Origin of the sequence: Parabacteroides sp. PM6-13 (assembly GCF_029892605.1) — a bacterium.
Taxonomy (GTDB): domain Bacteria; phylum Bacteroidota; class Bacteroidia; order Bacteroidales; family Tannerellaceae; genus QVMG01.
Genome location: NZ_JARXWF010000001.1, coordinates 57,672 through 115,342, shown reverse-complemented (window position 1 = coordinate 115,342; position 57,671 = coordinate 57,672). Strand labels below are relative to the sequence as shown.

The following is a 57,671-nucleotide window of genomic DNA, read 5'->3' as shown; positions in this document are numbered from 1 at the left end:
CTGCCGAAGAATGGCTGAAACAGAAGAGGAAATAAAAGGGTAGAGTCTTTAAAGACCTTAAAGTTATCAAAGTCCTTAAAGTCCTTAAAGTCCTTAAAGACCTTAAAAACCTCAGAACAATCAAAGTCCTTAAGGACCTTAGAGACCTTAAAGACTTTAAAGACCTTATAAAAAACAAAACAATGAACATTAAAGTAGGTGATAAAGTACGTTTCCTGAACTCCGTGGGAGGAGGCATTGTACGCAGCTTCAAAGGGAAAGACCAGGTATTGGTGGAAGATGCCGATGGCTTTGAGGTACCTGCCCTGATCCGTGAATGTGTGGTGGTGGGCGAAGGTACTATGCAGGTGCATAGTACGACGCAGCCTAAAACGCAAGCGCCGATCGAAGTGAAAATGGCTAAACCTGAGCCCGACGAACTGCCAATCGTGGAGACCCGCGAAGGGGAACGGTTGAATATCTACCTGGCTTACCTGCCGGTAGACCCGAAGGCCTTGACGGATAGTGGCTATGAAGCCTACTTTATCAACGACAGCAATTACTTTCTCTATTATAACTACATGAATCGGGAGAATAATAGCTGGTACAGTCGTTCGCATGGGGTAATCGAACCCAATACGCAGGTCTTTTTGGAAGAGTTCGGCAAAGAGCATCTGAACGACCTGGAGCGTATATGCGTGCAGCTAATCGCTTTTAAGAAAGACAAGCCTTACGCCTTGAAGAACGCTATCTCGGTAGAGCTACGCTTGGATACGGTGAAGTTCTACAAGCTTCATTGCTTCCGCCCCAATGAATTCTTCGACGATGATGCGTTGGTCTATCCGGTTGTTACCAATGACCTGCCGGAACGGGAACTATTGGTCTCTTCCGCCGAATTGCAACAGGCAATGCAGGAAAAGGCGCGCGTCGACCGACGGGAGCCTAAAAAGGTGCAAAAGAAACAGGCAGCGGATGGCATTGTCGAGGTGGATCTGCATATCAACCAGTTGCTCGATACGACAGCGGGCATGAGTAATGCTGATATGTTGGAATACCAACTGGAGAAGTTTCATGAAACCTTGAAGTCTTTTGCCGGCAAGAAGGGGCAAAAGGTGGTCTTTATCCATGGGAAAGGTGACGGCGTATTGCGTAAAGCCATTGAAACAGAATTGAAAACCAAATACAAACAATATTACTATCAGGATGCCTCCTTCCGCGAATATGGATTCGGGGCGACGATGGTAACTATAAAATAGAATTATGAATTGTGAATTATGAATTATGAGAGGTCACTAATTCTCCTAATTCATAATTCACAATTCATAATTCATAATTCATAATTCATACCGTGCTTGAGATCGAACGTAAATACATAGTGACAGGTAACTTCTTGCCGGATGTGATCCGCTCGGAGCGGTTTCGGCAGGGGTATATCTCTTCCCAGCCGGGCAGGACGGTGCGTGTACGTATTGCCGGGGAGAAGGGATGGCTGACTATCAAAGGGCCTTCCCTGGACGGCGGACTGAGTCGCTATGAGTTTGAGCAGGAACTGTCGCTACAAGACGCGGAAGAGTTGTTTCTTCTTTGCGAACCGGGTGCCATCGAAAAGACCAGGCATTGGGCCATTATCGACGGACATACTTGGGAAATAGACCTCTTTCATGGCGCCAACGAAGGTCTATTACTCGCTGAGATAGAACTGATCTCGACGGATGAGTCGTTTACCCTGCCTGCCTGGGTCGGGAAAGAGGTGACGGGCGATCGTCGTTACTACAATTCCATGTTGACCCAATATCCTTACAAAGACTGGAAAGAATCGCGCCAATAAGCCTTTTCCTGTTTTCATTTCCCCTATCTTTTCCCTATCTTAGTGGCCTGTTTTCCGATCTAAAAGCGAATGGGCACATATGAAATAATATCATTAATTGTTCAAATACTCTATGTCGTAACGATCATAGGGGTGATCACGGTGGTTGTTTCCGAAAACCGCAACCCGCAGAAGACGATCACCTGGGTATTGGTACTCACCTTTTTGCCGGTGATCGGACTGATTCTCTATCTCTTCTTTGGCGAAAACCACCGGAGGACATGGAGCGTAAACCGCCGAATGACCAAAGACCTGGAGGGTAAAGCGACCCCCTATTTTAATCTGCAGGACGAAGAAAGCTCCGATGATACCTACCGTAAGCTGAAGATATTACTTAAGAACGTAGGCAATTCGCTTGTCTTAAATGGCAATCAGATAGAGCTGTTTTCAGAGGGGAAGGATAAATTCGATCGGTTGTTTGCAGATATAGAGAAGGCAGAGAAACATATCCATTTGCTCTATTACGCGATTGGAAGCGATCGGGTGGGTAACCGCTTGAAAGAATTATTGATCCGCAAGGTCAAAGAGGGCGTTGAGGTACGGATTATCTACGACGATGTGGGCTGCCTGAAGACAAAGAAGAGTTTCTTCAAAGAGTTGGAGCAGGGAGGCGTACAGGTGGATTGCTTCCTGCCGATACGTTTCCCGTATATCGCGCGTCGGGTGAATTACCGCAACCACCGGAAGGTGGCGGTGATCGATGGTCGGATCGGGTATATCGGAGGGATGAATATAAAGGATTGTTATGCGGAAGGCGTGAGTTGGGGCGTATGGCGCGATCTGAGTATGCGCATGGAGGGAAAGGCGGTGCATGCTCTGCAGGTTGTTTTCCTGTTGGATTGGTATTATTCGCACAAAGAGAGCCTGGAAAGCCCCTATTATTTCCCGGAGATATCCGACAAAGGGCATAATCCAATACAGATCGTCACCAGTGGTCCTATGAACACCTATGAATCCCTGACCGAAGGATTCTTTCAGGCTATCACCAATGCCCGGAAATATGTATATATCCAAACGCCCTATTTCATGCCCTCCGATCAGATCCTGAAGGCCATGCAGATGGCGGCGCTGAGCGGTGTGGATGTGCGGCTGATGCTACCCAAGCGATCGGATAACCGCTTAGTCGGGGCGGCTTCCTATTCTTTTATCCGTTCCTTATTGGAGAGTCATGTAAAGGTTTATCTCTATACGGCGGGTTTCTTGCATACCAAACTGATTGTGGCGGATGATGATCTGGCGATTATCGGATCAGCCAATATGGATACGCGAAGCTTTGAACTGAACTTTGAGAGCGGCGCTTTCGTGTATGACGCGGATACCGCCCGGCAATGCAAAGAGATCTTCTTCCGTGATATGCAAGATGCTTACGAGGTGGATATCGACAAGTGGATGAAGCGTTCGCGGTGGAAGCATTATATCGAGTCATTACTACGGCTGATGACTCCTGTCTTTTAGCAACTTTATTTCTAACAAAAAACATAATGATATGAAACGAATTTGTATTTCTTTATTGATTTTATTCATCTCCCTGCCTATGATGGCAGACGAGGGAATGTGGTTGTTGCCGCTGTTGAAGCAGCAGAAATTTACCGATATGCAGCGCCTCGGCTTGCAATTGGATGCCGAAGATCTGTATAATCCCGAAGGAGCTTCTATCAAAGACGCCATTGTGCATTTCGGTGGCGGGTGTACGGGTGAGGTGGTGTCGCCCGATGGATTGATCCTGACCAATCACCATTGTGGATATGGGCAGATACAGCAGCATAGCACCGTGGAAAATGATTATCTGACGCATGGATTTTGGGCGAAATCGCGTGCCGAAGAACTTCCCAATCCGGGCTTGTCGGTTACTTTTATCGAAGCGATCGAAGATGTGACCGAATATGTCAAGAAGGAGCTGGAGAAGGATACGGATCCGCTTAGTATGAACTTTATGAGCCCACGCTACCTGAACCAGTTGGCACGCGAGAAGGTAGGCGAGGCTTTCTTAGCTAATCATGCGGGGGTGTCAGTAGAGATCCGGGCTTTCTATGGTGGTAATCAATATTATATGTTTACCAAAAAGAGCTATTCCGACGTGCGCTTGGTAGGTGCTCCCCCTTCCTCTATCGGTAAGTTCGGTGCCGACACCGACAACTGGATGTGGCCGCGCCATACGGGCGACTTCTCTGTCTTCCGGGTATATGGCGATGCCAATGGGGAACCTGCTGTCTATTCGGAAACGAATGTACCGTTGAAGGTGAAGAAATGGCTGCAGATATCCCTCAAAGGGGTGCAGGAAGACGACTATGCCATGATGATCGGCTTCCCGGGAACGACTAAGAAGTATTATACCTCCTGGGAGGTAGCCGAACGCCGTGACATCGACAACGCTGTCCGTATTGCCATGCGCGAATTGCGTCAGCAGGCTCTGTTGGAAGAGATGCTGGCTGATCCGGCCGTGCGTATTCAGTATTCCAGCAAATATGCCAGCTCGACCAACTCCTATAAGAACGCGATCGGCACGAATTGGGCGATTGGAAAGCGTGATTTCGAGGAGGTGAAGCGGGCAGAGCAAGAGCGTCTGTTAGCTTGGTCGCGTCAGAACAACAAAACCGAATACCCCGATGCCCTGCGGGCGATGGAGCAGATCGTTGCCGATCGGAAAGACTTGCGTTTCCGTAGCTGGATGCTGAACGAAGCCATTCTGCAAAGTCTGGAGTTTACGCGTGTGCCCTATCAGGTGGAAGCCTTGATGGAAGCCATGAAGAATAAGAATAAAGAGGAGCAGGAAAAACTATTGACCCGCCTGAAAAGTGACTATGAACAATTTGCCAACAAGGATTATGCTCCGGCAGTCGATCGGAAAGTCGCCAAAGTGATGCTGAAAGAATACCGCGCTCAGGTGGCTAAGGAAAGCCAACCGGCCTATTTCGGAGAGATCGATAAGACATTCAAAGGCGACGTGGATGCCTTCGTGGATTATCTTTTCGATAAGTCAATCTATGGCAGTGAGGCCAATTTCAACCGCTTCTTTGCCAAACCGACCTTGAAAGCGTTACAGCACGATCCGATGATCCTCTTTGCAGCCTCCGTACAACAAGAAAGAGCTTACCTGACCGAGGCACAGGCCGCCTTCGACGCCGCTTATGCACAGGCGCACCGCTCCTATGTGAAAGGATTGTTGGAGATGGATCAGGACAAAATGGACTTCCCCGATGCTAATTCCACGCTTCGCCTCACCTACGGACAGGTTAGAGGATATGCTCCGCGCGACGCGGTTTACTATAAACACCAGACCACGCTCGAAGGTGTCATGGAAAAAGAGGATCCCGACAACTGGGAGTTTGTGGTACCCGATCACCTGAAAGAATTATATAAGACAAAGAATTACGGACGTTATCAGACGGCAGAGGGGCAGATGCCTGTTGCTTTCTGCGCGACGACCCACTCGACGGGTGGCAATTCCGGTAGCCCTGTCCTGAATGCAAATGGTGCCTTGATCGGTATCAACTTCGACCGTAACTGGGAAGGAGTAGGAGGGGACATCCAATACCTGCCCGATTACCAGCGAAGCATCATCGTGGATATCCGCTATGTCCTGTTTATCATGGATAAATATGCCGGCGCCTCCTATCTGTTAGAGGAAATGGATCTGGAAGAATAATTGGCCTTTTTAGAACAGAAAGTACGAAAAAGCGGTTAATTCGTGTCAAAGGTATTTCATATTGGGTAGTTTTTTTTACATTTGTTGAGCGATAAACTCTGGGCATAGATAAAGAACTATTTTCATGAATACTTTTACTCGTCGGTTTGTGTGTTCCATATCCTTTCTTTTGATCGGGTTATTTAGTATATGCACCTCAGGCTATGCGGAAACTCAGTGGCCGGATAGCCTGAGGGAGCATCTCCAAACTCTTCCCGACAGCTCCCGATTGCTTTATTTGGAAAAGCTGGTAAACGATCATACATTGGAATATGATTATATTCAATACTACCGGCAGGAGGCGGAAGCACAACAAGATGCCCGCCACTTGGCTCGTGCCCTTTCGCGGCAGGCTAATTATTATTATATAGAAAAAGAGGAGGAGCTGGAGCCTTTTATTCGGGAGGTGGAGCCTCTATTGATCGAGATAAACCGTCCTGCCGAATTGATGGAGATTTGGCGATTTAACCTTTATCTATTGGTGCGGCATGGAAAGAACCAAGAGCTGTTGGATGGTGTGGAGAAGATGAAAGAGCTCTCCCGGAAAATGGATTATCCGATAGGCATAGAGATGGCGGATCAAAACCTGGCCTATTTCTATTTTCTCAACAATATGCCGGAGGATGGTGAGAAAGTCTACCTGGATGTGTTGGATCGTATGGAAAAGCGGGAGGCACCGCTTATTCAGCAAATAGCTCTGTTGGTTCAACTATTTCAATTCACACCGGGCGATAACCGGTTGATATATGTAAAAAAGGCAGAAGACTATATCGCGGAGTTGAGGAAAGATCCGGAGGCTGCCGCGGCAAGCGCTTATCAGTTGAGTCGTTATGATTACTCTGTGCAATTCTCCAACGCCTGGGAATTGATTCAGTCGGGAGAATTTCCGAAAGCGCTTGAACATATCAATCAACTGGAAATACTGGTGAAAGAAAACGATATGGAGATCGACCGGCAGATCGGCCTCGACCAGTTGTATAATGAATACTATATGAAGCTGGCCTCCGTGACGGACAACCCGCAGATAAAGGAGGGATATATTCGGAAAAGCATCAATTATATCGATAATATCATAGAACTCGGACGGCAACAGAATATGTTGAGCTCCCAGGAGCATTACATGAACCAAAAGGCCAATATCTATTATGATTTGGGCAACTACAAAGAGGTAGTCGATCTGCAGAAAGAGATCATGCTCTTGAAAGACTCGATCAACAAAACCGGTTACCAGGAGAGCCTGGCCGATATGCGTACGCGTTATGAAGTCGACAAATTAGAGATGGAGAAGGTTCAGGCGGAAATCGAAGCCAAACAGATGCGTACGCAACTGATGTTGTGGATAGGCGGATGTATTTTCCTGATCGTTCTTGTCGGTGGCCTGTTGTTTATGACCCGTATAGCTCAGCGAGGCAAGGCGGTCATGGCAGAAGCCAAAGAGAAAGCGGAAGCGGCCGACCGCCTGAAATCGACCTTTTTAGCCAATATGAATCATGAGATACGCACGCCACTGAATGCCATTGTCGGTTTCTCTCAGATACTGGTCGATGAAGAAGACCGGGAGCGACGGCAGGAATTCTCCCATATTATCGAGAACAACAATGAGTTGCTACAGACACTCATCGGTGATGTGTTGGATATCTCCAAGATCGAATCGAACACCATCAGCTTGTATTACAAAAAGCAATCGCTCGAAGCGATGATGAAAGAGATCTACGATATGATAAGGCTGCGGGTCTCTCCGTCGGTCGAACTCCTGTTGGATCCTTGCGAAGAATTGGTTGTCGAGACCGATCGCAGCCGGTTGATACAGGTATTGACCAACCTACTGACCAACGCCGTGAAACATACCCATACCGGCCATATCCGTTTTGGGTATGAGCGCAAGGGAAGCGAAGTGCTTTTCTACGTGGAAGATACCGGCGAGGGCATTCCGAAAGAGGAACAGGAGGCGATATTCAACCGCTTTGCACAGTTGCAAAACGGTAAGAAAGGGGTCGGCCTCGGATTGGCTATCTGCAAAGGATTGGTCACCCAAATGGGTGGACGCATCTGGGTCGAATCGACACCAAAAAAGGGATCCACCTTCTATGTGCGCATCCCTCAAGATAAACCGGAAAAGAGAGCCTAAGCTCTCTTTTCTTTTTTATTATTTCTCAGCGGCTTCTCCGCCAAATTCCATCAGATAAGCCTTGATAAAGCCATCGATCTTACCATCCATCACCCCGTTTACGTCGGAGGTCTGGTAGTTGGTACGGTGGTCTTTCACCCGTCGATCGTCGAACACATAGCTACGGATCTGCGATCCCCATTCGATCTTCTTCTTGCCGGCTTCGACCTTCTGCTGCTCAGCCATGCGTTTCTGCAACTCCATATCGTACAACATAGAGCGCAACAGGCGCATCGCATTCTCGCGGTTGCCCAACTGTGAGCGGCTTTCAGTGTTCTCAATCAGGATCTCTTTGACCTCGCCCGTGTCGGGGTCTTTGTAGTTATAACGCAGACGCACACCGGTCTCCACCTTGTTTACATTCTGCCCACCGGCACCTCCCGAACGGAACGTGTCCCAGGTATAATCCGCCGGATTGATTTCGATCTCGATCGTGTCGTCCACCAAAGGAGTGACAAACACCGAAGCAAACGAAGTCATGCGTTTTCCCTGCGCGTTGTAGGGAGAGACACGCACCAGGCGGTGTACCCCGTTTTCTCCTTTCAGGTAGCCATAAGCATAGTCGCCTTCGATCTGCATGGTCACGGTCTTGATGCCCGCCTCGTCACCCTCCTGCAGGTTGCTGACGGTCACCTTATGTCCGCTGGATTCTCCCCAACGGATATACATACGCATAAGCATGGAAGCCCAGTCCTGACTTTCCGTACCTCCCGCGCCGGAGTTTATCTTGAGGATGCATCCCAACTGGTCGGCCTCCTGGCGTAGCATATTGCGCGATTCCAGGTTCTCCACCAGCTCCAGGGCTTTGGCATACGCCTCATCGACCTCCTCTTCGGAGGTGATGCCCTCTTTCACATATTCGTAGGCTAATTCTAATTCTTCCGCGGCCGCTTTTACTTCGTTGTATAGTTCGATCCACTTTTTGAGTTCTTTGACAATCTTCATCTGAGCTTCTGCCCGTTTGTTGTCTTCCCAGAAAGTGGGATCCTGCGTGCGGAGTTCTTCTTCTTCTAACTGGATGGTCTTCCCATCGATGTCAAAGGTACCCCCTCAGCGCCAAATCGCGCTCCAACACATTCTGTAGTTGGTCTGATGTAATCATAATCGTTTACTGTTTTTTAATTCGGATGCAAAAGTACATAAAAATCCGGAGAGCTCCACCACTTCGTTCCGTATTGCTCTTCGGCTCCGTTGTTTTAGCTAAAGAAAATGATTAACTTTGCAGGTTCTTAAAAACGGAAAGGGAGTATGTCTGAAAATCATTCCATCTATATAAAAGGTGCGCGAGTAAACAATCTGAAAAATATCGACGTGGCGATCCCACGTGACAAACTGGTGGTTATAACCGGACTATCGGGGAGCGGGAAATCCTCGCTTGCCTTCGATACCCTCTATGCCGAAGGGCAACGCCGCTATGTGGAGAGCCTCTCGTCGTATGCCCGCCAGTTTCTGGGGCGCATGAGCAAACCGGAGGCGGATTACATCAAGGGCATTCCCCCCGCTATTGCCATCGAGCAGAAAACCAATACCCGCAATCCACGCTCTACCGTAGGTACCTCGACAGAGATCTATGAATACCTGCGCTTGCTGTTTGCCCGCATCGGGAAAACCATATCACCCATCTCGGGTGAGGTGGTCAAGAAACACCAGGTGAACGATATCGTACGCGAGATCCTCGCCTATCCGGAGGGTACGCGTTTTGCTATTTTCACCCCGGTCGTTCCGGTGGAGGGGCGCACCATGAAGAAGCAGTTGGAGATCCTTCAGAAGGAGGGCTATTCACGCCTTTCGATCGACGATAAGGTGTATCGCATTGCTGAGGTATTGGAAGATAAGAAACTACTGAAATCGCCTGTCATAGAGATTGTGATCGACCGCCTGGTCGTTTCCGACGATAAAACATTGAAAAGCCGCCTCGCCGATTCGGCGGAGACAGCTTTCTTCGAAGGACATGGCACCTGTCTGATTCGCATCTACACACCCGAAGAGACCATCACCCGCGAATACTCAAAGAAGTTCGAAGCCGACGGTATGGTGTTTGAAGAGCCGACCGAGATGATGTTTAGCTTCAACAACCCGGTGGGCGCCTGCCCCAAATGCGAAGGCTACGGGAAGGTGATCGGCATCGACGAAGACCTGGTGGTGCCCGACAAAAGCCTCTCGCTCTTCCAGGGAGCGGTGGTTTGCTGGAAAGGGGAGGTGATGAGCGAATGGCAAAAAGAATTTATCATCAACAGCGATCGTTATAACTTCCCGATACATCGTCCCTACTATGACCTGACGGAGGAGGAGAAAGCGTTACTCTGGCATGGCGCCCGCGGATTGCATGGGATCGATGACTTTTTCAAATTCGTCGAAGAGAATGTCTACAAGATACAATACCGGGTGATGATGGCCCGCTACCGGGGCAAGACGGTTTGTCCGGTATGCAAGGGGAGCCGCCTGAAACCGGAAGCGCTCTATGTACAAGTTGGCGGGAAGAACATCGCTCAACTGGTTTCGCTGCCGGTCGGCGAAGTAAAAGCCTTTTTCGAGCAATTGGAACTCGACGAGACGGAAGCCGCCATTGCCAAACGCCTGTTGACAGAGATCACCAGCCGCCTGCAATTCCTGTTGGATGTAGGGCTGAGCTACCTCAGTCTCGACCGTCTCTCATCAACCCTCTCTGGCGGTGAAAGCCAGCGCATCAATCTGGTCACCTCGCTCGGAAGCAGCCTGGTGGGCTCGCTCTATATACTGGACGAACCGAGCATCGGATTGCATTCGCGGGATACGGATCTGTTGATCAACGTACTCCGCCAGTTGCAATCGCTGGGGAACACCGTGGTGGTGGTCGAACACGATGAGGAGATCATCCGCGCCGCCGACTATATCATCGACATTGGCCCGGACGCCGGACGTCTGGGGGGCGAAGTGGTCTACCAGGGAGAGGTCGATAAATTGGAAGCAAGCACGCAAAGCCATACCGTCCGCTATCTGACGGGGGAAGACAAGATCGAGGTACCCGACCTGCGCCGTCCATGGAACAACTATATTGAAATAAAAGGAGCGCGAAAAAACAATCTGAAAGGGATTGATGTACGCTTCCCGCTGCACGTGATGACTGTTGTGACCGGGGTGAGCGGCTCGGGAAAGAGTTCACTTATCCGCGATATATTCTACGAAGTGGTGAAACAGAAATTAGATGGTGCCGCCCGGTTGAATGCCGAATGCAGTAGTGCCGAAGGCGATTTCCATCTGATCAAAGCCATTGAATTTGTTGATCAGAACTCCATCGGCAAGAGCTCTCGCTCCAATCCGGTGACCTATATCGGTGCCTACGATGAGATCCGTAAACTGTTTGCCGATCAGGCATTGGCCAAACAGATGGGTTACAGCGCGGCTCACTTCTCTTTTAACAAGGAAGGTGGGCGATGCGAAGAATGTAAAGGCGAGGGGCGTATCACGGTCGAGATGCAGTTTATGGCGGATATCACCCTGGAATGTGATGTGTGTCATGGAAAACGCTTCAAATCGGATGTGTTGGAGGTGGAATACCAGGGCGTCAGTATCTTCGATGTGTTGGAGATGACGGTCAATCAGGCGATTGAATTCTTCGGCAAAACCAAAGGATCGCAGGAAAAGAAAATCGTTCGCCGCTTGAAGCCCTTGCAGGATGTCGGCTTAGGTTATATCAAACTGGGACAGACCTCGTCGACCCTCTCGGGCGGGGAAAACCAACGTGTGAAACTGGCCTATTACCTGGGGCAGGAGAAGCAGGAGTCTACCCTGTTTGTCTTCGACGAACCGACCACCGGACTTCACTTCCATGATATCAAAACCCTGTTGAAAGCATTCAATGCCTTAATCGATAAAGGGCATACGGTGATCATTATCGAGCATAATATGGATGTGATCAAATGCGCCGACTACGTGATCGACCTGGGTCCCGAAGGAGGAAAAGCCGGAGGCCACCTGGTCTGCACCGGCACACCGGAAGATATTGCTGCCTGTCCGCAGTCCTATACCGGACAGTTCCTGAAAGAGAAGTTATAAGAGGTATCCGAGAACGATGCCCAACGTGAAGGTTTGCTCTTTCGTGGTCGATGTCTTTCCGCCATACGGCTTGACAAAGCTTGGCAGGTAACTGGCGTTGAGGCCTATCCGGTAGCGTCCGATCTGTTGGTCGATACCCACCTCCGCTTTCAGACCGGCAATCAGTTTGTGGGTACCTGTCTCTTTGCCGCTGAGGTAGTCCGATTTATATCGCCCATCCAGATAGATATCAACGCGCGGACCTACGCCTACATAAGCGTTGGTGCCCGATAAGCTGTTCGTTTTCAACCGGAAAGTGGTGTTGAGTGTCAGGTAATCCAGGTGCAAACGACCATCCCCCTTTTCTACCATAGAGGCTTCCTCGTCAAGCAGTCCGAAAGAGGTGCCTTTTCGCAGGAAACCAACGCTGCTCGACAGCCCCCAATGGTCTCTATCCATATACTCCAATCCGATACTCGCCTGATAGGGATAAATGGGATTGTAGGAAGCCCCCTTCACTTTCAGATCCGTTATAGCGATCCCATTCTCTATTTTAATAACCTGCGCCCGGCTTACCATCGATAAACACAGAAAGAAACAAATAAATCCGATTGTTGTTACCTTTTTCATCATTCGATTGTTATTTCCTCTTTTAACGGGTGCCACTCTTGAATATTGCTTATGCAGGAGCATTCCGACATGTTGGATGCTCCGGAATTTTATAGACCTACCGAAATTCCCGGCAGACACTACTTCGTTTACCCCGATCTACCTTTTTGGGGATAGGGCAGGAAATGGCCTTTTATAACAAAACGGCCGGAGATATACGGGTTCCCCGACATCTCCGGCTATTGTGCTATTTTCCCCTCCAATGTAAGCCTAATAAGACTCCTGCCCCATTAAAGAAAAATCCAATTCCAGCATTAAAAAGTATCGAATTATCAATATATAGACCTACTATAAGGGCGATTAGGCCCAATACCATAATTGTTATGCAGATTTTTTTCATAGTCCATCATATTAAACAATATATACATCTGCGTATTCTGCGTAGCTGCGTACCGTCATACTAAATGAACGAATTTTCTTGATTACTATTTAGCTTCTACCGGTACAATCAACACAACACGACTTTCCGATAGTGAAGCTACGGTATCTCCACTAAAAAGTAACTCATCAGTTTTCGCATCGAGTTCGGCTATTTCTTCCTCAGTCGGATTTCTTGTAGGATCTTCCCAAGAGTCAGTGGTAACGCATCGTATATCTATATTGTTATAGAGAATTTGAGAGAAATCACCTCTTAGTCTTGTCGTGTAATACAGTTTTATCTCTTCGATCTGATCATGTCCTAACAGGAAGGGTACTTTGTATTTTATTGTATATTCCCTTTTTGTCTCTTTCTTTTGAGGTGAAAATGCCTCCGATATATTCAAACTAATCATTACGGTCTGCCCTATTTTACGAAAATTCCTTACCGTACATTGTACGGTATCTCCTTTTTCATCTGTAATGGATATTATCTCAAGATTATTCTTATCTGAATCATCGATCTTTTCTTTATCCATTTCTTTCATCTCTACAAATCCTGTTCCATCAGAATATAAGATTACAATATGAGGGGTATAGCTGACAATAGCATCTTCTGAACCCGAACAACCCGACAAACCGATTGCAACTAAAAACAATAAAAGCATCTTTTTCATATCAACATCTTTTAGTTATTAATAATCAACAAAGGTAAAAATATTTTTCTTATAAAGGAAAGTCTATGTAATTAACGTCCTACAATTGATATTTCTTTTTTATAACGGAAGTTATACGAGCTTGTACCTCCATCGTTAATTTCCTCTTCAATAAATTCAGGGCCAGCATCTGTTGTAAAAACATCGTTAAGATAGTATCCGTCGGCATCTCCGTCCCATCCCATATTGCAATGTACGTAATATATATAACTTCTGTTGTGAGGATATTTTTCAAATCCATCAATAACCCAAGCATGTCCGTCTACATATTTTCTAATTACGAAACCAACATGGTAATAACGTGCATTTGCTCTCATGTAAATCGATTTTCCTGATAGTAAGGCATTTATAACCTTGTCGGTATTGTAGTTTTCTAAGTTTGTTGTTGAAAGTCCTCCCCAACTTCTCATCCACTTGACAGCATCATTACTTTCCGCTCCTGTGCTTTGGCTTCCATAGTCAGCATCAAGAGATATCGCTAAATAGCGCATTAAATGAGCAACTTCAATAGAAGATCCTAGAGCTTCTCTATCGGTTAATACACCATAATCTGCTCCGTTTTGACTATCAGAAATAATACGAGACCAATTTAAATTAGCACTTCCATATGATCCGTTTTGACTCCATTGAACACTTCCTATTGTTTGAAAATAAGAGAGTATTTGAGCCGTTGCAGTTATGACGCAGCCAGTAGGACATTTAAGCCCATCTTTTATAGGATAGTATTTATTGTAAGGTTCGTTTTGCCCCCACTTGACCGATAATTGGGGAGCAACTCTTGCTGTTGGAGTTCCAGGATTAGTTGACGATTTTGTTTCTGCTTCAATATGATTATTTATGTCGCTTATCTGTTTTTTTTATAGCTTCTTCCATAAATATAATAAAACCGGGATTATTTACTTTTTCGATATCATTCATGGAAAAATAGCCTTCGTTAATAAGCGCATAAACTGGGGCTGTACGTTTGTCTGCTGAAACTATAGCAAATCCCTGTTCATCATCAAAGTTCATTATATACAAAAGAGTGTCAATATCTATTGATGTATTACTTTTGGTTATATAAGAGGATATATTCTTATGATCGGATTTAACGACTTCAATATTTTTTATTTTTCTATTTTGCATATATCCCTTTGTTCCTATGCTGCTTCCTTGGTCAATGGACGTAATAAAGTTTGTTAATTCTTTTTTGGCATCTTCAATTGATACTCTGTAGCTGTTTACAGAAGGAGGTAGACCTGTGTCTGAAATGTATTCATGCTCGTTTTCAGAACAAGAAGTTGTAAAAATGTTAAAAATAAAGCTCAGTGCTAAAAACTTAAGAACATTTGTTTTCATAATTGTTTTTTTTAATTAAACATGCAATAATATTAACCAATATGTCGGTAATCGAAAATATTTCTATTAAGGTAAAGAGAATAAACAATGATACTTCATTGGAGTAATTGCACGATCAAAGTACACCATATCTGTATGCGTATCACATTTTCGTTTTCGCCATAGAAATAATGCGGTTGGATTGTTCTGCTTCATTTTCTTGAACAATAACTCTATCGTCCAACGTCTCTTGTAAAGCAAAGCTAAAAACAACTCTAACGTTCCAACTCAATCTCTCCGAGATTACTCTATTTCGAAATATCCACTTATTTTACTTATCTCTGTGGAAATCTGGATGAAATAGCGACCTTCACTAACTTGATTAAGTAAATGAATACTTAAAGAGAGATCAGGTTCTACTATTAAGTAATCGTCTTGATATACGACTTGATTAGAGTTTTCGTGGGTTATGGAGATATGAACTATACCATAGGTTTGAGGGAATTCGATGACTAAAGTGTTATCGTCAAGATACCCTTGTACTTGCCCGATGTTTAATGACTTTCCCTGTCTATTCCGTTTAATCTCTTCTAAGATAATGCTCTTTTTGGCAATGATATCCATAACAGGAAGAAGGCATAGTATAATGCCAATAATAACTTTGTATGTATTGTGTGTATTCATTTCAGTAACTTTTGTTGAAAATTGATACTACAAAGTTATGAGTAAGCGGGAATAGTTTGGTAATATTGGCAGGAATTCAGATGGACAACTGATGTTGAATACCAGTCGATTATGTGGATTTTGATGGACAAGTATATTTTATTACATATTTAAGCTGTAATTTTTAAGAAAAGAGGACAGGTTATTATCCACAAATGAAGTCTGCAACTTCTCCCGGATACGGGTTCTTCGTTTGCTAACAGACCCCGGATCGATATTTAATAGGACAGACTCTTGGTTCGTATCGAAGTCATAGAGGCTAAGAACGCAGTATTGAAGTTCTGTTTTAGTTAGATTAGGAAATTGTTTTATCAAACGAATAAGAAGATCCGGATATACTATATCTATTTCCAATTCTATTTGCAATTGAGTCTCTTCATTTAGGAGTATCTTGCCCGACGTTCTATAATTTTTAATTTTGTTGATTAAATTTTTTCGCAACGAAGATGATTTTATCATGTTCTCACGAGTTTCTAACAGTCCGTCTTTGAGCCTTTTTATTTCTTCTTCCTTTTGTTTAACCATTTCTCCATTCGCCAGAGCAAATTCTTTTTCTTTGTTTTTAAGCTCTTGTAATAAACAAGTAATTTTATGTTGTTTTCGAGCTAATTCTCTCTTTGCTTTCTTTCGCCAATACAGATAAAGAAAAATTAAAATCACAACCATTACAGACAGTAAACTTATAAGGAGTATATTCCTTTGTTTATCGATAATAAGATCTTTTACCTGTATGGTCTGATTGAGGTGGTTGTACTTCTTTTCAACCTCAATATAATTGCGTTCCTCTATTTCATCCAATCTCTCATTTATGAGATGATAATATTGTTCAAAGTGATCTAGCGCCAGTTTGTGCTTTCCTTCTTTCGAGTAGATCTGATAATAATAATAGTGGATGCCACGTTCAAATATTTCCGGTATGGAGTCTTGTAACATGGCGTCGAGGATTTGGCGGGCATCCGACAGGCGGTCAGTTTCTATATATGCTTCAGTAAGCGCCATTTTATCATGGGATGAAGTCGAATAGGGATTTACTGACTTTAGAAAATAATCTATTGCCTGATCATATTCGCCCATAGATAAATAAATATTCCCCAAACCATTCAGTACCGTAGACTGAATAAGAGAATCATTGAGTATTTTACCGATAGAATCCGCTTCATTCATGGCTGCAATAGCTTCTTCATGTAGTTCTAACAGATCAAACGAATGTCCTATATCCCGTTTGGCAAATCCATAACTTCGCAAATTATTAGCTTCCAAGAAGCAATCTGCTGCATCCCGGTATTTGCTAAGAGCGGTTTCTATATGATTATTCTGTAGGTATAAATCGGCCAAATAGCTGTTAATATATCCGGATTCGTTGATTAGGTTCGCTTTTTTTGCCCAGTCTAAGCCATAAAGGTAACTCTCTATAGCTTTTTCGTAATTCCTTTCATCCGTATAAACTCTGCCAAGAAATAAACATAAGGCTGCTATGTCGCTTGCCTCCCCCTTTTTTATATACCATGCTCTTGCTTCATTGATTTCCCGGGATAGAGGGAAGTCTGATTCCAGTTTATCAGCAATTTGACATTGTAAATAGTTGTAGCGTGCTTGCCATTTCAAGGGCATCTTTAGATAAGTTATTTCTGCAATCTGCTCTAATTCTTCTTTTGCCAGGGAAGGAGACGCTGTTATGTATTGTTCGGCAGATAAGATATGTTGCTTTTCAACATTTGTAACATGACTGCAAGAGATGAATAAATACAAAGCGATGGGAAGTAGAAAACAATATAATATGTGTGTATTCTTTCTTACCTTAAATGGGTCTAAACGTAATGAGTATGTATTATATGCTTTTATTTTCATACTTATTCTGTTTTGATATCGATGTTTTTTTTGACACACTTTCTTTTACCTGTTTTTGCACACCTGATTCTAAAGACTGATAGAACTTCAGATAACTTAGGGACAAAGATACACTATTTGGGATCATGTTGGACGCTCTGAAATTTTTTAGACGAGTGTCCCGATTTTTTTACCCTACCGACAATTTGGTTGCCGATAGCTATCGACAAAATTGCTGATAATTATCGACAAAATTGCTGACAATCGTCGACAAAATTGTCGACAATCGTCAACAATCAAATTCTCCGTAGGACAAAAAAACAGAGCCGGTACCTTTCCGCTTGGGAGGATACCGGCTATCTTTTTACCTTAAATAGACTTCTGTAAAAAATTAAAGGCTGTCTCACGACAACCCCTAACCAACTTTGTTAACCTTAAATCTAATACTATTATGAAAAAACCACAGTACAAAGATAGAGGGTTTTCTGTTCCTGTCAAGAGTTTTATCAATAATAGATGTTAAGGTACGCGGAGGTTATTGCCAAAAAGTGTTAGACAAACGAAAAAGAGATAGAATTCAGCAAAATTCTGCTAAAATTAACACTTTTCGGGGGTGGAAAACTATAAAGCGAGTCGCTCTTTGAGGAGTTTATAACCGGCGCTGCTTGCTCGCAAACTGGTGCCATCTTTTAGTTTTACCCGATAATTCTCTTTGCCGAACAGTTCGACACGGAGGATGAATTCGCTGTTTACGATCGATGAACGATGGATGCGAACGAAAGAAGTGGGCAGGTGCGTCTCGAAATATTTCATTGTCTGCTCCTTGATATACTGCCCCTGCGGCGTGAAGAGCGTCACATAATCGCCGCTTGCCTGGAGGCAGACCAATTCTTCGACATGCACGATATGGATGCGTGTGCCGTCTTTGACGGAGATCTTTTCAAGGAGCTCGACCGGTTCTTTCTTTTCTTCCGGCACAACAGGAGGTGGCATGAGTGCCTCTTTTTCCTCCTCTTCGCGCAAACGGTCGTACCATTGCAGTAGTATGATCCAGCCCATCAGGCCAAAAAGCCCCCGCAGAGGTAGTCCCGCGACAAAGGAGGAGGCGTTTTCCCATCCGGCAATGGTCAACAACGCAAAGCTAACCCCGACGCAAACAAACTGAACCACGAGCGCCAGTAGGAATTGCACCTGCCAGACACGTATGTAGGTCAACGCATACCAGGCGTAATACCCGGCCGCCGTCAGTAGCCCTATCGAAAGGATTGTGTCGATAGCCGCGGGCAGCGGGAGCGCCTGGGCGTATGCCGTCAATAGCCACCAATGGATCAAGGCGGCGGCAACCATGCATAATACACCTAACGCTCTGCGGGTGGGAGAGACTGTGAAGGGGTGGTCTTGCATGCGGGTTAGCTCTTTATTTCCAGTCCGCCAAAGCTAATCTCGCCGCGGATAATAAGTTTGTGATCGTAGTCTATCGCATGCACAAAATGACGCTTGTCGTTTACCCCACCGAAGCTGTTTTCAACCTGTAATAACACGTTCCAGGTCGAAGGGATAAACAATTCTACTCCGCCAAAAGAACACTCAATATCAAGATAGGTCTCCTCCTGCTCCAATTGTGTTTTGCGTAGGTCTAAGGCAATATTGCCAAAAGAGACCTCCAGGTCAGCGCCCCGGAAAACAGGATCCAGTACAATATGCCGGGAGGAACCGAAACTTACATCCGCCTCCACAAACCCATCGTTTGTCTCTGCCGATTTTAGGGAATGGCGGTGGTGCCATCGCCCATGGCTTTGGGGATGGGTGAATTTCAGGAGTATGCCGATACCGATAATAATGAATATCACCGGCCAATAGTTGCCAATGCCATATTCGGAGGGAATGAGGAAGAAGGCGCCGACACTGACCAGTACCAATCCGCCGACAAAGTTACGCCGGGTTAGTTGTACCACGCCAATCACGATCAGCAACATTTGCCAGGAGACAATATAATGGAAAACGTCCCGGTCGACCCACCCCAGGTTCCTACCCAGGAACAGGACGCCTACAATAATAAATATAGCCGCTGTGATCAGCTGGTTTCCTTTGCGGTGTGAATGGTGATTCACTTCATTTGATTCGCTCATATTCTTTTCGTTTTAATTACTGAAGCAAAGATAGGGTGCGAGAGATGCCTTCCGCAAGCAAAAAGCGCTTTTTGGGGTCAATTTCCCGATGAATCACCGTTATTTTACGGTGAATCCGTACAAAGAAACATAAAAACCGTGTAATCTGCGTAATCTGTGCCCCAAAGAAAAAAGGCCATCTCACATCGTGAGACAGCCTTTCTGCAAAATTGAGGGTATATTTATATCAGTCTTTCAACTTCGCCTTGATGAACTCACGGTTCAGGCGAGCGATGTTACTGATAGAAACAGCTTTTGGACATTCAGCTTCGCAGGCACGGGTGTTGGTACAGTTACCAAATCCCAGTTCGTCCATCTTGGAAACCATGGCTTTCGCGCGACGGGCCGCTTCGATCTTTCCTTGCGGAAGCAATGCCAACTGACTTACCTTGGCAGAAACGAACAACATAGCCGAACCATTCTTACAAGCAGCTACGCAGGCACCACAACCGATACACGCCGCCGCATCCATTGCCAGGTCGGCATCTTTCTTAGGAATAGGAATGGCATTGGCATCGGGGATACCACCGGTGTTTACCGATACGAAACCGCCTGCCTGCATGATCTTATCGAACGCATAGCGGTCGACCATCAAGTCGCGGATCACCGGGAAACCGGCCGAACGCCAGGGCTCGATGGTGATGGTTGCGCCATCGTCGAACTTACGCATATGAAGCTGGCAGGTGGTAATCTCTGTATCCGGTCCGTGCGGATGCCCGTCGATATACAACGAACACATACCGCAGATACCTTCACGGCAGTCATGGTCGAACACCACCGGTTCTTTGCCTTCGTTCACCAACTGCTCGTTCAATATATCAAGCATTTCAAGGAAAGAACTTCCCTGAGAAATCTCTTTCAATTGGTAGGATTCAAAAGCGCCTTTCGATTGCGGTCCCTTCTGACGCCATACCTTTACTGTGATATTTATATTTTTATCCATGTCTTTTAATTGTTAATTATTAATTGTTAATTATTAATTGCTTCCGGCCAATGGCTTTTCTCATTAACCAGTAACAATTAAGTATTAACCATTAATTTTTGTAATTTCGTTGTTGACGCACTACGAATTCGTAATCCAAAGCCTCTTTATACATCACAGGGTCTTTGTCTTCGCCCTGATATTCCCAGCAGGATACATACGAGAACTGATCGTCGCGACGCATCGCTTCGCCCTCTTCTGTCTGATATTCTTCACGGAAGTGACCACCGCAGGATTCCTGACGGTCGTAGGCATCGTGTGCCATCAACTCGCCAATCTCCAGGAAGTCGGCCAAGCGCAGGGCTTTTTCCAATTCCACATTCAGGTCATTGGCTTCACCCGGAATACGCACATTGCTCCAGAACTCTTTCTTCAGTTTCTTCAGGCTTTCGATAGCGCCCTTCAGGCCTTCGGCATTACGCGCCATACCTACGAAGTCCCACATGATAAGTCCCAGTTTACGATGGATCGTATCTACGGTAGATGTACCCTGGATACTCATCAGTTTGTCGATACGTGCCTTCAGAGCAGATTCAGCCTCTTCGAACTCAGGCAGATCGGTGCTGAAACGCGGCACCTGGATCTGGTCGGCCAGGTAGTTCTGGATCGTATACGGCAACACGAAGTAACCGTCGGCCAATCCCTGCATCAACGCGGATGCTCCCAGGCGGTTCGCACCGTGGTCGGAGAAGTTGGCTTCACCAATGGCGAACAGTCCCGGAATATTGGTCATCAATTCATAATCAACCCACAAGCCTCCCATGGAATAGTGGAGAGCCGGATAGATCATCATCGGCGTTTCGTATGGATTATCATCAACAATCTTTTCATACATCTGGAAGAGGTTACCATAACGTGCTTCTACCACAGAGCGTCCCAGGCGGTTGATAGCCTCGGCAAAGTCAAGGTAAACAGCTTGTCCGGCTCCCACACCGAAACCGGCGTCACAACGTTCCTTCGCAGCACGTGATGCTACGTCGCGCGGCACCAGGTTACCGAATGCCGGATAGCGGCGTTCCAGGTAGTAGTCGCGGTCTTCTTCGGCGATTTGTGTTGGTTTCAGTTTGCCGGCACGGATCGCTTCGGCATCCGCCTTTTTCTTCGGAACCCAGATACGTCCGTCGTTACGCAACGACTCAGACATCAGGGTCAGCTTAGACTGGAACTCACCATGCACAGGAATACAGGTCGGGTGGATCTGTACCATACAGGGATTCGCAAAGTAAGCCCCTTTCTTATAACATTGCCATGCAGCGGAACCGTTGGAAGCCATTGCGTTGGTAGAAAGGAAGAAGGTATTTACATATCCTCCGGTGGCTACCACCACGGCATGAGCTGCGAAACGTTCCAGTTTCCCGGTCACCAGGTTACGGGCAATGATACCGCGGGCACGCCCGTCGACCTTTACCACGTCAACCATTTCATGACGAGTATACATTTTTACTTTATTCAGTCCGATCTGACGGCTCAACGCTGAGTAAGCACCCAACAACAACTGCTGTCCGGTCTGTCCGCGGGCATAGAAGGTACGTGATACCTGCGCGCCCCCGAATGAACGGTTGTCGAGCAGACCGCCATATTCGCGTGCGAAAGGAACACCCTGCGCTACGCACTGGTCGATAATAGCGTTGGAAACCTCTGCCAAACGGTATACATTGGCTTCGCGGGCACGGTAGTCACCCCCTTTGATCGTATCGTAAAAGAGACGGTAGACCGAGTCACCGTCGTTCTGATAGTTCTTAGCTGCATTGATACCTCCCTGGGCGGCAATCGAGTGCGCGCGACGGGGAGAGTCCTGGATACAGAAATTGAGAACATTGAATCCCATCTCTGCTAAGGATGCGGCGGCAGAGGCTCCGGCCAATCCGGTTCCTACCACGATCACATCCAAACGGCGTTTATTAGCCGGGTTCACCAGCTTCTGATGTGCTTTATAATCACTCCACTTTTCAGCCAACGGGCCTTGTGGGATTTTTGAATTTATCTGTGTCATATTTCTTTGATTTTCAAATGGATTATACCTTTAGTTAACAGCAAGAACCACCACAAAGGTTTTTCAGATAGAAGAAAATAGTAACAAAGGCAAAGGCTGCCATCAATAGCGTAGCATAGATATTGCCGATTACTTTCCAACGTTTGATCCAGATGTTGTTACTCAAACCCATTGTTTGAATAGAACTCCAAATCCCGTGAGTCAGGTGGAACCACAAAGCCACATACCAGATCAGGTAAGCAATCACCACCCAGAGCTGGCTGAAGTAGTAGTTGATAAACGCCGCTCCGTCTTGCGGAGAAACCTGAGAAGCTCCCAAGGTGACCTCATGATTGCCCAATAACTCGGCAAACATCATCTTGTACCAGAACTGGGCAAAGTGCAATAGCATAAAGCCCACAACAATCACACCCAACACAAACATGTTCTTAGATGCCCATGTCACGTTTTTCTGACGCGTGTTCACGGCGTAGCTGTCGCTTCCGCGTGCTTTCATGTTTTGAAACGTGAGCAATAGCGCATACAGAAAATGAATCGCTACAATGCCCGCCAACACCACAGTTGCCGCCACAGCATACCAGTTAGCCCCCAAAAGAGCACAGATCATGTTGTACGCCTCTTCAGAGAATACCGCTGCTACGTTCATGGCCGCATGGAACGTGAGGAACAGAACAAGAACGATACCTGAGATACTCATGATCAGTTTCTTGCCAATAGAAGAATTAAGTAACCACATAAGATAATAGTTTAAGTTATTTAATTGTTTATAAGATTTTCACACTGCACAAATAAAAGCGCAAAGGTAGCCTAATTCCATATAGGAAGCAATAAATTAAAGAAATTTTTCGGCAATGGTTTTTTGCTCTTTCAAGGATAAAAAATACCCCCAAAGTTTTGTGTCACTTTGGGGGTATCGGGGAGGTTTTATTTGAAGAAATACCTTACGATATCGTTACCATTTGCGTAGATCAACAAGCCGAATAGCAGTAGCATACCTACGATTTGCGCGTATTCGAGGAATTTGTCGCTTGGCTTGCGGCGGGCGATGACTTCATATAATAGGAACATCACATGGCCACCATCCAATGCCGGGATCGGCAGGATATTCATAAAGGCCAGGATGATGGATAGGAAGGCGGTGCGTTCCCAGAATGTTTTCCAGTTCCACTGCGCAGGGAAGAGGCCACCGATCGTACCGAATCCTCCGAGGCTGGAGGCTCCCTCTTTGGTGAATACGTACTTCATGTCGCTCACATAGCCTTTCAGGGTGTTCACTCCCAGGCGGATACCGGCCGGGAACGATTCGAAGAAGCCGTACGTTTTGGTATAGGTACCGTAGATATCGGCCGGTGCCATCAGGTAGAAGCCTAATTTGCCGTTCTCGTCGGTGTGCGCGGTGGTCGACATCGCTTGCCCGTTGCGGTAGTAGTCGATCTGAATATCCGCATCTTTATATTCTTCTAATATCTTAGCGGCATCTTCAAACAGGGGGGTCAGCGTGCCGTTAATAGCCACAATGCTGTCGCCAGGTTGTAGCCCAGCCAAGGCGGCCGGGGTGTTCTTGCCCGTTAATTCGCGTACCATCATCGGGATACGGTTGGGGTCGGCAAATCCTTTCTTGTCGCGGAGGATGCGTTGCATCATGCCTTCCGGAATAGGGATCACGGTTTGCACGCCGTTGCGCAATACGGTGACATTGGATGATTCCACCACCTTGCGGAAGCTGTTTTCGCCAAAGCGGTCTAACTTCTCACTATCGGCCATCAACAATACGTCGCCATCCTGGAAACCAATGTTATGGAATGTCTCGCTATAATACATACCGTTGGTCATTTTATCCAACGGAACGTATGTTTCTCCCCATTTAAACAATATCATGGAGTAGATGAAAAGCGCCAGGAGGAAATTGAACAATACCCCCGCAATCATGATCATTAAGCGTTTTCCGGCTGATTTCGAGCGGAACTCAAAAGGCTGGGGCGGTTGAGCCATCTGCTCTTTGTCCATGCTTTCGTCGATCATACCCGATATCTTGCAATAACCTCCGAGCGGAAGCCAGCCGATACCATATTCCGTTTCACTGTTTTTTGGTTTATACCGGAAGAGGGCAAACCAGGCGTCGAAGAAAAGATAGAACTTTTCTACACGCACTTTATAGATACGGGCGAAAATAAAATGCCCGAACTCATGTACTATCACCAAAATCGACAAACTGAGAATCAATTGTGCCGCTTTAATCAAAAATGTTTCCATTTACAATTTGTTTACTTTATATATTCCGTAGCCAACCGGCGCGCTTCGGCATCGGTTGCTACATAGTCGTCATACGAAGGCTTTTCAATAAATGTTGCCTTCATCATTGTTTTCTCTATGATGTCACTCATGGCCAGGAAACCCGTCTCATCGCGTAGGAACGCCGCTACCACCACCTCGTTGGCTGCGTTCAGTATGCAGGGCATATTGCCACCACGGTGGATCGCCTCGTAGGCGAATGTCAGGTTGCGAAACCGACGGGTGTCGGGCTCTTCAAAGGTGAGTGAACTATATTGTTTGAAATCCAAACGGGGAGATACTCCTTTTAGTCGTTTGGGGTAGGAGAATGCGTAGGCGATCGGCAGTTTCATGTCGGGAATACCCAGTTGAGCCATCACGGCGCCATCCTGAAATTCCACCATGGAGTGGATAATAGATTGTGGGTGTACCACCACTTCGATCTGTTCCGGCGTAAGGCCAAACAGCCATTTCGCTTCGATCATCTCGAAGCCTTTGTTCATCATCGATGCCGAGTCGATGGTAACCTTCGCACCCATCGTCCAGTTGGGGTGGCGCAAGGCCTGTTGGCTGGTTACGGTAGCCAGTTCGTCGATAGTCTTCGTGCGGAAAGGACCGCCTGAGGCAGTCAGGAATATCTTGGCCACCGGGTTTTCCCATTCGCCTGCCAGGCATTGGAAAATGGCGGAATGCTCCGAATCGACCGGTAGGATGGGTGTCTGGTTCTCTTGCGCCAGGCGGGTGATCAACTCCCCGGCAACGACCAACGTCTCTTTGTTAGCTAGGGCAATGGCTTTGCCCGCCTGAATAGCTGCGATGGTGGGACGCAAGCCCGAATAGCCTACCATGGCGGTCAATACCAATTGGATCGGTTCCATCTGCACCACCTGTACTATCGCCTCGGCGCCGGCCCATACTTTGATCGGCAGATCTTCCAGGGCTTCTTTCAGTTCCGGATATTTTGTTTCGTTGGCAATCACCACCACTTCGGGCATAAAGGTGCGTGCCTGATTGATCAGTAGATCGACATTGTTGTTGGCTGTCAGGGCATATACCTCAAACAGATCGGCATGGTCGCGGATCACCTCCAACGCCTGCGTGCCGATAGAACCGGTCGAACCTAATATGGCTATTTGTCTCTTCATGCGTCAGAATGCAATGTATTCGCCCGGATTGACCGGTTGTCCGCGATACCATAATTCGAAATGCAGGTGAGGGCCTGTCGACAGATCGCCGGTATTTCCTACCAAAGCAATTGCTTCTCCGGCAACCACCTGGTCTCCTATCTCTTTCAATAGTAATTCGTTATGCTTATATATCGACAGGAAACCGTTCCGGTGCTGCACCTGTATCACATTGCCGAACTTTGGGTCGAATCCTGTAAAGACCACTGTGCCGTCGAGGGTCGACAATACGCTTTCCCGCAGCGAGGCGACAAGGTCGATGCCATAATGCTTGATTTCCTGGTTGTAGGCCGCCGACATCACACCGTTAAGTGGCTTAACAAAGAAAATACCGTCAGGAATCGGATTAGGATTCAAGCTGGTGAGGTTATAACGTTCCTCCTCTTCGAATGCCTGGATAAAGGCTTTTTCGTTTTCTCCCCGGACAATTTCAAAATCCGGGTTTGTCTGTGCCAGCGTATCCAGTCTGCGAATAGAGTCAATCTCTGTGGTGCCGGTTAGTATGCCCTGGATATTATCCATGTACATGGCCTGGATGGCAATCATACGCTCCAGGGAGTCGGCGCGCAATACGTTCTGAACGATCTCCTTCCGTACCTCAACATCGAGGTATCCGGGCAGGTAGTTGCGTATCGGCGTCAGGATGATTATCATCGAAGTGAGGGTGATCAATAACCCGGCAAAGAAGAGTACCATCGTTACGGCCGACAGCATAGATATACGGAACGACCATACCTCTTCCAAAGCACTCTCATTGAAAAAGGAGAGCTTATACTTAAAGCGCATCTTATGCCAGAATTCGCTTCTGGACGTTCCTTTTTTCTTTGTTCTATTTGTCTTTGTACTATCTTTCTTTCTCATCTCTTTATCTTACTTCACCATAAATCCAATAATCCTTCCGGGAGGTGAATCTGTATCTCTTTGGCAATATGGTCGACCGCTGTGATCAGCTCTTCGGCGGCAGGGAACAGGATCTCTTTTCCGTCGTGTTCGATATGAAACAGGATGTTTTGCGTGCTTTCGTCTACCGCAGTTATCACACCCAGCGAATTGTTTTCATCATCCCTGACTTGGTAACCAATAAAACTATCCCAGGTCATTTCACCAAGGAGGTTCTCCTCTTCGTCTACTAATTCATAAGGCAGATACACTTCCCGTCCCATAAACTTCCGGGCCTGCTCTTCCGTATCAACCCCTTCGAGTTTGATCAATATGATCGTACTGCCCTTATAGCGGTACTCCTCGATAAAGAACGGAACGAAAATACCTTCTATATCACATACCAGATAGGGCTCTTCGATATCATCCAACAATTCGATGGTTGTTTGTAGCGATATCTCTCCCTTTACCCCGTGGGGTTTCGCAAACCGTCCGATACGGAATAACTCTTCTTGCCTTATCATAACCTCGTAATACGGGCGCCTATTTTGTTTAATCGTTGGTCGATATTCTGATATCCTCGGTCGATCTGGTCGATGTTGTTGATGCAACTGGTGCCATCGGCACTCATGGCGGCGATCAACAAAGCGATACCCGCGCGTATATCCGGCGAAACCATGGTCGCTCCGCGCAAACGAAACCGATTGCCCAGTCCGATCACTGTCGCCCGGTGTGGGTCGCAAAGAATAATCTGCGCCCCCATGTCGATCAGCTTATCGACAAAGAAAAGGCGGCTTTCGAACATCTTCTGATGGATCAGTACACTACCCACTGCCTGCGTGGCAACTACCAGGAACACACTCAACAGGTCGGGCGTCAATCCCGGCCAGGGAGCATCGGCAATGGTCATAATGGATCCGTCGATGAAGGTGTCTATTTCGTATGTGTCATGTGTAGGCACATGGATATCATCGCCTACCTGTTCTACTGTAATGCCTAAACGGCGAAAAGACTCCGGGATGATGCCCAAGTGGTCATAGCCCGTGTCTTTTATCAGGATATCGGAACCGGTCATGGCGGCCATGCCGATGAAGCTGCCGACCTCGATCATATCCGGCAGGATACGATGCTCGGTGCCATCCAATGCCTCCACTCCTTCGATGGTGAGCAGGTTTGATCCCACGCCGGAAATGCGCGCTCCCATCCGGTTCAACATCGTACAGAGTTGTTGCAGATAGGGTTCACAGGCAGCGTTATAGATCGTTGTCTTTCCTTTTGCCAAGACGGCAGCCATCACGATATTGGCTGTACCTGTTACTGAGGCCTCGTCCAACAACATATAGGTGCCGGTCAATCGGTCGGCTTCCACCTTGTACAGATGGCGTTCGTTATCGTAATCGAATGTGGCACCCAGCTTTTGAATACCGGTAAAATGGGTATCCAGGCGGCGGCGTCCGATCTTATCGCCTCCCGGCTTGGGTATCAATGCTTTCCCGAAGCGGGCTACCATAGGGCCGACAATCATCACGGAGCCTCGCAATGAGGCGCTTTTGCGTAGGTAATCATCCGTATTCAGGTAATCCAGGTCGATATCGTCCGCCTGGAAGGTATAGACATCCGCAGCCGGATGTTCCACCTTTACCTGCATATCGCGCAACAGTTGGATGAGGTTATTCACATCCAGGATGTCGGGCACATTGCTGATGGTGACCTTTCCCGCGGTCAATAGCGTGGCACAAATCACCTGCAAGGCTTCATTTTTTGCCCCTTGCGGTACGATCTCACCCGATAGGCGGTAGCCTCCTTCTATGACAAACGAACTCATCTCCCTTTCCGTTGGTGATTTTTCTTATTGTTGTTATTGTTGTTGGATGGCTGATTGTTGCGCGCCAAGATATCACGACTCTCCGTCAGCTTGTATGTCTCTTCGTTGAGCACGATCTTACTCTGCGACAATTCATCCAGGTCTTTGAATATCTTCCGGTCGTCGACACTCTCTTTGTTCCATGTCAAGAACGACTTTTTCATATGGTTCGCCAGCATTTTGGTCAATTGCTCCCGTTCGTCGCCGTTCTCCAATTCGGTGGCTTTGTCGATCATCAATTCCAGTGTGCGTCCGTAATGGCGGTAACGGATGCGCGAATTGTTATACGGAATCCGGGGCGGCCGGCTATGCAGATCCTCTTTGCGGATAATCTCGTACGGGTAGTCGATATCGAGCTTGAAGTCTGACATAATCGCCAGATGATCCCAAAGAATATGTTTGAAGTCATTCACATCGCGCAGGTGGGGAAACATATTCCCCATGATATTGATGATGGTATCGGCGCAACGTTTCCGTTCATCGCGGTCTTCTATAGCGACACAATAGTCCACCATATTTTGAATGTTACGTCCATATTCGGGCATAGCAAGCTTTTTCTCTTCTGTATTGTATTTCATTTCGAAAATCATTTTAGGGAACAAATGTACAGATTATTATTGATTTGCCCCAAACGAGATTCTTAAAAGATATAGAAAGATGACTATCTAAAGGCGGGGGATGACTTTTGGAACACCCCTAAGGGTTAGACCTCTGGTTTTTTTGAACCACGAAGTATCGCAAAGGTGCACAAAGGTTTGAAGTAAAAGAAAGAATGTGTATAAGTTTGATGCGAAAGGGGCGGGGTGGAAATCGCTGCATACCCTTAATCCGGATAGTTCTAATTTTTCAATTCAGCAATATCGGATTCGGCCTTTTTCTGAAGAATAATAGCATACATTCTACTCAAGATTTTCAAGAAAAGACTGTATGTCTTCTTCGCTAGAAAGAGAAACTCCTTTACCTTCTCCTTTCTTATATTCTTCTATTCGCTCTTGTAATAGTTGTCTGTTTTTGGGGTGATTAAACCAGGGATCTCCACTTGGGCTAGGATTCTCATAAGGCTGTGGAACTCTCCGCAGCTCGAAAAGAAATTTGCCTCTTTTTACAAGAATAGGCTCTTTCTCTGCCATGTCAAAGAATTTATTCTGATTAGCTTCTAATTCCGAAGATGTTATAACGACCATAATATTCGCCTTTCTGTTTGATTTTGATTACTATACAAATATAGTGAATTTTTTTTGATTCTATCCACTTTCCTTGTATTTGCTTTCCGGTAGTAGGGGGACAATGCGCCGAATGCGTAAAAAATCGCCGGGTTTTCCACTGATTGACAATTGTCAACCAATTAAACGACAATTGTCAATCAATTGAACGATAATTGTCAACCGATTGATCGACAATTGTCAAACGTTTTGCAACCCGGCGATTTTGTGGGTAAACCCATTGAAGTTCATTATGTTGTTTGCGTCGAAGACGCACCATGTTGATAAACCCCATGTGAAGTATAGCGGAACATGGGGCTGCGAGAGCAAATCATCCGCCCTTGGCCTCGAAGAGGTCGAACTTTAAAATGACCGAAGGCCTATTGTGGCTCTCGGTCATGCATACTAAACATAATTGCTTTACGATGTTAAAATCGCTTGCCTGCCCGTAGGAAATATTCAGAAGGATTTTTTCAAATGCGCCAGAATAAGAATGGGATTATCTTCTTCGTCTACCATATTCGACAGGTCGATTAGGCGTTGGCCTATCGCTTTATTCGCCGCTTTCTTTTCGTTAATAAACTCTTTTAGTTCATACGGCCAGATCGAGTTTACCATGATATCGTTGCAAATACCCCATCTCGGAATAAAGTTATCCAAGCCTCCCAAATCATCAATCACTTTTTTGGCTCCGCTTATATTCCCCGTACGTTTGTCTATACATACTGGAAAAGCAGAAAGAGGAGGAAGAGCACGATCTTTTGGAGCAAACATCATTTCTGATGCCAAAATGAATAGGTGATTATCGGTTTCATGAATAGCCTGAACATAAATCCTATGATCTAACAGTTTGGCACCTCTGGAAGTTTCTAACCTGCCGCTACTACGTGCTTCGAACTGGTCTTTGAAAAAAATTTCTTCATAATGATAAATTAGATCTGATGATATTTTTTGTTTTTCATTCAATTTGATAATCCACTTGGGAATCAAGGTGCTTTCTGCAACATGATAGACCGTATCCGTATAGTAATTGTAGAAAATGAGTGTGTCATTATAAGGAGTAAACTCTTTACGATAGGGCGAATTCAACTTCTGTGCAAAACTCGGGTTATCCCACTGCATTCCGGTTGAATATTGCCCTACAATTTCAAAGTCGGTAGAAAAAAAGAAAACAGTATCAGGAAAACTAAAAGCAACCAAATTATTCTTTGTCCCATGAATAGAGCCTAGCCGATTGTAGTTTCTATAATAATCCCCTTCTTTATTTCCTCCTAAAATCAAATTTTTTCCGGTACAAACCCCATTCTCATCATATTCTAATAATTTACGACCTTGTGTATAAAAATGATTCTTAACATAAGCCATAGATAATATGATCGATCCATGATCTTCACAAGGCCCCTGCCCTCTTTTCCCAATTTGCGCCAAATATTCCCCATTCCAATTATAAAGATGATTGTATTGCATAATATATTCGGGAGTAAGCGTCAAGCTAGGGCTTCGCATTAAATTTCGTGAATTCGTTTCCAGAGGCACATAAGTAATGCTATCACACCACTCGGATAATAGCATTTCGCCATCTAGGTTGGTGATGATGTCAGATAGATCAATATTAGGAGCAAGCACAAATATTTCTGTTTCAGAAACAGGCTCTCTCTTAGTTGCATTTGAACAACTAAGAAAGAGCAAGAGTATAAATAATACTTTTAATTTCACCGTATATAACAATTTAACATGATGTGAATGTTCGAATTCACTCCTCTTATGAGGTTGATTTACGATATAGGCATCCCTGTTTTTTTACGGATTATGGTTCCTCCCGGAAGAGATCGGTGGGGGCGGAGGCGGAGTTTCCTTTTTCTCCTGCTCACCTGGCATCTCCAGATAAATGGCTAGCGAGGAATGTAACTCTCCATTTCTTGTATAGTAGGCATAAACAGTCAGCACTTTTCCTGTGGCATTCACCATTTTCTTCTTATCCATGGATCGTTTTTTTGCTATCTTATTTAATGCCTCGTATTCGTCAACACTCATCTGCTTATTGTCTACTATATAGTAGTCAACAGGAATCGGAGGGGGTGGAGGTGGTGCATTTGTGTGCTTCGCTTCTGGTTTCGTCTCCTTTTTTTGCTCAATAGGAGTAATCGTGTTATCTTTGTTTTCTGTAGTGGTAACCACCTCTTCCGTTGTCTCTATGACCGGAGTGGTTATCTCTTTCTGCACACTAGAAGGGCGTGCAAACGACTGTAAGGCGATAAAGCCTAAGGGAACCAGGAGCAATGGCTTCAACCGGGCCCATTTGTTGGATTGATCTTTTAACATCATAGTAATACGTTTTTTAATTTTACTGTGATTGAAGCTGTTGGCGAGAGCGTAGGAACTGGAGCCAACAGCTTTTTTCACTAATAATAGTTGATATTTTGTTGCATCGATACCTTTGGAAAGAACGCCCAGGTCTGCCTGGTATTCATGGATATCCTGCAATTCCTTTTTCAATAACCAAACGACCGGGTTAAACCAGAACAGGAGGATAATCAGTTCCATGAAAAATAGATCATAGGAATGTCTGCGATGTAGGTGTTGTTCTTCGTGCAGAAGTATCTCTTCCGGATTTGAATAATAATCGTTTTCTGACAAAACAATATATTTCCCCCAGCTGAAGGGGGCTATCTTTCCGGCGAGTATAACCAAATAATAATTACCCCAGGGGATCTTTCTCCCGGAATAGATAATGGCAGACATCCGGTGAAGAGATATAATGATCATTACCACCGAGACAAATGCGCCAGCAAAGTATAGGATAGAGAAAAGATGAACGCCATTGAATGGTTTGTGTTGTTGTTGAGGCGGTTTAGTGTATGTTCCCACAGATGCTGTTTCTGCTTTTGTATCCGGAGAGGAAGTGCTTTCATATTCTATATTGCCCCATATTATCTCTTCCATTTTCAATATTGGCTGCTGCAAAGCCGTTCTCTCCTTAATTTCGATTTGCATCAGTGGCAGCAATAGGCAGGCTATTATGCCGCCCAACAAAACGAAGCGGTTAAGGCGGAAGAAGGTGTCATTGCTCAGAAATGCTTTAAAAAATATATAAAGCATTGTTAGGCAAATGCTGGATTTGAGGATATAGAATAAAAAAGATTCCATACTGTTTTATCTCTTTTCTTTGATTTGCCGAATCAGATCCTGTAAGTCTTCAACAGTCAGTTCTTCTTCTTCAATCAGGCAGGATACCACCCGTTTATAAGACTGGTCGTAATACTTATCTACTACTTGTTTTAGGGATTTCTGTTTATATTCATTTTCCGACAATAGGGCATAATACTGATGGGTATTCCCATAAGCTTTGTAGCCGATATATCCTTTCTCTTCCAGCGCACGAACAATCGTGGATAATGTATTATAATGAGGTTTGGGTTCTCCGATTAGTTCCAATAACTCTTTGACAAACAGGGGACCGTTCGACCAGAAATATTCCAGGATCTCCTCTTCTTTAGCTGTTAATTTACGCATAGCAATCACTTATTTGAGTTGAATTGCTCAAATATAACTATACTTTTCAGTAATGCAACTATAAAGACCCGTTAAAGAACTGTATTTAACAGAATTTAAAAGTAAAAAAATAATTACTCCCTAAAATAAACCCTTTTTACCCGAGGGGAGATGGAGGTGAGTACCTCGTAAGGGATGGTTTGCAGGCGGGCTGCCATCTCTTCCACCGGGAGGCCTTTGCCGAAGAGGGTGACGGGGTCGCCTTCGGCGGCTTCGATGTCGGTGATGTCGACCAGGCAGGTGTCCATGCATATATTGCCGACAATCGGGCAACGCTTTCCGTTGATCAACACTTCGCCTCCGCCGTTGCCCAGATGGCGGTCGAGTCCATCAGCATAACCGATTGGCAGGATGGCGATGCGGGAGTCGCGTTTGAGATAGGTCATTCGGTTGTATCCGACAGAGTCGCCAGCCGGCACATCTTGTATCTGCAGAATAATGGTTTTGAGGGTGCTGACAGGACGCAAGCCGTTTTGCCCCGACGCGCTGACTCCATACAGACCAATGCCCAAGCGGACCATATCCATCTGGTAGTCGCTAAAGCGTTCGATGCCTCCGGAGTTCAGGATGTGTTTGATTACCTTTTGTTCCAATCCCTCTTCCAGTTCCTTCGCGGCCTGTTCGAATTGACGAATCTGACCGAATGTGAATTCATCCAAGGCACTATTGTCGGTCCCTGCCAGATGGGAGAAGAGTGAGCGCACCATAATGCCGCCCTGCTCGCGTATGCGGCGGATAATCTCCGGAATGTCTTTCGGTTGGAAGCCCAAGCGGTGCATGCCGGTGTCGATCTTCAGGTGAACGGGGTAGGAGGTGAGTCCGCGGCGTTCGGTCTCCTTGATCACGGCATCCAAGAGGCGGAAGCTGTAGATCTCCGGCTCCAACTGGTTGTCGAACAGCATATTGAAGCTGCTAAACTCCGGGTTCATCACCATGATAGGAATGGAGATGCCCGCTTTGCGCAATTCGGCTCCTTCGTCGGCCACCGCCACGGCCAGGTAGTCGCAACGCTGTTCCTGCAAGGTCTTGGCAATCTCATATGATCCGGCGCCATAGCCAAAGGCTTTGACCATGCAGGCCATCTTGGTGCCCGGTTGCAGGCGGGAGGTATAGTAGTTGAAGTTATGAATAATCGCATCCAAATTGACTTCGAGGATCGTTTCATGCACCTTCTTCTCTAAGAGTTCACTGATCCGTTCGAAATGGAAACGCCGCGATCCTTTGATCAATATAAGCTCGTTTCGGAAAGTAAGATAGGTTTCCGAACGGATAAAGTCGTCGGTCGTCAGGTAAAACTCCTTTTGCATCTCAAAGAACTGGCCGAACTCGGAGATGTCTCGTCCGATGCCAATCACGCGATCGACCCCTTTGCGTCTGACCAGGTCGGCCACTTTCTTATAGAGCGACTTCGGTAGGGTGCCCGATTGCAGGATATCGGACAGGATAAGGGTACATGGCGTGTTTTGGTCTACCCGCCGCCCTTGCATGAATCCGAGCGCAATGTCCAGGGAGTTGATATCGGAATTATAGGTATCGTTAATGATCAGGCAGTTGTTGATGCCCTGCTTGATATTCAATCGCATATCGACCGGCTCCAATTTCTCGAACCGGGAGGTTTCGTTCAGGGTGCTCGGCTTCAGATAGATCATGGTCGCGAGACAGTGGATCGCGTTTTCAATGGAGGCATCGTCGGTGAATGGTATGTTGATCTTTCGGTCGATACCCAATAGCGTACAGCGGATCACCGTCTCCCCTTCTCCTTTTTCTATTGAGCTGATATACAGGGGCGCTTCCGAGTTTGTGCGACTCCAGGCTACCGCTTTATGGGATAATAACGAGGCTTCGATGCAGTCGGTTAGTATCGGATCATCGCCGTTATAGATAAGTGTCTCCGCTTCAGTGAAAAGGCGTAGTTTCTCCATGATCTTTTGTCGGACGGAAAGGAAATTCTCTTGATGTGCCTCGCCTACATTGGTCAAGATGCCAATGGTCGGGTCGATCATGGGGCGAAGGTTCTCCATCTCGTCCGGCTGAGAGATGCCTGCCTCGAAAATACCCAGCGTATGTCGGTTGTTCATTTCCCAAACCGATAGGGGAACCCCAATCTGTGAGTTGTAGCTACGCGGCGAACGGACAATGTTAAACTCGTTGTGTAACAGCTGATAGAGAAACTCCTTGACAATGGTTTTCCCGTTGCTGCCGGTAATGCCGATCACCGGGATGCGAAACCGCTTGCGGTGGTGGGTGGCCAGCTTCTGCAAGGCCTTCACGCTGTCTTTCACCAATAGGAAGTTGGCGTCCGGCATGGTGTCGAACACAGGCAGCATCTCGCTGACAACAAAGTTGCGCACCCGGAGGCGATAGAGATCTTCTATGTATTTATGCCCGTCGTTCGTGCGGGTAGGAATGGCAAAAAAGAGGCTTTGCTCCGGAAAGGTAAGGCGGCGGCTATTGGTCAGCAATATGCTGATCGAAGCGTCGTTCCATTTCTCTTGTTTAATGCCTAAGATAGCGGCTATTTCTTGAATTGTGTAGTCCATTTTTAATGAAGAATGAAGAATGAGGAATGAAGAATAAATAATTACTTTTCTTTATTCATCCATTCTAATTGTTCCTTACTTATATCAAAGGAAGGGAATTTTTTTTGAAACGCATCCATCTTTAACAAAGTTTGATGGATGAACTGGCGGTGGGCGTCACTATCTTGTTGGAAAGGGCGGTGTTCGATGGCCTTTCGGATCTTGCGCCATTCCGATACTGCCTGTTTGGTCTCATCCGTGAAGCGGTTCTCTTCGAATCGCTGTCCGATGTGTTCGATGGCCAGCGAAGAGGGGTGAAGCATATCGTCCGCATAATAACGGTAGTCGCGCAATTCGTCCATCATAATCTCATAGGCCGGGAAATAATCGGTCTGTTCGGGATAGGCTTGTTGCAAACGATCGATTGCCAATAACAGGGTGGCTTTGCTCAGTTGGTTGCCGTGCGCCCCATCTTTCCAGTGGCGAATGGGGCTCACCGTAAACAATACCTTTGCCTTAGGGCTATGTTCCCAAAGCGAGAGCAAGAGGTCGTGCCAGTCAGAGAGGATCTCGTCCACCGTTAATTGTTCGCGGCTGAAGAGCGTTGCCGGTTGCTTATGGCAGTTGGCAACAATCGCCCCATTGCTTTTCAGGCGATAGGCATAAGCCGTTCCGAAAGTGACTATCAGACGGGTGGTATGTCGTAGCTTTTCGGCAGACTCCTCCAGGCGACGGTTGATCGCTTCCAGCGTCTCCGTCTGCGACGGCATAGAGAAACGGCTATGATGCGCGTAGCTATGATAGGCCCCTTCGTATAGGAAGAGATCCTCTTCCCGAAAGCGTTCGGGCCGGATCAATCGCCGGATCGCCTGCGCGACAGAAGCGGGGTTATACAATATCCCGAACGGATTGATATCTGTCCGGAATTTATTCTCCTCCAATCGTTTTCCGATATTCTCCGTAAAGCAGGAACCCAACAATATAATCCTGTCCGCATGCGAGAACATCAGCGAATCCTTCCCCATAGCAACAGGTGTATAATATATCATATCGTCATAGTTTGAAATCTACTGCAATATTACACATTTGTTTTCTATTATTGTTTGATGTTTAGCTTTCTGCTTCCGCGTTTTGAAGCTTTTTGCAAGCGAGCATAGCGAGCGGCCGAAGGTCTCTCTTTTGCCGGCAGTTTCAACTGCCGTTGACGTAATTCCGGCTTGCCCGGATACCGCTCTGGGTTTTAATCCGCTTAAAAGCAGCATGGCAGGGGTTGAAACCTACAGAGGTAGAGGCTTTGCCTACATCTTAAAACCGTTCGATAAATCGAACGGCAAAAGAGAGGCCTGCGGCCACTCGCTGCGCTCGCTTTGGAAAACCAAATATTACCATATCTGAAGATTTTCATTATATGACTGAAGGTCACAGCGGGCCTGAAGGGCCGAGTCCCAACGGGACGAAGACTTAGCCCACGGGTAAGCAGGCTGAAGGTCTGCGCCACCCTGGGATTCCATGGATATATAAAAATGAGTTCTGTAAGAACGAAAGAAGAAATTTACTATTTACAGGCGCTATCACCATATATCCTATCATACTATCTATCGTTCTTTCAGAACTCGATTTCTTGTATTGTCATGATACCCAGGGTGGCGCAGGCTTTCAGCCTGCTTACCCGTGGGCTAAGTCTTCGTCCCCTCCGGGACTCGGCCCTTCAGGCCCGCTGTGACCTTCAGTCATATAAATAAAATAAGAATTGAAGGTGGGGATCGCGCTGCAAGCGCGAGATTATGCATAACCGTATGCAAGCATAGCGCAGCTTACGGTATAGCGACTCCCTATCAATCAAGCGCCGCAGGTGCGAGATCTGCCATAATCCCACCCCATGCGGGGCTTTTTATATAGAGGATTCACTACCGTAAGCTGCGCTACGCTTGCATACGGTTATGCATAATCTCACGCCCGCGGCGTGCTTCCCCGCAATCTTCTCCCTCCCTTCTCCCTTCTCCTTTCTCCTTCCAATCTCCTCCTATTCGAAGATCCGCATCCATCAGAATAATCATATTAAATCAAACCAATCACATCCGAAAAATCCAAAAATCAGCGTATTGCTCCCTTCGGAAGCGAACGTTGTTTCTCGGTTCAGACGAATTTACAAATTGTCAAAATCGCCCGACTATTTCGCCAAAAACGTAGGGGTATTTAAAATTAGTCCTGCGGGTAACACTTTTTAACGTATCATATTGTAAGGCAAAATGCTGTTTTTGCTTACATTTTGTCAAACGGCGTTTGTTTGGCCTGAAGACGTAAAGCAAGTGGGAGTGGACGGTCTGTTTGCGATATATAGGAGCGGGTTGGAGAATCTGCAAGCAAGCTTGGATTGCGCTTTGCTTTCACTATATTTGCATCATAAACGTAATAATAGCTATATGAAATCTAAACACATTTTTTTCTTTTCGATCCTGATGGTCGGATTGTTGACCTTTACCTCCCTGCATGCGCAGACGAAACCCCGTATTGGGATTGCCGGTATACGCATAGAGTCGTGCACCTTCTCGCCCGCGTTGACCACTGAAGATGCTTTTACAAAACGTTTTGGCGACGATTTATTGAATTCCTACCCCTTCTTGCGTCCGGGGCAACCGTTGCGCGAAAAGGCGGAATGGTTTCCGGCTATGACGGCCTATTCTACGCCGGGTGGCGCGGTGACCCGGGAGAGTTATGAATCGATGGTGAAAAAGATCCTGGATCTATTGAAAGAAAATATGCCTTACGATGCCCTCTTTTTTGATATTCATGGGGCAATGAGTGTGGTGGGGCTGGATGACCCGGAGGGTGATCTGATTATCCGGATACGCGAACTGATCGGGAAACAGCCCATCATCTCAACCAATATGGATTTACACGGCAACGTGAGCTGGCGCCTGGCGGAGAATACCGACCTGATGACCTGCTATCGTATGGCACCGCACGAAGACGCTATGGAATCCAAAGAGAGAGCCGTTAGCAATCTATTAGAACGCATTGAATCGGGGAAAGGCCGTCCGGGTTATAAGGCATGGATCCCGATCCCCATCCTATTACCGGGCGAACAGACCAGTACGCGGGTGGAACCGGCCAAATCACTCTATGCCGCCGTAGCGCCTGCCACGGCACAGGAGGGCATTATCGATGCGGCTATCTGGATTGGTTACGCCTGGGCCGACGAGCCGCGCAACAAAGCGGTGGTGATGGTGACCGGCGACGACCAAGATATGGTGACACGTACGGCGGAATACCTGGCGCACCACTTCTGGAGCGTGCGCCATCAGTTTGAGTTTGTTGCGCCGGTAGGTACCTTGGAAGAGTGTTTGGCCAAAGCGCTCAAAGGTGAGAAGAAGCCATTCTTCATCAGTGATACGGGCGATAACCCGACAGCGGGTGGGGCAGGCGATGTGACCTGGACTATTACGGAACTGTTGAAACGAGAGGAGTTTCGTTCGGCTGACGGGCCTTCGTTGATTTATGCCTCGGTGCCCGGACCGGAATTTGTCAAGAAAGCGAAAGAGGTAGGTGTGGGTGGTCGCATCGACGGAGTAGCCGGTGCTAAGGTGGATCATCGCTTTGCGCCTCCGGTTAGGCTGAATGGGGTGGTAACGGCGATCTACGATAACCCTGCCAATTCGGAAGTAGCGGTTCAGATCGGTAGCATCCATGTGATCGTGACCGAGAAACGGAAAGGGTTTCATACCGAAAGGGAGTTTACCAAACTAAATCTGCATCCGCGCGAGTCGGATATCGTCGTGGTAAAGATTGGCTACCTCGAACCGGAGCTCTATAATATGCAGGCGGACTGGATGATGGCCTTGACCGTAGGCGGCGTGAACCAGGATCTCTATGGTCTTCCTTACAAACGGATCGACCGCCCGATGTATCCGCTCGATAAAGATATGCTGATGCCCGACCTGAAAGCCCGCCTGGTGCCTTTTGTGGCGGAATAAAGAAAACAAAAGGAGAATGATAACCAGACAGCAAGGAATATGCAACGAATAAACAATAAACTCTTTTTGTATTATGGCTTAGGACTCCTGTTTCTGGCTATCATTCTCCGTTTTTTAGGTGTCCCGACAATGGTCTGGGCGCCGTTGTTCGGCATCGCGATTGGACTGAAAACGATCTTCCTCATTCGGGTGTTCCGTTCCGGGAACTTTCAGTTGAGCCTCTGGTTGGGACTTATTCTTGCCGGGGTGGCAATGATCTTTGTCTCGATGATTTTCAGATATCTCTATCCGCTGCCCTGGCTTTGGTGTATTCTTTTTTATGGGGCGATTGCCTTGAAACTGACCGGATTACTGCTGATGATCATAAAAAGAGTCCGCACCTCTTCCAAAGACAAATAAATTTCCTACATTTATCCGCGCATATTTTTTATAAAACCACTAAATAATTGTTACAGATGAAAAAACTTCTAATCGCATGTATGGCGGTGTGTGCCTTGTCGGCTTGTACACAGACCAAGCAGGTTCCTTTGTCTTTCAATGTAGAGAATCGGGGAGCAGATACCAAGTTACCCCAGATACTTCCGGTAGAGCAATTGCCTTCCGTCGCGAAGTTGCCGGATCCTTTTGCCTGGTCGGACGGAAGCGGGCGTTGTAAAACATTCAAAGAATGGACCCGTCGGCGGACGGAGATCATTCATGAGATTAGTTCGTATGAATTGGGACTGCGTCCACCACGTCCTGCCGATATGACTGCTACCTATTCGAACGGTGTTCTGGAGGTGGTGATCAAAGATAATGGGCAGACATTGACGCTGTCTTCTCCCGTAACCATGCCGAAAGGCGAAGGGCCGTTCCCGGTTATTATCGGCATGAACCGACCGACCGGCACCATGGCGGCGGAGTTGTTCGAAGACTTTATACAGATCCCTTATCTCCATAACCAAACGGCTCTATATGGCTATGGCGTTCCGGAGAAAGAGGGACCCTTCTTCCAGATGTATCCTCACCTGAAAGAGGCGGGCGACTATTGTGCCTGGTCGTGGGGTATCAGCCGCCTGATCGACGGATTGGAGATGGTACAGTCGCAACTGAATGCTGATATGTCGCGCATCGGGCTCACCGGTTGTTCGTATGCCGGGAAGATGACCCTGTTTGGCGCTGCTTTCGATGAGCGCATCGCTTTGGCCATTGTGCAGGAGTCGGGTGGCGGAGGCGTCAATGCCTGGCGTGTGTCGGAAACGATCGGCGAGGTAGAGAAAATAAGCAATACCAATTATAGCTGGTTTATGAAACGGCTGCGGAATGATTTCGATGGTAAGGCCGATCGTTTGCCTTACGACCACCATGAATTGATCGCTTTAATTGCTCCGCGTGCCGTATTGGTATTAGGCAATCCGGACTTCGAATGGCTGGGTGATCCTTCCGGATATGTTGCCACCGAAGCAGCCATGGAGGTATGGAAAGCCATGGGTGTGGAAGACCGGATCGGATACGACTTCTCACCGGGGCATCCGCATTGTCGGGTGAACGATAGCCAGCATGAAGCTGTTGTAGCCTTTGTGGATAAATTCCTGCGTGGTGCCACGGAAACGAATACCCTCATCCGCAATACCCCGGTTGAAACAATCGACCCGACGGAATGGATCAGCGAATGGGCGGGGTATCAATTGAAAATGAAGTAAGTTATTATCAAGGGGCTGAATCCGCTACTTTTGAGTCAGCCCCTTCTCTACATTGAAGCCCTTTCGGTCTTACTGGATGTGACTAATAGCGTCGAAGACGTATCACGTTGATAAACCCCATGCGAAGCGATAGCGGAACATGGGGTGCTTGTCATGAGTGTCTCCCTCGGCCTCGAAGAGGTGGTACTTTTGTTTCTTTGAGTCTGCTTCACATGGGATCGACCATCTTTCCGAGAAACCTTTTGAAAAGCCCGGTTGTTTTATGATCAGAGACGAACGGGCGAAAAACTATGCCAAAAATGGCCGATTTATAAAATGGCATCCATTTTGTATCTCCTTAGGTAGGAACAATAAACCAATAAATATAAAAAGCTATGAACTTGAACAATTTTACAATTAAATCGCAGGAAGCCGTGCAGCAGGCCGTGCAGTTGGCTGCTCGGAATAGCCAGCAGGTTATCGAAACGGTTCACCTGTTGAAAGCTGTCATTATGACAGGAGAGAGCGTCACCAATTTTCTTTTCCAAAAGTTGGGCGTAAACATACAAAACCTCAACCTGGTATTGGATCGTCAGATCGAATCCTATCCCAAAGTATCAGGGGGAGAACCTTATCTGTCGCGTGAGACCAATGCTGTTTTGCAGAAGGCGATCGACTATTCGGGAAAGATGGGCGACCAGTATGTGTCGTTGGAACATATCATCCTGGCGTTACTGACCGAAAACAGTACCGCTTCGCAGATGTTGAAAGATGCCGGTGTGACCGAGAAAGAATTGCGCCTGGCCATCGACGAGTTGCGTAAAGGGAATAAAGTCACCAGCCAGTCGGCGGAAGAGACCTACGATTCCCTCAGTAAGTATGCGATCAACCTCAACGAACGCGCCCGTAGCGGCAAGCTCGATCCGGTGATCGGTCGCGACGATGAGATACGCCGCGTGTTGCAGATCCTTAGCCGCCGTACGAAGAACAACCCGATCCTGATTGGTGAGCCCGGCGTAGGTAAAACAGCTATTGCCGAAGGGCTGGCGCATCGTATCATCCGGGGTGACGTGCCGGAGAATCTGAAGTCGAAACAGATCTTCTCGTTGGATATGGGGGCATTGATTGCCGGCGCTAAATACAAAGGAGAGTTTGAAGAACGGTTGAAGTCAGTGGTCAACGAGGTGGTCAAATCGGATGGAGAGATCATTCTCTTTATCGACGAGATCCACACCCTGGTCGGAGCCGGTAAGGGAGAAGGCGCTATGGATGCCGCCAATATCCTGAAGCCTGCCCTGGCACGTGGCGAATTGCGCTCGATCGGTGCCACGACATTGGATGAATACCAGAAATATTTCGAAAAGGATAAAGCCCTGGAACGCCGTTTCCAAACCGTTATGGTGGAAGAGCCGGACGAACTGGATACGATCTCTATCCTGCGGGGACTGAAGGAGAAGTACGAGAACCACCACAAGGTGCGTATCAAAGACGATGCGATTATTGCGGCGGTGCAACTCTCTTCCCGCTATATCACCGACCGTTTCCTGCCCGATAAGGCGATCGACCTGATGGACGAGGCGGCTGCCCGTTTGCGTATACAGGTAGACTCCGTGCCGGAATCGTTAGACGAAGTGTCGCGTCGTATCAAGCAATTGGAGATCGAACGGGAAGCCATCAAGCGAGAGAATGACGCGCAGAAGTTGGAATCCCTCCACAAAGAGATTGCCAACCTGAAAGAGGAAGAAAACAAACAAAAGGCTCAATGGCAGACAGAAAAGGAGCTGATCAACCGAATTCAGCAGAATAAGATCGATATTGAGAATATGAAGTTCGAGGCCGACAAAGCGGAACGCGAAGGAGACTACGGCAAGGTGGCCGAATTGCGTTACGGAAAGATCAAGGCGAAAGAAGAGGAGATCGGAGAGGTTGAGGCGAAACTGCACGCCATGCAGGGCAATGACGCCATGATCAAAGAGGAGGTCGACAGCGAAGATATTGCCGATGTGGTATCTCGCTGGACTGGTATTCCGGTGAACAGGATGATGCAAAGCGAGAAAGACAAACTATTGAATTTGGAAGACGAGTTGCATACCCGCGTCATCGGGCAGGAAGAGGCAATCACCGCCATATCGGATGCCGTGCGCCGTAGCCGTGCCGGGCTGCAAGACCCGAAGCGCCCGATCGGTTCCTTTATCTTTCTGGGTACGACCGGGGTGGGTAAAACGGAGTTGGCCAAGGCGTTGGCCGAATATCTGTTCGACGATGAGAATATGATGACGCGTATCGATATGAGCGAATACCAGGAGAAATTCAGCGCTACCCGACTGATCGGAGCGCCTCCCGGCTATGTGGGATACGACGAAGGCGGACAGTTGACAGAGGCCATACGCCGGAAACCCTATTCGGTAGTGCTCTTTGATGAGATTGAAAAGGCACATCCCGATGTGTTTAATATCCTGTTACAGGTATTGGATGATGGGCGGTTGACCGACAACAAAGGTCGTGTGGTCAACTTCAAGAATACGATCATCATCATGACAAGCAATATGGGATCGTCGCTTATCCGTGAGAACTTCGAGAAGATAACACCGGAAAACCGCGAACAGGTGACCGACGAGACGAAGATTCAGGTGTTGGAGCTGTTGAAAAAGACCATCCGCCCTGAATTCCTGAACCGTATCGACGAGATCATCATGTTCACGCCGCTGAACGAAGAGGAGATCCGCCAGATCGTGACCCTGCAGCTGAATAGCGTAAAGAAGATGCTTGCCGGGAATGGTATTGCTTTGGAATTTACGGATGCCGCCCTGCGTTTTATCTCCGACGAAGGGTTTGATCCGCAGTTTGGTGCCCGTCCGGTGAAGCGTGTTATTCAGAAATATGTATTAAACGAGCTCTCGAAAGAGATATTGGCTGCAAAGATAGATCGGAACAGACCGATTGTGATAGATCGCGAAGGGGAGGGGCTTGTTTTTAAGAATTAAGAATTAAGAATTAAGAATGAGGAATGAAGAATCGAAGATCGCTTAGCGAAGCGCAAAGCGTAATACAATTGATAATGGGGCGTTATGGCCCCATTATTCATTTAAATAGTTCTTTGATATGAGGATATACGCAGGGATGTGACATGATCATAAGTAAATGTTACGGCCTTTTGATTCCTGTTACATCGTCGAAAGTATACGTGCCTGCATTCTGTTAACATAAAGAAACAAAACGTCTAATTTCGCCGCATTAATTCATTTATCATAAAAATAAATCAATGCACATGAAAACAAGACTTTTAATGTTTTGGACGCTTTGTCTCTTTACTCTTACCGTATGGGGACAAGGTAGTATTACAGAGGGTAGGGTGGTCACGGCTTCCAATAATGAACCCGTGATTGGCGCGACAGTGAAAGTGAAAGATGCTCCGACAGGTGTCATTACCGATTTGGATGGATTTTTCTCGGTAAATACCCAACCGGGAGCCACTTTGGTTATCTCCTATGTCGGTTATCGCACATACGAGGTGAAAGCCAATGGACAGAAGAACTTAGAGATAAAGCTTGAAGAAGATACCCAAATCCTGGAAACCGTTGTGGTGGTGGGGTATGGTACTGCCAAGAAGAGCGACCTGACCGGTGCGGTGGTAAGTGCTAATATCAAAGACTTTGAAAAAGCACCCAATACCAACCTGATGCAAAGCTTGCAAGGTACGGTTCCCGGTTTGAATATCGGACAGTCCTCTACGGCAGGTGGTTCACCTTCCGTTCAGATTCGTGGTAAAAACACCATTTCGGGAAGTACAGATGTACTGATTGTCTTGGATGGAATCATTTATACCGGTGATATCTCTTCGATCAATCCGGCCGATATCGAACGGGTGGATGTGTTGAAAGATGCCAGTGCTACAGCTGTGTATGGTGCGCAGGCTGCTAACGGCGTCTTGTTGATTACCTCCAAGAAAGGAACGCAAGGGAAAGCTAAGATCTCCTTCTCCAGCTCTTATAGTTTTCAGAGTCCTACCAACGATCTGAAGCCAATGGACCGCGCGGGATTGGTCGATTGGATGAAAGAGGTACAGTGGCGTGACGCGTATACTGAGAATTCGGGATATACAGCGGATAATCCGAACTTTGATTTAGCCAAGAGTGCTCCCGACTCCTATATGAGAGATGAAAGTGGTAATCTGATTACGACCGACTATAATTGGTGGGATGAGTTTACGCGTACCGGACACATCTTTGAAAACAAATTAAGTATTTCGGGAGGGAACGAAAGTGCTTCCTATATGCTTTCTGTAGGTAATACGGATCAGAAGAACCAACTCTTGAACGATGATTTTAAGCGTAATAGTATTCGCGTAAACCTGGATGTACAGCCACGTAAATGGTGGAAAGCCGGTATTCAAGCTTTCGGATCATTCGTGAACAAAGACGGGGCAGAGACCTATTTGCCTTTCCTTGTATGCTATAGCCCGTTCGCTGAGCCGTTTGACGCGGAAGGCAATATTGTTCCCTATCCAATGGGAGGCGTTATGCGCGATAATCCTTTTATGGGGTCCGTAGCCGATGATAAAGAGCGGCAGAACACTTTCTTTGCGAACCTCTATTCGGAGTTTCAGTTGCCACTGAAAGGATTGACGTATCGCTTTAACTTTGGTAATAACTACCGTACCTACGAACATGATTATGCCAATAAGTATAGCAATTACCCCAGTGGACAAGCCTATAAAAACAGTAATACCTATTACGATTATACATTCGATAATATCCTGAACTACGTTGGGGACTTTGGTAAGCACAGTGTCGGTGCCACTTTCGTGTATGGTGCCAGCCGTCGTAAATACACCTATACCGGTGCCGAAGCCAAAAATTTTGCTCGTCTCACATTGGGTTACAACAGCCTTGAACAGGGTAAGGAGCAATTTGCCAATTCCGATGCCTGGCAATCGGCTCTGCTTTATCAGATGCTGCGTGTAAACTATAAATTTGCCAATCGTTACCTGGTGACGGCTACCATTCGTCGCGACGGTTTCTCCGGTTTTGCTGCGAACAATAAATTCGCGACATTCCCGTCGGTGGCTTTAGGATGGGTGGCTTCGGAAGAGAGCTGGTTTAATGTATCCTGGATAGACTTCCTGAAAGTACGTGCCGGATACGGGGTGAGTGGTAACCAGACAGGGATCTACTCCTCGCAGGCTCGCGTAAACTCCGGTATCAGCTATATCTTTGGTAATGGTGCTACTTCCGGTGTATTGGGACAGGAATTGGTCTCTTTAGGAAATGCAGACCTGAAGTGGGAAAAGACAGGTGGATTTAACTTCGGATTGGATTTGAATATGTTTAATAATCGTCTGCGCGGTACGGTGGAAGCATATAAAACCACTACCAGAGATTTATTGTTTGACGTGACTATCCCTTCCGTTACCGGATTTGGCAGCATCCGCTCCAATGTAGGTAAGATCCAAAATACCGGTGTCGAATTGACACTTACCTCACAGAATATCTCCACGCAAGACTTTGAGTGGAGCACCACTTTCAATATCTCGCATAACGCGAATAAAATCAAATCGCTCATCGGCAAGGATGTTGACGGCGACGGCATAGAAGATGATATGACGGCCAGTAGCCTTTTCATAGGCGAATCGCTTTCGGCTATTTACGATTATAAGGTGGACGGTATCTATCAGGTAGGCGATGATATCCCTGAAGGCTTCTATCCGGGTAACTACCGCGTAGTGGATACGGACGGCAATGGTACGATTGATGCTGCTGACCGTACGGTGATCGGTAAGACCGATCCGGCTGCGCGTATGGGGCTTTTCAATAAGCTGCGCTATAAGAATGTTACGCTTAGCTTCTTCTTTAATTCGGTGATCGGTGGAAAGGATGGCTATCTGGGACAAAACACCAATGTCGTACGTCCGGATGACAATGGAAAGCGCTACAATCACTTTACGGAGGAGGCCGATCTGTTCTGGTCGCCCAAGAACCCCGGTGGTATTTACGATCGTTCATACCAGGACGGCAAGCTAGGAAGCAGTCCTCACCGTTATGAGAAACGTGATTTTGTCCGTTTGCAGGATGTTACGTTGGGTTATGATCTTCCGCGTATGTGGATGCAGAAAATCGGTATCGAAGGCATCCATATCTATATGAACTGCAAAAACCTGTTGACTTTGACAGGATGGCATGGATGGGATCCTGAACCCGACATGATGTGTCAGGATGGTAACGGCCGCAACATCATCACGGGAAGTGGCTATGCCAACCGTCCGGTAATGAAGAGCATCACGTTTGGTATAAATGTAAATTTCTAAATAAGTGGAAAACAAGATTCAAAAATTAATCAATATGAGAAAATATATATTCCCCTTGTTGCTGGCGGCAACAATGATAACCTCAGCTTCGCTCGTGAGCTGTGATGAGGATAAATTCCTTGCAGAAAAGCCTTTGGACTTTATGGGTGGCGACAACTCCTATTCGACTACGGCCGACTTCGATGCGGCTGTCAATGGGCTCTACAGCCTTGTTCGTAAGGAGTTTTATTGTGGAAACTATGACCGCATGAACGAATATCTGTGCCGGACGGACTTTATGATCCGTGCCGATCCGCCGACATCAAACCTCGCTGCCGATATGAACCCTACCGGAGGAGCGGCTACGTGGCATTGGGACAATCTGTATAAATTGGTCGCGCAAGCCAATACGGTTATTACGCGTATCCCCACCTCAAGTCTGCGTGAAGAGCAAAAGAAAAATTACGAAGCAAAAGGACGTTTCTTCCGTAGCATGGCATACCGTACGTTGGTTTATATGTATGGAGGAGTCCCCTTGCAACTCGAAGAGGTGACCGCTCCGAAAACAGACTACACACGCGCTTCGAAAGAAGAGGTGTTGGCGCAAGCTATTGAGGATGCGAAATTTGCCGCGGAGAACCTGACAGACATAGCTAATGTGACCGATGGCGAAATTAGCGCGACAGCAGCCTATTTCCTGCTTTCTGAACTCTATCTGGCAGCGGGCGAGAATCAAAAGGCGGTAGACGCGGCTACTCAGGTGATTAACAACCCGGCACTCGCGTTGATGACAGACCGTTTTGGCTCGCGTGCAAACGAAGCGGGTGATGTGTATTGGGATCTTTTCCGTTTGAACAATCAAAACCGCGCCAGTGGAAACAAGGAGGGTATTTGGGTCGTACAAATTGAACCGAATGTGATTGGTGGTGCCGGAAATACCGGTAACGCATTCTGGGTAGAAGGTGATTTCTGGCAAGAGAGATGGTGTGCTCCGCAAGTTGGGCTGTTCCGTATTAAATATGACGGCAAAGTATTGTCGCCTTTTATGTGGCCGGTGGGTGATTATACCGGAGGCCGTGGTATCGGAAACTTCTATTCCAACCAGCACTACTTCTTAGGTATCTGGGGCGGAAAGGATAGCGAAGACTTTAAGAACGATATCCGTAACTCTATCTATAACTATCCGCGTAAGTTTAAATACAACGATTCAGGTTTCTTGGCTCAATACGGATCACTTTTTGGCGACAGCATTGACTTGATGAATCCGCAGTTGCCGGAAGGCGCTATGTTGGAAACCGGCGCAAGCAGCCAGGGTATTGTCACCGCTCCCGACCAGATCCCGAACCGATATCTGACAGCCTACCAAACGAAGTGTACCCATCCCTACAATCATCCTGCTTCGCAATATGCCAACAAAGACATTTATATGCTGACAGGATCGGCCGGTAAGACCTATACGGATCAATATCTATTCCGTTTAGCCGAAGCCTATCTGCTCCGTGCCGAAGCCTATGTGAAGTTAGGACAAAAGGATAAGGCGGCTGCAGATGTGAATGTGGTTCGTCGCCGCGCGCATGCCACGGAAGCAACAGCTGCCCAGATGGATATGGATTACATCCTGGACGAACGTCTTCGTGAGTTTGGTATTGAAGAGAAACGTGTCTTGACACTTTCCCGTACCGGTATGATGACCGAACGCATCCGGAAATACAATCCCTATTATAGCGCGGCACATAGCGCGGATGGCAAAGACTTCGAAAGCAAATATGAATTGTATCCCATTCCACAATCTTTTATCGAAGCAAATACCGGACATAAAATAGAACAGAATCCGGGATATTAATAATATGAAATGACACCACGAATGATACTGTCTGTAAGGAAAAGCTACAGACGGTATTGTCCGTGGTGAATTGTTTTTAAGATCAATAGGTGTATGTATAAGATAGCTTTCTTCCTGACTTTCGTACTATTTGTTTTTATTCCTTTGAATGCGCAATCTGATGAATGGATACATGAACAGAAGGAAGAGGGATCGTTTCCTTTTGTTACCGCTCATGGGGATGCTTCCATCTGCTACGATCCGGCCGAACCGCCCGGCGTAATACGTGCCATTGAGGATTTACAAAAAGATATCTATCGCGTCACTGGACGTACACTGCGTACGTCGGTAGGTGGTGAGTTGACACGTTGCCCGGTGATTATCGGCACGCTCGGACACAGCCGACTGATAGAGCAACTCCAACAAAGTGGAAAGCTCCCTATAGAGAGATTACAGGGGAAGTGGGAGAGCAGCCTCGTTGCCGTAGTGGATCATCCTCTGCCGGATGTCGAACAGGCATTGGTTATTGTAGGAAGCGACCGACGGGGGACTATCTTTGCCATCTATGAACTATCACGCCAACTCGGTGTATCACCCTGGCATTGGTGGGCTGATGCGCCGGTGCGTCATCGGGAAGAGGTTTATTTGCCGCATAACCTGTCTCACTTCACGGACGAACCAGCCGTGAAGTATCGGGGTATATTCATTAATGATGAGTTTCCGGGTATGACATCGTGGGCACGCGAACGTTTTGGCGGAATGAACAGCCAGATGTATGCCCATCTCTATGAACTTCTTCTTCGTCTCAAAGCAAACTGTCTGTGGCCTGCCATGTGGGGCTCTTTCAAGGAATACAAACCATTAGTGCCTATTTTGAAAGATGAGGCGGGGTTGTATGAAGGCAACTGCTTCAACGAAGATGACCCGCTGAACCCGGTCGTGGCCGATGAATATGGCATCGTCATCGGGACTTCGCATCACGAGCCGATGCAACGCTCACAACAAGAATGGATACGCCATAAACAAGCGTATGGAAACAGCCAGTGGAACTATCAAACGAATCGTAAAGCGCTGCGGCGTTTCTTCCGAGAGGGTATAGAAAATAGTGCCGGACGTGAGAATCTGATCACCATCGGCATGAGAGGTGATGAAGATCGTCCGATGGAAGACGCAGGAAGTATCGAGGAGAATTTCCGTTTGATGAAAAGAATCATCACCGATCAGCGCGATATCATCGAAAATGTCACTGGACGTCCTGCCCGGGAGACACCACAGGTATGGACGCTTTATAGCGAGGTGATGGATTATTTCAACCAGGGACTCCCCGTGCCTGATGATGTGATTGTGGCATTCTGTGACGATAATTACGGGGACATACGCCGGGTACCATCCTTGGATAGCTTACGTCATCCCGGTGGATATGGTATGTATTATCATGTCAGCTACTATGGCGCTCCGCGTGCTTGCAAATGGCTTAACACATATCAGATAGAGCATCTGTGGGAACAATTACAACTGACCTATGATTACGGAGTGGATCGGTTGTGGATCCTCAATGTGGGAAGTCTTAAACCCCATGAGTATCCTATTGACTTTTTTATGGAGATGGCCTGGGATCCGCAACAATTTCGTGCCGACAACCTGCATGCTTACACGCGACGCTTTTGCGCGTCACTTTTTGGTGAGGCATATGCCGAACAGGCTGCCGTCTTGTTGAATAGCTATTCGCAATATGCTGCCCGTATTACGGGTGAGCTCTTGGACGAACATACGTATGATCTGGCGTCCAATGAATACCTACAGGTGCGCAATGAATTCCTTGCCCTCGAAGCGCGTGCCCTTCGCTTACGGGATGAGTTGTCGACAGATGCCGGCGACTGCTATCAGCAGTTGATACTTTTTCCGATACAAGCGATGGCAAACCTCTATGATATGTATTATGGGGTGGCTATGAATCGTAAGCTTGCAGCCGAAGGTGATATGAAAGCCAACGACTGGGCCGACCACGTAGAACAATGTTATGATCGCGACTCCTTGCTTTGTCGGGACTATAACCTTCGTATGGCCAACGGAAAATGGAACCACATGATGGATCAGGTGCATATCGGGTATACGGATTGGTATGCGCCTCCATACAATATATGTCCCAAGGTGTACCGTGTGGAGAAGCCTAAAGAGGAGGGAGGTTATATTTTCTCTATGCGCGATAAGGTGGCCGTCATGGAAGCGGAGCATTATTATGCCTCCCATGCCCCTGAAGGAACAACGTGGACTGTCATTCCACACTACGGACGCACCCTGTCCGGCATAGCCTTGATGCCTTACACCTCGCCCACCCAAGGAGCCAGTCTCTCTTACCGCATAGACGCGGCTTGCCCGGCAGATTCTGTAGATGTAAGACTCATCCTGAAGAGTACGATGCCTTTCCTGGGCAACGGGGGACATCATATACGGGTAGGGTTTGAGGGGGCTGACGCCCGGCAAGTGAATATGAACGGTTTGTTGACATGGGAGAATAAGTACACCTTGATGTATCCCACAGGATCCGCCCGCATCATTGAATTGCCGATTCGCCTCCCTGTACCCGAGAAAGAGGACTCCTGGATATTGACCTTTGAACCGCTCGATCCGGGAGTGGTACTACATAAAGTTATTGTGGACAGCGGTGGCTATCGCGAAAGCTATTTGAAAATGGCGGAGAGTGAGTATATGCTTAAACAGCCTTAGTCTGTCTTCTTCTCATTTGCCTTTTTCGCTTTTGTTTGATATTCCCTGGGAGAGACGCCAAACTGTTCTTTGAAGACATAGGAGAAATAGGTTATGCTGGGGATGCCTACTGCCTGACCTACGTCGGAAACTGTTACATCTATCTTCTTCAATAACTCGGCTGCCTGGTGCAAACGAATATTACGGATGAAGTTCTGTGATGTCTGGTTTGTCAGCTCCTTGAGTTTGCGATTCAGATGCATACGACTCAATCCTACGTCCGAAGCGAGATTCTCTACGGTGTAATCCGGATTGGCCAGGTTAAGATTGACATATTTAGTCACCCGATCCATCAGTCTTTCATTCGGCGCCTGCACTATTGGTGTCTCGGTTTTTCCTGTCGGCAGTTGCTTTCCCTGATAGATATTGCGTAGCAGCTCACGATTATGCAATAGGTTGGCAATCGTATTGCGAAGGATGTGCATATTGAAAGGTTTTATCATATAGCTGTCGGCACCTGTATCCAATCCAAGCAAGGTGTCTTCCTCGCGTGTTCGTGCCGTGAGCAAGATGATGGGAATATCGTTTAAACCGATATTCTGTTTCACTTTGTGGCAGAAGGTGATTCCGTCCATAACGGGCATCATCACATCGCATACGACAAGATCCGGGCGATGACGGTGCATCTCCGATAAGGCATCCTTCCCGTTCTCACATTCCTGTATGCAGTATTCGTTTTGAAGTTCCTGTTTCAGGTAGGTGCGTATTTCGTCGTCGTCGTCAACCAGCAACAGATGATATTTCCCTTTGGACTGTTTTGTTGGAGGTGCCGTTTCGGGTATAGGCGAGAGTATGATAGGCCGGCAATCGCTTTCACGATTTTCAGCAGGAACCATCTGTAAAAGTTCCGGGTGAGGAAAATGGTCGGCAGCGGGCAAGGTAATCGTGAAGCAACAGCCTGTGTTATCCGTCAGGTTGCGGACAAAAATGTTGCCATGATGCAACTTTACGAATGAGTGAACCAAATGCAGGCCGATTCCTGTTCCCTGCATGCTCTGGTTGTGTTGCGAATCAACCCGATAAAAGCGATTAAAGATACGTTCTAAATCTTCGGGAAGAATGCCGGGGCCTTCATTGCTCAATTCCAAATAGATCTGATCCTCTTCACTATGCAAAACGAAGCTTATTTTACCACCGTTCGGGGTATATTTCAACGCATTCGAAAGCAGGTTGACTATCACTTTGTCGAAGTTGCCTGGGTCAATACAAGCCTCGATACTGTCGGGGTTGGCTTCGATGGTGAACGTGATATCTTTATCGATCATCAGTCCTTCGAAAAGGGCGGCCGTACGCCGTATTAAAGCCACCAAGTCCGTACGACAGAAGTCGAGTTTCATCTGCCCTTTGTCTAATTTACGTAGATCCATCAGTTGGTTGACCAACTGAAGCAGGCGGTCGGCATTGCGATAGATAATGTGATATTGGTGTTGTCGCTTTGGATCGCCATCACTCTCCATCAGCCGCTTCAAAGGATTAACTACCAATGTCATGGGCGTACGAATCTCATGAGCGATGTTTGTGAAAAACTGTAGCTTTGCCTCGTTTAGCTCCTCCCGATGCACTTGTTCTATCCGGCGACGCAAAAACCATAGTATCGTACATACAATCCCACCTATTAACAAACACCATATAGCCCAGGCCCAAGAGGTGGCATACCAATGAGGATTGATATAAAGTTGAAACACACAAGCCTCCGACAAGGGCTGCTGTCTGCCGGCTTTCACCCGGATGATATGTTCACCGGCCGGTAACCCGTTGAAGTACACTTTGTTCATGCCTTGTGGCAGGGAGTGCCATTCACCTTCGTTTAAGGAATAGAAAAAATGACAGTTCTTATCACCACCCGGATCGGTTGTGGCAAACTCAATACAAAAAGCATTGTCAGTAGGTTTCAGCTGATAGCCCCCTTTATTGTCAGGCAAAACCGGCTCTCCGTGTAGATAAAAATCGACAATACGTACTTCGGGGATATGTGGAAGCAACGAGTCGACGCCGGTCGGATGGAAGTAACTGACACCTTTCGTGCCCCCCGCGTAGATGCATCCATCGGGTGTTATGAGTAAAGCCTTGGGTGAAAACTCGTTGCTCTGCAGTCCGTCGTCTTCATAATAGGTCGTGAATGATTGCTGGTGAAGATCCATTCGAACAATACCACACATGGTAGTTATCCAAATGTTTCCTTGCTGGTCTTCGCAGAGACCGGAGATGTAATTGTCGGGCAGGCCGTTGTGTGTATCGTAAAAACAGGGCTCGGAGCTGCCGTTGTCAAGTCGGTAAAGTCCGTCAGGCGTGCCCATCCACAACGTGCCACGGCTATCCTCCATAGAAGAAATGATGTGCTTGCCTCTTAAAAGACTGTTTTCTCCAAAACGGTTTATGAAGCTTTGTTTTTCTTCGTCATAACAACCTTGTCCATAGCAGGTGTTGATGTATAACTTGCCACTCTGCCCACGCATTAGTCCTGTTATCCAGCTGTTGTTTAGGGTGTTGGCGGTGGGGTGGTAGTCGCGGGCTGTATAACCACGTTCACTCATTAGTAATCGTTTTTCAAGATCGATACGATAAAAACCGGTTCCCATGGTTGATACAAGAAGGGCATCCGTACCATCCGGCAAAATGGATGAGATGTGCAATCCCTCCATGGCAGGCACATAGTCACACGCTCCGGTGGAGGGGTTCAACTTTAGCAAACCTCTTTTTTCACAGCCTATCCAAATGCCTCCTTTGGCATCACATCCAATTGCGCTGATACAAACCGGTTGTTTGTCGGATGCTTTTATGTCGTAGTGTCGGAGATAGGTATGATCGGCTCCAAAGCGATATAAGCCTTCTCCATCGGTGCCGACATAGAGTTCGCTATGCTGGCTTAGCCCCAATGAGGTAATATTTTCCAGTTGCGACACGGCTTCTTTCCCATAACGGGGTGTTTCAAGTATGTGAAAAGGGCTTTTTCTGGCAGGAATACGTACGACGCCTTTCCCCTGTAAGCCCAACCATAGATTTTCAGACCGGTCTTCAAAAATAGACCATACGCGCGCTTTTCGGGGATCGGTACAGGTGAGGTCATAAGGAATAGGGTTGAGCGTATCGGAATGGGGATCATAGGCATGGATTCCTTTTCCGTGGGTGCCAATCAATAACACCCCCTTTTGGGTTAGACAAAGACAATGCACCAACTCTTTTTCGATGCCTTTCACAAGGCCGATCTTCCCCTGTCTGTCTTTTCGATAAAGACCGGCATCTGTCGCGATGTAGAGTGTACTGTCCTGCGTAGCCGCCAATGCTGTTACCTTCAGGCTTTCCGTCCCATCCACAATTTTCCACGTGATTTCATCCGAGTCGGTTGTCCTTACGGCTTGTCTAAGTCCGTGACGTTCGGTACCGGCATATAAGGTTCCTTCATGACAAAGCAATGCGTTGACAAAATAATCCACTTCGTCTCCCTGGCCTGTTTGCTGGGCTATATGATCGTTTTCATGGAGACAAAAGACGCCATGTCCCAATGTGGCTACGTAAAATTTTCCGGAACCATCGGAAACGATATCCTTTACATACGTTTCCATCAGTTCGCCTGTTTTGCCTAAGAAAGAGATCTCTTTCATTCGTCGTGTCGTATGGTTATATAGTGCCATTCCGTCCGTCCGCCCAATCCATAAATCTCCGTTACGGCCCGCGCAAAGAGCCATGACAATCCTTGCCGTTTTGCTTCCGTCGTTTTTTGCCTCCTGATTATACAGTGTGATTTTTGCGCCGTCGTAAATGTTTAACCCCTTTTCTGACGCAATATAGATATTGCCTTGTGAATCCTGTGCAATATCATAAAAGATGGTTCCCGAAAGGTTATCTCCTACATCCAACAATTTTTCGCCTTGCGCGGCTTGGGTTGTTTCAGTCCAGATTATCATCAAGCCGATGATAATAAGATAGATTGAAAAGAGATTGCGTGTTTTACTCATTGTGGTTACTCTTTCGTATTAGTTGATATCGGAAATATATAGCGCTGCCGTAGTGGCTTGTAGCTAAAATGCTTATTTGGTATAAAGGTATACGAGATAGACGCGCATAAATATAGTGGTTTTTTATGCAATATCCGGTAAATCCTTTGCAATTATCCCTTATCCATTAGTGAAACTTTTTCAACAGGAAAGAAGGGGTTACCCTGAAGTAGACGCCAAAGGAGAAGTTGGTGTTGCCCTTGATAGAGCGCTTGCCGGTTTCGGGGTGGTTGATCACGTCGGAGAACATCTGATAAAGATCGAAATCAACCCCTAAAGCATAGCCTTTGCCGAGCTTCAGGGTATATTCTCCTCCCAAGTAAAACATTTGCGGATGTTCATAGACCGCGTTCTCCTCAATCAACGACATAGCACCAAAAAGCGGATTGCCGAATAAAGAGATAAAATCCTGGTTGTTGAAATAAGCTGTCTTCAGATGAAATTTGCCTATCTCGGCATGTAGGCTGAGGTAGCTGGCAACCCCTTTGTCTATGGGCCATAGGGTACCGGCTTGTTGGTAATAGCCGAGGAAATCGGCTTCGAGGGTTAAGCGTCGGAACAGGCGATGCCCGGTATTCCAGGTGGCTCCGATCCCGGTTGCTGCATTCACAAAGGTGCTGATTGAGTTGACCTGCATGGTGTCCAATTCTCCGCCTCTATGCTGTGCCAACACCTGGAGGGGCACATAGAGATGTACTTTCGAATCGGGATCATTCAGGTCGAAGCGGCTTGATAAGCCGACCGTAAACGCTTCCTGGTGGGTGTCTCCTTTATAAATAAAACTATGCCAGTTGAGCCATAGATCCGCATGGATCCGTCGACTGTCCCACAAGAGCTGTACGCCCGCCTCGGGATCCGCCGTCAGGTTCAGTTCTGGACTATAGAGTGGCTCTATCAGTTGATGGTTGCTTCCTCCGTAGATATTGCCCAATACGATGTTCAGGTTTTTTGTCAGTTGTAGTTGTGCCCGGAAATAAGTGGTGATATGGGCTCCTTTCTGATACTGGCCGCCTTTCCATTCAGCGATATCATGGTAGGCTACATTGGGATAGCGATAGCTACCATGATACAACAGAGCATGCAAACCGGCTTCCAGTTTTATGTTTGGCAAAGCATGATAGACCACTTTGGGCTGCAGCCATAATCCGGGCAGCGAGTAGCCTTTGATCACCGTATTGTCGTATTCGATATTTTTGAAGAAGTTGAGGTTGTTGAGCTCCAGGGAGAGCTCTTTG

At 46.9% G+C, this 57,671-nt stretch carries 41 protein-coding genes (2 of these 41 cut by a window edge); 15 read left to right on the top strand and 26 right to left on the bottom strand.

Going from position 1 to position 57,671, the window contains the following annotated elements; all coding sequences use genetic code 11:
- The 6 genes from M2134_RS00485 to M2134_RS00460 form a co-directional block, all read left to right on the top strand.
- Positions 1–35, top strand: the 3' end of a protein-coding gene (locus M2134_RS00485) for a DUF3109 family protein (protein WP_280749822.1). The gene continues 547 nt to the left of window position 1, outside the view; only the last 35 of its 582 coding nucleotides appear in the window; its start codon lies beyond the left edge, outside the window; the stop codon is at positions 33–35.
- 147 nt (positions 36–182) lie between these two features.
- On the top strand, positions 183–1,235 hold the full coding sequence (locus M2134_RS00480) for a DUF2027 domain-containing protein (protein ID WP_280749821.1): 1,053 nt from the start codon (positions 183–185) through the stop codon (positions 1,233–1,235).
- An 83-nt stretch (positions 1,236–1,318) separates the two neighbouring features.
- Positions 1,319–1,807: a CYTH domain-containing protein gene (locus M2134_RS00475; protein WP_280749956.1), complete on the top strand. Its 489-nt coding sequence runs from the start codon at positions 1,319–1,321 to the stop codon at positions 1,805–1,807.
- A 69-nt stretch (positions 1,808–1,876) separates the two neighbouring features.
- Complete coding sequence (gene cls, locus M2134_RS00470; RefSeq protein ID WP_280749820.1) at positions 1,877–3,301, top strand: cardiolipin synthase; 1,425 nt, start codon at positions 1,877–1,879, stop codon at positions 3,299–3,301.
- Positions 3,302–3,332: 31 nt separating this feature from the next.
- Entirely contained in the window at positions 3,333–5,492 is a 2,160-nt protein-coding gene (locus tag M2134_RS00465) for a S46 family peptidase (RefSeq protein ID WP_280749819.1), read from the top strand.
- Positions 5,493–5,616: 124 nt separating this feature from the next.
- Complete coding sequence (locus tag M2134_RS00460) at positions 5,617–7,659, top strand: HAMP domain-containing sensor histidine kinase (RefSeq protein WP_280749818.1); 2,043 nt, start codon at positions 5,617–5,619, stop codon at positions 7,657–7,659.
- Between the two features lie 18 nt (positions 7,660–7,677).
- Here the strand turns inward: M2134_RS00460 and prfB are convergent.
- Positions 7,678–8,800 (bottom strand): peptide chain release factor 2 gene (gene prfB / locus M2134_RS00455; protein WP_280749817.1). Its coding sequence is split into 2 segments (ribosomal slippage): positions 7,678–8,736 and positions 8,738–8,800, totalling 1,122 coding nucleotides; the frame shifts between segments, so codons are not numbered across the junction.
- 146 nt (positions 8,801–8,946) lie between these two features.
- Between prfB and uvrA the strand changes: the two genes are divergently transcribed.
- A complete protein-coding gene (gene uvrA, locus M2134_RS00450) occupies positions 8,947–11,733 on the top strand; it encodes an excinuclease ABC subunit UvrA (protein ID WP_280749816.1) in 2,787 nt (928 codons plus the stop codon).
- Here the strand turns inward: uvrA and M2134_RS00445 are convergent.
- From M2134_RS00445 to M2134_RS00330, 23 genes are all read right to left on the bottom strand, one after another.
- Positions 11,728–12,345 carry an outer membrane beta-barrel protein gene (locus M2134_RS00445; protein WP_280749815.1) on the bottom strand — a complete coding sequence of 206 codons (618 nt, stop codon included), beginning with the start codon at positions 12,343–12,345 and terminating at the stop codon, positions 11,728–11,730. The two genes, uvrA and M2134_RS00445, sit on opposite strands and share 6 nt — an antisense overlap.
- Positions 12,346–12,806: 461 nt before the next feature.
- A complete protein-coding gene (locus tag M2134_RS00440) occupies positions 12,807–13,415 on the bottom strand; it encodes a hypothetical protein (protein ID WP_280749814.1) in 609 nt (202 codons plus the stop codon).
- Between the two features lie 71 nt (positions 13,416–13,486).
- A complete protein-coding gene (locus tag M2134_RS00435) occupies positions 13,487–14,281 on the bottom strand; it encodes a C10 family peptidase (RefSeq protein WP_280749955.1) in 795 nt (264 codons plus the stop codon).
- Between the two features lie 4 nt (positions 14,282–14,285).
- Positions 14,286–14,792, bottom strand: a complete 507-nt coding sequence (locus M2134_RS00430) for a Spi family protease inhibitor (RefSeq protein WP_280749813.1) — start codon at positions 14,790–14,792, stop codon at positions 14,286–14,288.
- A gap of 282 nt (positions 14,793–15,074) precedes the next feature.
- Positions 15,075–15,455, bottom strand: coding sequence for a DUF3244 domain-containing protein (locus tag M2134_RS00420; protein ID WP_280749812.1), 381 nt, complete (start codon positions 15,453–15,455; stop codon positions 15,075–15,077).
- A 141-nt stretch (positions 15,456–15,596) separates the two neighbouring features.
- Complete coding sequence (locus M2134_RS00415) at positions 15,597–17,342, bottom strand: hypothetical protein (RefSeq protein ID WP_280749811.1); 1,746 nt, start codon at positions 17,340–17,342, stop codon at positions 15,597–15,599.
- Between the two features lie 600 nt (positions 17,343–17,942).
- Positions 17,943–18,725 carry a LytTR family DNA-binding domain-containing protein gene (locus M2134_RS00410; RefSeq protein ID WP_280749810.1) on the bottom strand — a complete coding sequence of 261 codons (783 nt, stop codon included), beginning with the start codon at positions 18,723–18,725 and terminating at the stop codon, positions 17,943–17,945.
- 5 nt (positions 18,726–18,730) lie between these two features.
- The gene (locus M2134_RS00405; protein WP_280749809.1) at positions 18,731–19,450 is read right to left on the bottom strand and encodes a DUF5668 domain-containing protein; all 720 of its coding nucleotides are present in this window, start codon (positions 19,448–19,450) and stop codon (positions 18,731–18,733) included.
- A 226-nt stretch (positions 19,451–19,676) separates the two neighbouring features.
- Entirely contained in the window at positions 19,677–20,432 is a 756-nt protein-coding gene (locus M2134_RS00400) for a succinate dehydrogenase/fumarate reductase iron-sulfur subunit (protein WP_280749808.1), read from the bottom strand.
- Between the two features lie 91 nt (positions 20,433–20,523).
- Positions 20,524–22,464 (bottom strand): fumarate reductase/succinate dehydrogenase flavoprotein subunit, encoded by a 1,941-nt coding sequence (locus M2134_RS00395; RefSeq protein WP_280749807.1) that lies wholly within the window; start codon positions 22,462–22,464, stop codon positions 20,524–20,526.
- Positions 22,465–22,498: 34 nt separating this feature from the next.
- Positions 22,499–23,200: a succinate dehydrogenase cytochrome b subunit gene (locus M2134_RS00390; protein ID WP_280749806.1), complete on the bottom strand. Its 702-nt coding sequence runs from the start codon at positions 23,198–23,200 to the stop codon at positions 22,499–22,501.
- Between the two features lie 188 nt (positions 23,201–23,388).
- A complete protein-coding gene (gene rseP / locus M2134_RS00385; protein WP_280749805.1) occupies positions 23,389–24,717 on the bottom strand; it encodes an RIP metalloprotease RseP in 1,329 nt (442 codons plus the stop codon).
- Positions 24,718–24,728: 11 nt separating this feature from the next.
- Positions 24,729–25,880, bottom strand: coding sequence for a 1-deoxy-D-xylulose-5-phosphate reductoisomerase (locus M2134_RS00380; RefSeq protein ID WP_280749804.1), 1,152 nt, complete (start codon positions 25,878–25,880; stop codon positions 24,729–24,731).
- A 3-nt stretch (positions 25,881–25,883) separates the two neighbouring features.
- On the bottom strand, positions 25,884–26,705 hold the full coding sequence (locus tag M2134_RS00375; RefSeq protein ID WP_348525021.1) for a M23 family metallopeptidase: 822 nt from the start codon (positions 26,703–26,705) through the stop codon (positions 25,884–25,886).
- Positions 26,706–26,794: 89 nt separating this feature from the next.
- A complete protein-coding gene (rimM, locus tag M2134_RS00370; RefSeq protein WP_280749802.1) occupies positions 26,795–27,322 on the bottom strand; it encodes a ribosome maturation factor RimM in 528 nt (175 codons plus the stop codon).
- A complete protein-coding gene (gene murA, locus M2134_RS00365) occupies positions 27,319–28,623 on the bottom strand; it encodes a UDP-N-acetylglucosamine 1-carboxyvinyltransferase (RefSeq protein WP_280749801.1) in 1,305 nt (434 codons plus the stop codon). The genes rimM and murA overlap by 4 nt, the downstream gene beginning before the upstream one ends.
- A complete protein-coding gene (locus M2134_RS00360) occupies positions 28,620–29,240 on the bottom strand; it encodes a DUF4290 domain-containing protein (RefSeq protein WP_280749800.1) in 621 nt (206 codons plus the stop codon). Before M2134_RS00360 ends, murA begins: the two co-directional genes overlap by 4 nt.
- 321 nt (positions 29,241–29,561) lie before the next feature.
- Positions 29,562–29,792, bottom strand: coding sequence for a hypothetical protein (locus tag M2134_RS00355; protein ID WP_280749799.1), 231 nt, complete (start codon positions 29,790–29,792; stop codon positions 29,562–29,564).
- Between the two features lie 531 nt (positions 29,793–30,323).
- Positions 30,324–31,580, bottom strand: a complete 1,257-nt coding sequence (locus tag M2134_RS00350; protein ID WP_280749798.1) for a 6-bladed beta-propeller — start codon at positions 31,578–31,580, stop codon at positions 30,324–30,326.
- 84 nt (positions 31,581–31,664) lie between these two features.
- Positions 31,665–33,011, bottom strand: a complete 1,347-nt coding sequence (locus M2134_RS00345) for a M56 family metallopeptidase (protein ID WP_280749797.1) — start codon at positions 33,009–33,011, stop codon at positions 31,665–31,667.
- A 6-nt stretch (positions 33,012–33,017) separates the two neighbouring features.
- Positions 33,018–33,377: a BlaI/MecI/CopY family transcriptional regulator gene (locus M2134_RS00340; protein ID WP_280749796.1), complete on the bottom strand. Its 360-nt coding sequence runs from the start codon at positions 33,375–33,377 to the stop codon at positions 33,018–33,020.
- Positions 33,378–33,490: 113 nt separating this feature from the next.
- The gene (locus M2134_RS00335; RefSeq protein ID WP_280749795.1) at positions 33,491–35,956 is read right to left on the bottom strand and encodes a bifunctional UDP-N-acetylmuramoyl-tripeptide:D-alanyl-D-alanine ligase/alanine racemase; all 2,466 of its coding nucleotides are present in this window, start codon (positions 35,954–35,956) and stop codon (positions 33,491–33,493) included.
- Between the two features lie 41 nt (positions 35,957–35,997).
- A complete protein-coding gene (locus M2134_RS00330) occupies positions 35,998–36,984 on the bottom strand; it encodes a GSCFA domain-containing protein (RefSeq protein ID WP_280749794.1) in 987 nt (328 codons plus the stop codon).
- Positions 36,985–37,195: 211 nt separating this feature from the next.
- Here M2134_RS00330 and M2134_RS00325 point away from each other — a divergent pair, with 211 nt between their 5' ends.
- From M2134_RS00325 to M2134_RS00290, 8 genes are all read left to right on the top strand, one after another.
- Complete coding sequence (locus M2134_RS00325) at positions 37,196–37,330, top strand: hypothetical protein (protein WP_280749793.1); 135 nt, start codon at positions 37,196–37,198, stop codon at positions 37,328–37,330.
- A gap of 1,028 nt (positions 37,331–38,358) precedes the next feature.
- Positions 38,359–39,909: a M81 family metallopeptidase gene (locus tag M2134_RS00320; protein WP_280749792.1), complete on the top strand. Its 1,551-nt coding sequence runs from the start codon at positions 38,359–38,361 to the stop codon at positions 39,907–39,909.
- A gap of 39 nt (positions 39,910–39,948) precedes the next feature.
- Positions 39,949–40,308, top strand: coding sequence for a hypothetical protein (locus M2134_RS00315; protein WP_280749791.1), 360 nt, complete (start codon positions 39,949–39,951; stop codon positions 40,306–40,308).
- Between the two features lie 56 nt (positions 40,309–40,364).
- Positions 40,365–41,591 carry a hypothetical protein gene (locus M2134_RS00310; RefSeq protein ID WP_280749790.1) on the top strand — a complete coding sequence of 409 codons (1,227 nt, stop codon included), beginning with the start codon at positions 40,365–40,367 and terminating at the stop codon, positions 41,589–41,591.
- A 374-nt stretch (positions 41,592–41,965) separates the two neighbouring features.
- Positions 41,966–44,554, top strand: coding sequence for an ATP-dependent chaperone ClpB (clpB, locus tag M2134_RS00305; RefSeq protein WP_280749789.1), 2,589 nt, complete (start codon positions 41,966–41,968; stop codon positions 44,552–44,554).
- Between the two features lie 284 nt (positions 44,555–44,838).
- Entirely contained in the window at positions 44,839–47,874 is a 3,036-nt protein-coding gene (locus M2134_RS00300; protein WP_280749788.1) for a TonB-dependent receptor, read from the top strand.
- Positions 47,875–47,908: 34 nt separating this feature from the next.
- Positions 47,909–49,696 carry a RagB/SusD family nutrient uptake outer membrane protein gene (locus tag M2134_RS00295; protein WP_280749787.1) on the top strand — a complete coding sequence of 596 codons (1,788 nt, stop codon included), beginning with the start codon at positions 47,909–47,911 and terminating at the stop codon, positions 49,694–49,696.
- Between the two features lie 93 nt (positions 49,697–49,789).
- The gene (locus M2134_RS00290; RefSeq protein WP_280749786.1) at positions 49,790–52,402 is read left to right on the top strand and encodes a glycosyl hydrolase 115 family protein; all 2,613 of its coding nucleotides are present in this window, start codon (positions 49,790–49,792) and stop codon (positions 52,400–52,402) included.
- Here M2134_RS00290 and M2134_RS00285 read toward each other — a convergent pair.
- A complete protein-coding gene (locus M2134_RS00285; protein ID WP_280749785.1) occupies positions 52,399–56,397 on the bottom strand; it encodes a two-component regulator propeller domain-containing protein in 3,999 nt (1,332 codons plus the stop codon). The two genes, M2134_RS00290 and M2134_RS00285, sit on opposite strands and share 4 nt — an antisense overlap.
- 166 nt (positions 56,398–56,563) lie before the next feature.
- Positions 56,564–57,671, bottom strand: partial view of a hypothetical protein gene (locus tag M2134_RS00280; protein WP_280749784.1) — the 3' portion only. Its footprint extends 146 nt past the window's final position; the window shows 1,108 of its 1,254 coding nt (coding positions 147–1,254); the start codon falls outside the window, past its right edge; the stop codon is at positions 56,564–56,566.

Excerpts from the sequence above, each read along its gene's own strand:
- M2134_RS00300 (WP_280749788.1), top strand. The coding sequence starts at position 44,839 with ATGAAAACAAGACTTTTAATGTTTTGGACGCTTTGTCTCTTTACTCTT.
- rimM (WP_280749802.1), bottom strand. The coding sequence starts at position 27,322 with ATGATAAGGCAAGAAGAGTTATTCCGTATCGGACGGTTTGCGAAACCC.
- M2134_RS00285 (WP_280749785.1), bottom strand. The coding sequence starts at position 56,397 with ATGAGTAAAACACGCAATCTCTTTTCAATCTATCTTATTATCATCGGC.
- M2134_RS00430 (WP_280749813.1), bottom strand. The coding sequence starts at position 14,792 with ATGAAAACAAATGTTCTTAAGTTTTTAGCACTGAGCTTTATTTTTAAC.
- M2134_RS00360 (WP_280749800.1), bottom strand. The coding sequence starts at position 29,240 with ATGAAATACAATACAGAAGAGAAAAAGCTTGCTATGCCCGAATATGGA.
- M2134_RS00335 (WP_280749795.1), bottom strand. The coding sequence starts at position 35,956 with ATGGACTACACAATTCAAGAAATAGCCGCTATCTTAGGCATTAAACAA.
- M2134_RS00380 (WP_280749804.1), bottom strand. The coding sequence starts at position 25,880 with ATGAAGAGACAAATAGCCATATTAGGTTCGACCGGTTCTATCGGCACG.
- M2134_RS00420 (WP_280749812.1), bottom strand. The coding sequence starts at position 15,455 with ATGAATACACACAATACATACAAAGTTATTATTGGCATTATACTATGC.
- clpB (WP_280749789.1), top strand. The coding sequence starts at position 41,966 with ATGAACTTGAACAATTTTACAATTAAATCGCAGGAAGCCGTGCAGCAG.
- uvrA (WP_280749816.1), top strand. The coding sequence starts at position 8,947 with ATGTCTGAAAATCATTCCATCTATATAAAAGGTGCGCGAGTAAACAAT.
- M2134_RS00340 (WP_280749796.1), bottom strand. The coding sequence starts at position 33,377 with ATGCGTAAATTAACAGCTAAAGAAGAGGAGATCCTGGAATATTTCTGG.
- M2134_RS00465 (WP_280749819.1), top strand. The coding sequence starts at position 3,333 with ATGAAACGAATTTGTATTTCTTTATTGATTTTATTCATCTCCCTGCCT.
- M2134_RS00460 (WP_280749818.1), top strand. The coding sequence starts at position 5,617 with ATGAATACTTTTACTCGTCGGTTTGTGTGTTCCATATCCTTTCTTTTG.
- M2134_RS00355 (WP_280749799.1), bottom strand. The coding sequence starts at position 29,792 with ATGGCAGAGAAAGAGCCTATTCTTGTAAAAAGAGGCAAATTTCTTTTC.
- murA (WP_280749801.1), bottom strand. The coding sequence starts at position 28,623 with ATGAGTTCGTTTGTCATAGAAGGAGGCTACCGCCTATCGGGTGAGATC.
- M2134_RS00440 (WP_280749814.1), bottom strand. The coding sequence starts at position 13,415 with ATGAAAAAGATGCTTTTATTGTTTTTAGTTGCAATCGGTTTGTCGGGT.
- M2134_RS00320 (WP_280749792.1), top strand. The coding sequence starts at position 38,359 with ATGAAATCTAAACACATTTTTTTCTTTTCGATCCTGATGGTCGGATTG.
- M2134_RS00310 (WP_280749790.1), top strand. The coding sequence starts at position 40,365 with ATGAAAAAACTTCTAATCGCATGTATGGCGGTGTGTGCCTTGTCGGCT.
- M2134_RS00325 (WP_280749793.1), top strand. The coding sequence starts at position 37,196 with ATGGCAGGGGTTGAAACCTACAGAGGTAGAGGCTTTGCCTACATCTTA.
- M2134_RS00330 (WP_280749794.1), bottom strand. The coding sequence starts at position 36,984 with ATGATATATTATACACCTGTTGCTATGGGGAAGGATTCGCTGATGTTC.
- M2134_RS00445 (WP_280749815.1), bottom strand. The coding sequence starts at position 12,345 with ATGATGAAAAAGGTAACAACAATCGGATTTATTTGTTTCTTTCTGTGT.
- M2134_RS00410 (WP_280749810.1), bottom strand. The coding sequence starts at position 18,725 with ATGCAAGACCACCCCTTCACAGTCTCTCCCACCCGCAGAGCGTTAGGT.
- M2134_RS00315 (WP_280749791.1), top strand. The coding sequence starts at position 39,949 with ATGCAACGAATAAACAATAAACTCTTTTTGTATTATGGCTTAGGACTC.
- M2134_RS00295 (WP_280749787.1), top strand. The coding sequence starts at position 47,909 with ATGAGAAAATATATATTCCCCTTGTTGCTGGCGGCAACAATGATAACC.
- M2134_RS00290 (WP_280749786.1), top strand. The coding sequence starts at position 49,790 with ATGTATAAGATAGCTTTCTTCCTGACTTTCGTACTATTTGTTTTTATT.
- cls (WP_280749820.1), top strand. The coding sequence starts at position 1,877 with ATGGGCACATATGAAATAATATCATTAATTGTTCAAATACTCTATGTC.
- M2134_RS00480 (WP_280749821.1), top strand. The coding sequence starts at position 183 with ATGAACATTAAAGTAGGTGATAAAGTACGTTTCCTGAACTCCGTGGGA.
- M2134_RS00345 (WP_280749797.1), bottom strand. The coding sequence starts at position 33,011 with ATGGAATCTTTTTTATTCTATATCCTCAAATCCAGCATTTGCCTAACA.
- M2134_RS00400 (WP_280749808.1), bottom strand. The coding sequence starts at position 20,432 with ATGGATAAAAATATAAATATCACAGTAAAGGTATGGCGTCAGAAGGGA.
- M2134_RS00390 (WP_280749806.1), bottom strand. The coding sequence starts at position 23,200 with ATGTGGTTACTTAATTCTTCTATTGGCAAGAAACTGATCATGAGTATC.
- rseP (WP_280749805.1), bottom strand. The coding sequence starts at position 24,717 with ATGGAAACATTTTTGATTAAAGCGGCACAATTGATTCTCAGTTTGTCG.
- M2134_RS00395 (WP_280749807.1), bottom strand. The coding sequence starts at position 22,464 with ATGACACAGATAAATTCAAAAATCCCACAAGGCCCGTTGGCTGAAAAG.
- M2134_RS00375 (WP_348525021.1), bottom strand. The coding sequence starts at position 26,705 with ATGCGCTTTAAGTATAAGCTCTCCTTTTTCAATGAGAGTGCTTTGGAA.
- M2134_RS00405 (WP_280749809.1), bottom strand. The coding sequence starts at position 19,450 with ATGAGCGAATCAAATGAAGTGAATCACCATTCACACCGCAAAGGAAAC.
- M2134_RS00415 (WP_280749811.1), bottom strand. The coding sequence starts at position 17,342 with ATGAAAATAAAAGCATATAATACATACTCATTACGTTTAGACCCATTT.